The organism is Bartonella sp. AU16XJBT (assembly GCF_028618665.1).
In the GTDB taxonomy this organism is placed as follows: domain Bacteria; phylum Pseudomonadota; class Alphaproteobacteria; order Rhizobiales; family Rhizobiaceae; genus Bartonella.
Genome location: NZ_JAQITF010000006.1, coordinates 57,672 through 115,342 on the forward strand (window position 1 = coordinate 57,672; position 57,671 = coordinate 115,342).

The 57,671-nt window shown below is 37.0% G+C and carries 44 protein-coding genes, 4 tRNA genes and 1 pseudogene (2 of these 49 cut by a window edge); 21 read left to right on the plus strand and 28 right to left on the minus strand.

Going from position 1 to position 57,671, the window contains the following annotated elements:
- Positions 1-397, plus strand: the 3' portion of a protein-coding gene (locus tag PVV66_RS04975) for an RNA degradosome polyphosphate kinase (protein ID WP_273717989.1). It extends 1,784 nt beyond the left edge of the window; only the last 397 of its 2,181 coding nucleotides appear in the window; its start codon lies beyond the left edge, outside the window; it ends in the stop codon at positions 395-397.
- Positions 398-403: 6 nt separating this feature from the next.
- Positions 404-1,921 (plus strand): exopolyphosphatase, encoded by a 1,518-nt coding sequence (ppx, locus tag PVV66_RS04980; RefSeq protein WP_273717991.1) that lies wholly within the window; start codon positions 404-406, stop codon positions 1,919-1,921.
- A 596-nt stretch (positions 1,922-2,517) separates the two neighbouring features.
- Here the strand turns inward: ppx and rnd are convergent.
- Positions 2,518-3,672, minus strand: a complete 1,155-nt coding sequence (rnd, locus tag PVV66_RS04985) for a ribonuclease D (protein ID WP_273717993.1) — start codon at positions 3,670-3,672, stop codon at positions 2,518-2,520.
- Between the two features lie 132 nt (positions 3,673-3,804).
- Between rnd and aspS the strand changes: the two genes are divergently transcribed.
- Together aspS and parC are read left to right on the plus strand one after the other, a co-directional pair.
- Positions 3,805-5,598 carry an aspartate--tRNA ligase gene (gene aspS / locus PVV66_RS04990; RefSeq protein WP_273717995.1) on the plus strand — a complete coding sequence of 598 codons (1,794 nt, stop codon included), beginning with the start codon at positions 3,805-3,807 and terminating at the stop codon, positions 5,596-5,598.
- Positions 5,599-6,658: 1,060 nt separating this feature from the next.
- The gene (gene parC / locus PVV66_RS04995) at positions 6,659-8,908 is read left to right on the plus strand and encodes a DNA topoisomerase IV subunit A (protein WP_273717997.1); all 2,250 of its coding nucleotides are present in this window, start codon (positions 6,659-6,661) and stop codon (positions 8,906-8,908) included.
- Between the two features lie 542 nt (positions 8,909-9,450).
- Here parC and PVV66_RS05000 read toward each other — a convergent pair.
- The 10 genes from PVV66_RS05000 to rpe form a co-directional block, all read right to left on the minus strand.
- Positions 9,451-10,710 carry a multidrug effflux MFS transporter gene (locus PVV66_RS05000; RefSeq protein ID WP_273718000.1) on the minus strand — a complete coding sequence of 420 codons (1,260 nt, stop codon included), beginning with the start codon at positions 10,708-10,710 and terminating at the stop codon, positions 9,451-9,453.
- Between the two features lie 70 nt (positions 10,711-10,780).
- Positions 10,781-11,113, minus strand: a complete 333-nt coding sequence (grxD, locus tag PVV66_RS05005) for a Grx4 family monothiol glutaredoxin (RefSeq protein WP_273718002.1) — start codon at positions 11,111-11,113, stop codon at positions 10,781-10,783.
- 98 nt (positions 11,114-11,211) lie between these two features.
- The gene (locus PVV66_RS05010) at positions 11,212-11,445 is read right to left on the minus strand and encodes a BolA family transcriptional regulator (protein ID WP_273718004.1); all 234 of its coding nucleotides are present in this window, start codon (positions 11,443-11,445) and stop codon (positions 11,212-11,214) included.
- 60 nt (positions 11,446-11,505) lie between these two features.
- Positions 11,506-13,716: a phosphoribosylformylglycinamidine synthase subunit PurL gene (gene purL, locus PVV66_RS05015; protein WP_273718006.1), complete on the minus strand. Its 2,211-nt coding sequence runs from the start codon at positions 13,714-13,716 to the stop codon at positions 11,506-11,508.
- 295 nt (positions 13,717-14,011) lie between these two features.
- A complete protein-coding gene (gene purQ, locus PVV66_RS05020; RefSeq protein ID WP_273718009.1) occupies positions 14,012-14,683 on the minus strand; it encodes a phosphoribosylformylglycinamidine synthase subunit PurQ in 672 nt (223 codons plus the stop codon).
- An 11-nt stretch (positions 14,684-14,694) separates the two neighbouring features.
- Complete coding sequence (gene purS, locus PVV66_RS05025; protein WP_012231894.1) at positions 14,695-14,934, minus strand: phosphoribosylformylglycinamidine synthase subunit PurS; 240 nt, start codon at positions 14,932-14,934, stop codon at positions 14,695-14,697.
- A gap of 96 nt (positions 14,935-15,030) precedes the next feature.
- Complete coding sequence (purC, locus tag PVV66_RS05030; RefSeq protein ID WP_273718013.1) at positions 15,031-15,795, minus strand: phosphoribosylaminoimidazolesuccinocarboxamide synthase; 765 nt, start codon at positions 15,793-15,795, stop codon at positions 15,031-15,033.
- 173 nt (positions 15,796-15,968) lie between these two features.
- Positions 15,969-16,517, minus strand: a complete 549-nt coding sequence (locus tag PVV66_RS05035; protein WP_273718015.1) for an alpha/beta hydrolase — start codon at positions 16,515-16,517, stop codon at positions 15,969-15,971.
- Positions 16,518-16,575: 58 nt separating this feature from the next.
- On the minus strand, positions 16,576-17,889 hold the full coding sequence (gene purB / locus PVV66_RS05040; RefSeq protein ID WP_273718109.1) for an adenylosuccinate lyase: 1,314 nt from the start codon (positions 17,887-17,889) through the stop codon (positions 16,576-16,578).
- Entirely contained in the window at positions 17,889-18,575 is a 687-nt protein-coding gene (rpe, locus tag PVV66_RS05045) for a ribulose-phosphate 3-epimerase (protein ID WP_273718016.1), read from the minus strand. Before rpe ends, purB begins: the two co-directional genes overlap by 1 nt.
- A 144-nt stretch (positions 18,576-18,719) precedes the next feature.
- On the opposite strand from rpe, the gene PVV66_RS05050 reads away from it, so the two are divergent.
- Positions 18,720-19,253, plus strand: coding sequence for a flavin reductase (locus PVV66_RS05050; protein ID WP_273718018.1), 534 nt, complete (start codon positions 18,720-18,722; stop codon positions 19,251-19,253).
- A gap of 313 nt (positions 19,254-19,566) precedes the next feature.
- Positions 19,567-19,983: an RNA polymerase-binding protein DksA gene (gene dksA, locus PVV66_RS05055; protein WP_175868254.1), complete on the plus strand. Its 417-nt coding sequence runs from the start codon at positions 19,567-19,569 to the stop codon at positions 19,981-19,983.
- A gap of 51 nt (positions 19,984-20,034) precedes the next feature.
- Here the strand turns inward: dksA and PVV66_RS05060 are convergent, their stop codons facing one another.
- Positions 20,035-20,511, minus strand: coding sequence for a flagellar biosynthetic protein FliO (locus PVV66_RS05060; RefSeq protein ID WP_273718023.1), 477 nt, complete (start codon positions 20,509-20,511; stop codon positions 20,035-20,037).
- Positions 20,512-20,726: 215 nt separating this feature from the next.
- Here PVV66_RS05060 and PVV66_RS05065 point away from each other — a divergent pair, with 215 nt between their 5' ends.
- Entirely contained in the window at positions 20,727-23,270 is a 2,544-nt protein-coding gene (locus PVV66_RS05065; protein WP_273718025.1) for a response regulator, read from the plus strand.
- Positions 23,271-23,546: 276 nt separating this feature from the next.
- Here the strand turns inward: PVV66_RS05065 and purN are convergent, their stop codons facing one another.
- Together purN and purM are read right to left on the minus strand one after the other, a co-directional pair.
- Positions 23,547-24,158, minus strand: a complete 612-nt coding sequence (gene purN / locus PVV66_RS05070) for a phosphoribosylglycinamide formyltransferase (RefSeq protein WP_273718026.1) — start codon at positions 24,156-24,158, stop codon at positions 23,547-23,549.
- Complete coding sequence (gene purM / locus PVV66_RS05075; RefSeq protein WP_273718028.1) at positions 24,155-25,264, minus strand: phosphoribosylformylglycinamidine cyclo-ligase; 1,110 nt, start codon at positions 25,262-25,264, stop codon at positions 24,155-24,157. The genes purN and purM overlap by 4 nt, the downstream gene beginning before the upstream one ends.
- 159 nt (positions 25,265-25,423) lie before the next feature.
- Here purM and PVV66_RS05080 point away from each other — a divergent pair, with 159 nt between their 5' ends.
- From PVV66_RS05080 to PVV66_RS05100, 5 genes are all read left to right on the plus strand, one after another.
- On the plus strand, positions 25,424-26,635 hold the full coding sequence (locus tag PVV66_RS05080; RefSeq protein ID WP_273718030.1) for an AI-2E family transporter: 1,212 nt from the start codon (positions 25,424-25,426) through the stop codon (positions 26,633-26,635).
- Positions 26,632-27,321, plus strand: coding sequence for a DnaA regulatory inactivator HdaA (hdaA, locus tag PVV66_RS05085; protein ID WP_273718032.1), 690 nt, complete (start codon positions 26,632-26,634; stop codon positions 27,319-27,321). Before PVV66_RS05080 ends, hdaA begins: the two co-directional genes overlap by 4 nt.
- Positions 27,322-28,048: 727 nt before the next feature.
- Positions 28,049-28,125: transfer RNA gene (locus tag PVV66_RS05090), tRNA-Pro, on the plus strand.
- Positions 28,126-28,214: 89 nt separating this feature from the next.
- The gene (locus tag PVV66_RS05095; protein WP_273718033.1) at positions 28,215-28,520 is read left to right on the plus strand and encodes an ETC complex I subunit; all 306 of its coding nucleotides are present in this window, start codon (positions 28,215-28,217) and stop codon (positions 28,518-28,520) included.
- Between the two features lie 46 nt (positions 28,521-28,566).
- Positions 28,567-28,643, plus strand: a tRNA-Arg gene (locus PVV66_RS05100).
- A gap of 105 nt (positions 28,644-28,748) precedes the next feature.
- Here PVV66_RS05100 and PVV66_RS05105 read toward each other — a convergent pair.
- From PVV66_RS05105 to PVV66_RS05120, 4 genes and pseudogenes are all read right to left on the minus strand, one after another.
- Entirely contained in the window at positions 28,749-28,886 is a 138-nt protein-coding gene (locus tag PVV66_RS05105; RefSeq protein WP_273718034.1) for a hypothetical protein, read from the minus strand.
- A 2,035-nt stretch (positions 28,887-30,921) separates the two neighbouring features.
- Positions 30,922-30,996 (minus strand) — tRNA-Val (locus PVV66_RS05110).
- A 98-nt stretch (positions 30,997-31,094) separates the two neighbouring features.
- Positions 31,095-31,457, minus strand: coding sequence for a cell cycle two-component system response regulator CpdR (cpdR, locus tag PVV66_RS05115; protein ID WP_005773448.1), 363 nt, complete (start codon positions 31,455-31,457; stop codon positions 31,095-31,097).
- A 791-nt stretch (positions 31,458-32,248) separates the two neighbouring features.
- Positions 32,249-33,165: pseudogene (locus PVV66_RS05120) on the minus strand (serine aminopeptidase domain-containing protein).
- A gap of 282 nt (positions 33,166-33,447) precedes the next feature.
- Here PVV66_RS05120 and PVV66_RS05125 point away from each other — a divergent pair.
- Positions 33,448-33,915: an Hsp20 family protein gene (locus tag PVV66_RS05125; RefSeq protein WP_273718038.1), complete on the plus strand. Its 468-nt coding sequence runs from the start codon at positions 33,448-33,450 to the stop codon at positions 33,913-33,915.
- A gap of 248 nt (positions 33,916-34,163) precedes the next feature.
- Here PVV66_RS05125 and PVV66_RS05130 read toward each other — a convergent pair.
- Positions 34,164-34,240, minus strand: a tRNA-Pro gene (locus tag PVV66_RS05130).
- Between the two features lie 610 nt (positions 34,241-34,850).
- On the opposite strand from PVV66_RS05130, the gene PVV66_RS05135 reads away from it, so the two are divergent.
- On the plus strand, positions 34,851-35,225 hold the full coding sequence (locus tag PVV66_RS05135) for an iron-sulfur cluster assembly accessory protein (RefSeq protein WP_273718040.1): 375 nt from the start codon (positions 34,851-34,853) through the stop codon (positions 35,223-35,225).
- 72 nt (positions 35,226-35,297) lie between these two features.
- Here PVV66_RS05135 and mazG read toward each other — a convergent pair whose 3' ends face one another.
- The 8 genes from mazG to PVV66_RS05175 form a co-directional block, all read right to left on the minus strand.
- Positions 35,298-36,107 carry a nucleoside triphosphate pyrophosphohydrolase gene (mazG, locus tag PVV66_RS05140; RefSeq protein ID WP_273718042.1) on the minus strand — a complete coding sequence of 270 codons (810 nt, stop codon included), beginning with the start codon at positions 36,105-36,107 and terminating at the stop codon, positions 35,298-35,300.
- A 33-nt stretch (positions 36,108-36,140) separates the two neighbouring features.
- On the minus strand, positions 36,141-37,070 hold the full coding sequence (locus tag PVV66_RS05145) for a lipid A biosynthesis lauroyl acyltransferase (RefSeq protein WP_273718044.1): 930 nt from the start codon (positions 37,068-37,070) through the stop codon (positions 36,141-36,143).
- A gap of 6 nt (positions 37,071-37,076) precedes the next feature.
- Positions 37,077-38,105, minus strand: a complete 1,029-nt coding sequence (locus PVV66_RS05150) for a zinc-binding dehydrogenase (protein ID WP_273718046.1) — start codon at positions 38,103-38,105, stop codon at positions 37,077-37,079.
- A gap of 68 nt (positions 38,106-38,173) precedes the next feature.
- The gene (locus PVV66_RS05155) at positions 38,174-39,448 is read right to left on the minus strand and encodes a beta-ketoacyl-ACP synthase (RefSeq protein WP_273718048.1); all 1,275 of its coding nucleotides are present in this window, start codon (positions 39,446-39,448) and stop codon (positions 38,174-38,176) included.
- Positions 39,449-39,463: 15 nt separating this feature from the next.
- Positions 39,464-40,639, minus strand: a complete 1,176-nt coding sequence (locus PVV66_RS05160; protein WP_273718050.1) for a beta-ketoacyl-ACP synthase — start codon at positions 40,637-40,639, stop codon at positions 39,464-39,466.
- Between the two features lie 10 nt (positions 40,640-40,649).
- Positions 40,650-40,934, minus strand: a complete 285-nt coding sequence (locus PVV66_RS05165; RefSeq protein ID WP_005773457.1) for an acyl carrier protein — start codon at positions 40,932-40,934, stop codon at positions 40,650-40,652.
- A gap of 188 nt (positions 40,935-41,122) precedes the next feature.
- Positions 41,123-43,441 carry an NADP-dependent malic enzyme gene (locus PVV66_RS05170; protein ID WP_273718056.1) on the minus strand — a complete coding sequence of 773 codons (2,319 nt, stop codon included), beginning with the start codon at positions 43,439-43,441 and terminating at the stop codon, positions 41,123-41,125.
- Positions 43,442-44,491: 1,050 nt separating this feature from the next.
- Positions 44,492-49,051, minus strand: a complete 4,560-nt coding sequence (locus tag PVV66_RS05175) for a hypothetical protein (protein WP_273718057.1) — start codon at positions 49,049-49,051, stop codon at positions 44,492-44,494.
- A gap of 664 nt (positions 49,052-49,715) precedes the next feature.
- Between PVV66_RS05175 and hfq the strand changes: the two genes are divergently transcribed.
- From hfq to PVV66_RS05195, 4 genes are all read left to right on the plus strand, one after another.
- Positions 49,716-49,955 carry an RNA chaperone Hfq gene (hfq, locus tag PVV66_RS05180; RefSeq protein ID WP_012231869.1) on the plus strand — a complete coding sequence of 80 codons (240 nt, stop codon included), beginning with the start codon at positions 49,716-49,718 and terminating at the stop codon, positions 49,953-49,955.
- A 54-nt stretch (positions 49,956-50,009) separates the two neighbouring features.
- A complete protein-coding gene (hflX, locus tag PVV66_RS05185) occupies positions 50,010-51,353 on the plus strand; it encodes a GTPase HflX (protein WP_273718059.1) in 1,344 nt (447 codons plus the stop codon).
- Positions 51,354-51,497: 144 nt separating this feature from the next.
- Entirely contained in the window at positions 51,498-53,324 is a 1,827-nt protein-coding gene (locus PVV66_RS05190; RefSeq protein ID WP_273718060.1) for a hypothetical protein, read from the plus strand.
- Between the two features lie 129 nt (positions 53,325-53,453).
- Positions 53,454-54,545: a COX15/CtaA family protein gene (locus PVV66_RS05195; RefSeq protein ID WP_273718061.1), complete on the plus strand. Its 1,092-nt coding sequence runs from the start codon at positions 53,454-53,456 to the stop codon at positions 54,543-54,545.
- Positions 54,546-54,566: 21 nt separating this feature from the next.
- Here the strand turns inward: PVV66_RS05195 and argC are convergent, their stop codons facing one another.
- The gene (gene argC / locus PVV66_RS05200) at positions 54,567-55,499 is read right to left on the minus strand and encodes an N-acetyl-gamma-glutamyl-phosphate reductase (RefSeq protein ID WP_273718063.1); all 933 of its coding nucleotides are present in this window, start codon (positions 55,497-55,499) and stop codon (positions 54,567-54,569) included.
- A gap of 348 nt (positions 55,500-55,847) precedes the next feature.
- Here argC and glyA point away from each other — a divergent pair, with 348 nt between their 5' ends.
- The 3 genes in view from glyA to ribD are tightly spaced (at most 13 nt apart) and all read left to right on the plus strand, a layout consistent with a single transcriptional unit that may run on beyond the window.
- Entirely contained in the window at positions 55,848-57,161 is a 1,314-nt protein-coding gene (glyA, locus tag PVV66_RS05205) for a serine hydroxymethyltransferase (protein WP_273718067.1), read from the plus strand.
- 13 nt (positions 57,162-57,174) lie between these two features.
- Positions 57,175-57,657 (plus strand): transcriptional regulator NrdR, encoded by a 483-nt coding sequence (gene nrdR / locus PVV66_RS05210; RefSeq protein ID WP_273718069.1) that lies wholly within the window; start codon positions 57,175-57,177, stop codon positions 57,655-57,657.
- Positions 57,650-57,671 carry the beginning of a bifunctional diaminohydroxyphosphoribosylaminopyrimidine deaminase/5-amino-6-(5-phosphoribosylamino)uracil reductase RibD gene (ribD, locus tag PVV66_RS05215; protein WP_273718071.1) on the plus strand. It continues 1,106 nt past the right edge of the window, so 22 of the gene's 1,128 nt are visible here — the first part of the coding sequence; it begins with the start codon at positions 57,650-57,652; its stop codon lies off the right edge, out of view. Before nrdR ends, ribD begins: the two co-directional genes overlap by 8 nt.

Here is a 57,671-nt window from a genome sequence, read left to right on the forward strand (position 1 = left end):
CGGGCGTTTTCTTGAACATAGCCGTATTTTTTGTTTTGGGAATGGGCAAGATTTGCCTAACGAAAATGCACTTGTTTACTTAGGCTCTGCTGATATGATGCCTCGTAATCTAGACTACCGTATTGAAATATTGGTTCCAATTTTTAATAAAATGGTGCGGCGGCAGATTCTTTTACAAATTATGCTAGCTAATCTCATTGATAATCAACAAAGCTTTGATATACTTAAAGACGGAACATCAAGACGTATCACACCGCAGAAAGGTGAAAGTCCGTTTAATGCGCAGGAGTATTTTATGGCCAATACAGGTTTTGCGGGGAAAAATGAGTCTTTTGAATCTTCCATTTCACGCTTGGTTGCGTTGCATCGGCAACAAGCTGAAATGCATAAAGACTGAAATCCAATGACGTATAGAGATGCTCAAGGTAGGCTAAAAGGACGTAAGCCTGTTGCTGTTATTGACATTGGATCAAATTCTGTTCGGTTGGTGATTTATGAAGGGCTTGTTCGCTCACCAACGGTTTTGTTTAATGAAAAGATTCTTTGTGGTCTCGGTCATGGTGTGGCAAAAACGGGATTTTTAGAAGAAAAATCGATGGAAATGGCGTTGCAAACGCTCAAACGATTTCGTACGCTTTGTCGACAGATTGGGGCAGATGAGGTCTATACTTTAGCAACGGCAGCAGCACGAGATGCAAAAAATGGCGTCGCATTTATTCAAAGTGCTGAAGATATTTTACAAAATAAAATATATCTGCTTTCAGGAAGTGAAGAAGCGATGTATTCCGCCTATGGGGTTATTTCTACTTTTTATCAACCAAAGGGACTTTCTGGGGATCTTGGTGGTGGAAGTCTAGAACTCATTGATATTGATCATTCTGATGTCGGTGAAGGGATAACGCTTCCATTAGGGGGATTGCGGCTACAGTATATGTCAAATAATGATAGTGCGGTTGCTGCAAAAATTGTACATGAACAATTTTATAAATCTTCTGTTGCACGTACGCGTAAAGGTATGGCACGTTATTTTTATGCTGTAGGAGGAACATGGCGTAACTTGGCAAAACTCCATATGGCAATGAAGCACTATCGGCTCCCTGTTATGCATGGCTATGAAGTTGATGCCATGGAAATGGAGAGTTTTTTACGTCTTGTAGCAAGCGGTAATATTGATAATATGAGAGGGATTGCGGCGGTTTCACAGAATCGTCGTAAACTTTTATCGTATGGGGCTATTGTCCTTATTGAACTCATTCAGTGTATGGGGTTTGAAAAGATAATCTTTTCTGGTGCTGGCGTTCGTGAAGGTTTTCTTTATTCACGCTTGCCGCAGGCGATTCGACTTTCAGACCCTCTCATTGCTGCGTGCACAGAAATGGCTATTTTACGGGCACGTTCACCAAAACAAGCAGAAGAACTTATTGATTTTACGACGAATGCCTTTGAAGTTTTTGGAATTTCAGAAACTGAAAATGAATGCCGTTATCGTCAAGCGGCTTGTCTTCTTACCGATATTGGTTGGCGTATACATCCAGATTATCGAGGCAATGAAGCAGCCAATCAGATAGCATTAGGATCTTATCCAGGAATTTCTCATGAGGGGCGCCTTTATGCAGCGCTTGCTGTTTTTTTTCGCAATACCAGTTTACTGGTTGATAAAGAATCTCTTCCCATCTTTCAATTAGCAACACAAAATATCATTGAAAAAGCACGTATTCTTGGTGAAACAATGCGTATTGCTCATCTGTTTAGCGCTTCTGTTGCAGGAATTTTACCTCATTTATTTTGGCATAAAAAAGCAGATCATATTGTTTTGCAGATCCCCCAAAATTACGCTGGATTATTGGGAGAACGTCCTCTTGGACGATTAAAGAAGTTATCAAAATTAATAAAACAACCTCTTGCTTTTGAAATTTCTTGATTTTTCCTTCTCATTTATTCGCGTTTCATATCTTAAAAGGTTAGGTATTTTAGTTTCTATGCTCGTTCATTTTTAATGATTGGATTGTAATTTCGATAAGGATTTTTTTATATAATAAAATGACGTAAGGTAATATCTTTTCATGCTTTTCTATTATGCTAAGCGACTATTTTTGTAATGAAACGCGCTTTTATTATAAGAATTTTTTCTTTTTAAAACTTTTATAAGAAGCTGCTGTTTTTTAATTTTTCTTAAACGAGATTGTTATTTGGTTGGCCTGACAAAAAATTTAGCTATTCTTTTTAATACGCATTCACTATTTAGGTTTTTAAATTTGTCAGCAGCAGACTTTATTTATCCTATTTTCCTTGTCCTGTAGCACATGCCCATTGATATAGATAAGTAGTGTAATGGATTTTTAAAAATGAGAATGTTTTAAATTTACTCGGAGATTCTTTTACATCTTTCAATTAAAATCGATTTAATAAGATGCAGTTGCAAAATTTTTCTCTTTTAATTTTCTACTCATTTTGACATAAAATGCCCCCCTCTTTAGAAGATCTTATGGAAATCTCAGAATGTGGGGGAAATGTAAATTAAAGCTGTTTTGTGCTTATTTTCCCATCGTTAAAGTAAAACCCTATCTGTCCCTTTAGCAGTTGTTCAGCTTTTTGACCAAATATTTCATAGCGCCAGCCATTCATAGCGGGGATATTTTTCTTTATTCCTCCATTAGCGATTTTTTCTAAATCATTAGATGTTGCAATAATTTTAGGAGCAATGCTGTTTTCGTTTGCAACAAGTTTTAATAATACTTTAAGTAGATCGATAGCAGCGGTTGTCGTATCGTTGAGTGGGTTATGTTTAGGAATAGGGGGCAAAGTAGAAAGATCGACCTCTAAGCCTTCGTGGACAGCTTTGATTAATGATGAGGCAATTGAGCGTTTATCCCAATTCTTATTAAGACTGCGCAACCGTTTTAACGCAGACTCGTCTTTTGGTTGTTGGGTGGCTATTTCTATAAGACATTCATCTTTCATGAGATGGCGACGTGGCATATTGCATTTTCGTGCTTCACGTTCACGCCAAGCAGCTATCTTTTGTAATACCGCAAGTTCACGCGGTTTTTTAACTTTTCCTTTCACTTTTTTCCATGCTTCATCTTCCGGCATATCATAGGTTTTAGGATTTAAGAGGATTGTGATTTCATCATCCATCCAGTGAGTCCGTTGACTTTTTTCTAACCTTTTTTTCAAGAGGAGGTAAACATCTCTTAAGTAGGTTACATCGGCAAGGGCGTAGAGCAGTTGTTTTTCAGACAGCGGGCGACAACTCCAATCTGTAAAGCGAGAGGATTTATCAAGATGATGCCCTGTGCAGCGTTGTACAATTTGATCATAAGAGATCGAATCACCAAATCCGCAAATTGACCCTGCTATTTGTGTGTCGAAAAGAGGGGAAGGAATAACGCCTCCAAGATAATAAATCGTTTCAATATCTTGACGGGCAGAGTGAAAGACTTTGACAATTTTTTTATCGATCATAAGATCAAAAAATGGTTGTAAATCAATATCTGGTGCTATGGGATCAATCAGAACTGTAACGTCTGGTGATGCGAGTTGGATTAAACACAGTTGAGGCCAAAAAGTTGTTTCGCGGATAAACTCAGTATCGACTGTTACAAAATCAGAGTTACGTAGAGCGTTCAGTGCAATTTCAAGATCTGTTGTTTGTGTAATAAGATTCATCATTCTATTATAATTCGATATATTAAATTTGTCTTTTATTGACTTTATTTTCGCGTTTTTATTCTCATATCTTGACAAATGGTACTTAAAAAGCGTTTGTAACGCATGTGAATATTATAATCAAAGGCAAAAAACATGCACCGTTATCGCAGTCATCATTGTGCGGCTCTTCGTAAATGTGATGTAGGAACAAAAGTTCGTCTTTCGGGATGGGTTCATCGTGTTCGTGATCATGGAGGAATTCTTTTTGTGGACTTGCGTGATCATTTTGGAATCACACAAATTGTTGCGGACCCTGCGTCGCCCGCTTTTAAAATTATTGAAAAAGTGCGTGCTGAATGGGTTATTCGTGTGGATGGGGTGGTATGTGCTCGTTCTGATGAGGTTATTAATGCAACACTTCCAACAGGTGAGATTGAAATTTTTGCACAAGAGGTAGAAGTTCTTTCAAAATCTGAAGAGCTTCCTTTACCGGTTTTTGGTGAGCCTGATTATCCAGAAGATATCCGATTAAAATATCGTTTTCTTGATTTGCGTCGGGAGACTATGCACAAGAATATCATGCGTCGCACTGAAATTATTGCGGCTATGAGACGGGCTATGCAAAATAATGGTTTTACGGAATTTACAACACCGCTTTTGACAGCCTCTTCGCCGGAAGGTGCACGTGATTTTTTAGTTCCAAGTCGTGTTCATCAGGGAAAATTTTATGCCTTACCACAAGCACCACAGCAATATAAACAGTTGTTGATGATGTCTGGTTTTGATCGTTATTTTCAAATTGCACCATGTTTTAGAGATGAAGATCCGCGGGCCGACCGTCTTCCTGGTGAATTTTATCAATTAGATATTGAAATGAGTTTTGTTGAACAGGAAGATGTTTTAGCAACTATGGAACCCATTATGCGTTCTATTTTTGAAGAATTTGCAGATGGAAAAACTGTGACACAAAATTTTCCTCGCATTTCTTATGATGAGGCAATGCGGAAATATGGTTCTGATAAGCCTGATCTACGGAATCCAATCATTATGAAAGATGTGTCTCAGCATTTTTATAATTCTGGTTTCAAAGTTTTTGCTCAGATCTTAGCGAATGATGAGAATGCACAAGTATGGGCTATTCCGGCTAAAACGGGTGGAAGTCGTGCTTTTTGTGATCGTATGAATGTATGGGCACAAGGCGAGGGGCAACCGGGGCTTGGTTATATTTTCTGGCGCAAAGAAGAAGGAAAATTTGAAGGAGCAGGGCCTATCGCCAAAAATATTGGTGAGCAGCGCACTGAAGCGCTTCGTATACAACTTGGACTTGAAAGTGGTGATGCTTGTTTTTTTGTGGCTGGAGATCCAAAAAAATTCGCATCTTTTGCTGGAGCAGCCCGTACACGGGTAGGAGAAGAATTAGACCTTGTCGATAGAGAGCGTTTCTCTTTAGCGTGGATTGTTGATTTTCCATTTTTTGAATGGAATGAAGATGAGAAAAAGATTGATTTTGCACATAATCCTTTTTCCATGCCTCAAGGGGGAGAAAATGCTCTTGAGTGTCAAGATCCTCTTACGCTTAAGGCTTTTCAATATGATCTTGTTTGTAATGGTTATGAGATTGCATCCGGTGGAATTCGTAATCACTTACCAGAAATGATGCTTAAAGTTTTTGAACGCGTAGGGCTTTCTAAGGAAGTTGTGAAAGATCGTTTTGGTGGTCTTTATCGTGCATTCCATTATGGGGCTCCACCCCATGGGGGTATGGCTGCGGGAATTGACCGTATCATTATGCTGTTGCAAGGTGTTAAAAATTTACGTGAAGTTGCTTTATTTCCTATGAATCAACAGGCTCTTGATCTTTTGATGAGTGCTCCATCTGATGTTTCTTCTACACAATTACGGGATTTAGGAATCCGCATGGCTCCTTCTCACAAAAATAGTTCATAAAGTTGATTTATAGATTGTTGTCATCTTTCTCCGTAGCTTGAAGGTTTTGATGCCTTTCCAAGGGCATATGTGTTGTTTGTGGATTTAGAGAAGCAAAAAAATGCTATTGTGTTAATCCTTCAAGCGGCATTATTTCTAAAGAAATATCTCTCAATGCTCTCGAGCTTGTTTTAGGATACTCGCTCTGTGAAGGATATAATTTAAAAGCCTCATGAGTGGTATAAAGGGCATATTATACAGCACAATCTGTATTGAATAAAGGAGAAGCTGTCATTCTACTTTTTAGGGTTTAGTGTTGCTGACAATTTTTGTATGCAAATAGTCTCACTATTTTATTCCTTGCTTGGATAGTCGCTCTTCCCTTTATATAAGTAGGGAAATGGGAATGATTGATTTATCATAAACTAATAAGCTTTGAATATTTTTTAAGTTTTTCTACGAAAAACTGGATGGCGTTGTTATTACAATTTATATCTGTAATAAAAGATGATGTTTGAAAGGTGCTTTTATCATTCCCAAAAGGATGAAATAGCTCCTTGTGAGCCGTTAAATTATATCGTCGGATTTGAAGAAGTTTTCAATAAGGTTTTTGTTTAGAATAATTTGCATTCAAAATATATTTTCAAGGAAATTGTTATTGTCGGAAAGATTATAAAAATTTATTTCACATCGTTTTGAAAAGTTATGTCATGACTCCAGTTCGCAATTAATAATAGCATTGTTTTATAGATTTTTATTTATTTATAAAAATGTTTGTCGTTTTCCTTAACAATGAAAATATTTTCTATTTCTTTTGGTTTATTTTGTTTTTTACCTCTTAAAGAGGATATTGAAAGAATTTTTCGATAATATATTAAATGTTTTCATATATTGTTTAGGACAAGGGGGGAGAACATGTATAAATTTTTCAAATTGATATAATTTTCTGTTCATGTTCTAATTACAACGTTTATTTTTATGTCGTTGACTTTTAATAAAAAAGTTTACTCATAAAAATTTGCATTAAATAAATCCTACACAATAATTTTTTTATTATTGTGGGAATTTTTGTTTTAATATTATGTCTGATAAAATGAATTTACCTTTTGATAAAGAACATATTGAGCCAATAGAGTTACGTTCTGCTTTAGAGGAACGCTATTTGGCTTATGCACTTTCTACGATTACGCATCGTGCATTGCCTGATGTGCGTGATGGATTGAAACCTGTCCATCGGCGAATTGTTCATGCGATGCGTCTTCTCAAACTGAATCCTGGACAGTCTTATGCGAAATGTGCGCGGATTGTCGGTGATGTCATGGGAAAATTTCATCCTCATGGGGATGCATCTATTTATGATGCTTTGGTACGCTTGGCTCAAAGTTTTGCGGTTCGTTATCCGTTGGTTGATGGACAAGGAAATTTTGGTAATATTGATGGTGATAATGCTGCGGCTATGCGTTATACGGAAGCACGCATGACTGAAGTGGCTGCGTTGTTGCTTGAGGGAATTAATGAAAATGCTATTGATTTTCGTTTGACCTACAATGAAGAAGATGAAGAGCCTGTTGTTCTACCAGGTGCTTTCCCTAATCTTTTAGCCAATGGTTCTTCAGGTATTGCTGTTGGTATGGCAACATCTATTCCTCCTCACAATGTTGCTGAGCTCTGTGATGCGGCGCTGCATTTGATTGCACACCCTGATACGCGTGATGAGGATTTAAATCAATTTGTGTTGGGACCTGATTTTCCAACCGGTGGCATTTTGGTTGAGCCTAAAAAGAGTATTGAGGAATCTTATCGTATAGGGCGAGGTTTTTTTCGATTGCGCTCACGTTGGCATCAGGAAGCTGGTAGCCGTGGTTCTTATGTGATTGTTGTGACTGAAATTCCCTATCAAGTTCAAAAGTCACGTCTTATTGAAAAAACTGCGGAATTGTTGCTTGCGCGGCGCTTACCAATGCTTGAGGATATTCAAGATGAATCAGCAGAAGATATCCGCATTGTGCTTGTTCCTAAAAATCGGTCGGTTGATCCTGAACTTCTTATGGAATCCCTTTTTAAATTGACTGATTTTGAAGTAAGATTTCCTCTTAATCTTAATGTTCTATCTTTGGGAAAAATACCGAATGTTCTCTCGCTGCGAGAAAGTTTGCAGCAATGGCTTGAACATCGTCAAGAAGTGCTTATTCGACGCTCTCATTATCGACTTGATCAAATTGATGGCCGATTAGAAATTCTTCATGGGTATCTTATTGCCTATTTGAATCTCGATGAGGTCATACAGATTATTCGTGAAGAGGATGAACCGAAAAGGAAGTTGATTAATCGTTTTGAATTAACAGAAAATCAAGCTGAAGCTATTCTTAATATGCGCTTGCGTTCTTTACGGAAGCTTGAAGAATTTGAAATTCGTAAGGAGTTTGAAACTCTTAAAGCTGAAAAAGAAAAACTACAGAATTTGTTAGATTCTCCTATAAAACAATGGAAAATAATTTCAGAAGAAATTAAAAAAGTTCGCAACACTTTTGGTTCTGAAACGCTCTTAGGAAAAAGACGTACGACATTTGAAGAAGCGCCAAGACATGATCTTGACGACATTCAACAAGCGATGATTGAAAAAGAACCGGTTACTGTTGTTATTTCTGAAAAGGGGTGGATGCGTGCTTTGAAGGGACATTTAAACGATTACAAAGCGCTTTCTTTTAAAGAAGGAGACAGTTTAAAGTTAGCATTTCCGGCATTTACGACCGACAAGATTGTGCTAATAAGTACTGGTGGAAAGTTTTTCACACTTGGTGCAAATAGTTTGCCTGGAGGAAGGGGACATGGTGAACCCATTCGTCTTTTAGTTGATATGGATGATGAGCATGATGTTCTTACAGCTTTTGTGCATCATGTAGAAGAAAAATTGCTCTTGGTTTCATCTTACGGAAATGGCTTTATCGTTCCTGCTGCAGAAGTAATTGCCAACACACGAAAAGGAAAGCAAGTGATGAATGTGAAATCTCCTGATAAGGTAAAGCGTTGTGTTCCGGTTCATGGTGATCATGTTGCCGTGGTTGGTGAAAACCGCAAAATGCTTATTTTTTCTATTGAACAAATACCAGAAATGAATCGTGGTAAAGGGGTTCGTTTACAACGTTACAAAGAGGGGGGAATTGTTGATGCCAAGACTTTTAATTTATCAGAAGGCTTAAGTTGGCAAGATACAGCTGAACGAATCTTTAACCGTCAAGCTGATGATCTCATTGAATGGATGGGAACGCGTGCGGGTGTTGGGCGTCTGGTTCCAAAAGGATTTCCAAAATCAGGAAAATTTATCAATTAAATAATAGAGCGTTTTTATTTCAAGCCTATAAAAGCGTAAAGAAAAATGTTTATGTGTTTTTATTATACGTTAATATATTGATTTATAAGAATAATTAAACATCATTTCATCTTAAATGAGAGGCTATAATATCCATGGATTTTCTTATTTTAATCTTGTTTATGTTGAAACAATCAAAATGATCCGTTTGCACATCACGAGTGAGTTGATGTTATAGATGAAGGTTTATAAATAAAAGAATTAAAAATATTTTTTATGAGCTATTTTAAGTACCAAGAGCTGTTTTAACATTGGAAACAGAATAATATAATAGGTTTACATGCTTCATAAGTGTGAGGATGATAGAATGGTTTTTATACATTTTATTGTTTTACCATTATATATTTATGGGGACTGTCGTGAAATGATTTTATGTTTTGAGAAGTGTATTTTAAAAATGAATATTTAATTCAAGAGTGTCGTATTTGGAGGTATTTTGTTTTGTGTGAGAGGCATCTCTCTCTTCTTCAAGAGAGATGTTATTAATCTTCTCTTAAGCATGTTCATTCGTTAGGATTATGATGATATTGCCTAAAGAGATGACCACGTTCAGCCCATAAGACAAGCAGAATAGCGATGAGACTTAGAAAGAAAAATCCTGCTGAGTTTGGGATGGTTGTTTCATCAAATTGTTGGGCAATAAAAAAGCTCAGTCCTGCACCGATAGATGTTTGAAGAAAGCCCGATACAGAAGAGGCTGTACCAGCAATTTCGCCCAAAGATTCTAGAGCGAGTGTATTGAAATTGGCCATAATGCCCCCGCAGGTAAACATTAATATACAATATAGAGTCATATAAAAAGGAAAAGGGATAACGCCATCTGCTAAGATGGATCCAATAAACCAAATACATGAAGTGGCACAAAAGAGCAAAAGCATCGTATGGGCAATACGTCGCATTCCAAGACGTCCGACAAGTTGAGAATTCATAAATGATGAAAAAGCTTGAAATGCGGCACCGATGGCAAATGCTATCGGAAACCAAAAGCCTAAGTTATAAATTCCTTCATAGGTTTGTTGTGATGTATTAACAGCAATAAAAATGCAGCCTAAAATGATGGACGTTGCGAGTGTGTAGCAAAGAGTTGTACGATTTGTCACAACAATCCATAAGTTGTGTTTGACTGAAGAAAAGGAAAGAGGGCGTTGTTCATGAAGTGTTTCAGGCAAGCGGAATAGAATCCAAATCATTAGCCCGAAACCAATCATTGCCATGAAAATAAAAATAAATTGCCAATGTCCGAGCAGCAAAATGATTTGTTGTCCTGTTGCGGGACCAACCATGGGTGCAACAAGAAAAACCATCATAACAATAGACATAACCTCTGCCATTTTTCGACCACTGTAGAGATCACGTACAACAGAAACCGTAAGGATACGCATAGACGCGCCTCCAATACCTTGCAAAACACGTAAAATAAGCAGAAGAGAAAAATCCGTTACAAAGGCACAGCCAATCGCCGTAAATGAATAAAAAGCAAGCCCAATAAGTATAAGTTTACGTCGCCCATAGCGATCGCTTATCGGACCGAAAAATATTTGAGCAATACCATAGCTAATAAGATAACTCGAAATGATATAATGTTGATCATTCTCGTTGAGAACATTTAAGCCTTCCAAAATATTAGGCATAGCTGGCAACATAATGTCTACAGCTATAGCATTAATAGCCATGAGCGAAGCAATAAGAATAACAAATTCTTTATAGCCAATTTTTTTCTTAATCGCATCACTATGCGTCTGTTCATCAACTGAATATGACATATGGCATCCTTGAAATAAAAATTTCGTCTGAAAACAGCTCTTTTTACGAGTCTGAATAAATGAAAGATACCTATGATCGATTACAAGGAATATTCTTTTCTTTTAGAAGTTCCTGTAACTCATTGTTTTGAAACATTTCTTTAACAATATCACAGCCTCCAATAAATTCACCTTTGACATAAAGCTGTGGAATTGTTGGCCAATTTGAGTATTCTTTGATCCCTTGACGCAATTCGTCAGAAGTCAGAATATTAATACCTTTATAATTCAATCCTAAATAATCAAGGATTTGAACAACTTGCCCTGAAAACCCACATTGTGGAGCCTCAGGTGTTCCTTTCATGAATAAAATGACGTCGTTTGTTTTAATCTCGTTGTCAATAAAATCATGAACAGTGGTCATTTTTATCCCTCGATATTTCAGATTTTTATAAGTATGCAATTATATTCGTATTATTTTTTAATCTTATTGAATGGATGAATGCAAGAAGAAATTTTAGATTATTTTGGGGTATTTGTTTGCAACATTAAGGCATGAAGGTCATTTCCCATATTGCCTTTAAGGGCATCATAAACCATTTTATGTTGCTGAACACGGGTTTTACCACGAAAACTTTCAGAAATAACTTCTGCAGCATAATGCTCCCCATCTCCAGCAAGATCACGAATTGTTACAGTAGCATCGGGAATACCTTCACGAATAAGCGTTTCAATTGCATGGGCACTCATTGCCATCACTATTCTCCTATATTGTTCATTTTTTTGTAAGAGCTGTTTCACGAGAAAGATAAATTTTTACTCTTCACCCATAAATTGTGGAAACCAGTTCTCATAGGCCTGTGTAAGACTTTCTACTGAAAGTGTTAATATCCCATCTATATTAAGAGAATCTCCCTCAACATGACCCATTTCTGTTAAAGAAATGGCATGGGTTTTTGCATGCTTTTTAAGATTATTGAGAGCATCAGGTTTGACGGCTAAAAGATAACGTCCTTGGTCTTCTCCAAAAAGTTCTGCATGGTGGGGAGATTTATTACTTAATTTTATTTTGATTCCTTTACCTGCTTTAATGACCATTTCTGCAAGTGCAATCGCTAGTCCGCCATCAGAAATGTCATGAGCGGCATGAACAAAACCGTTATGAATGACATCTCGAATAAATTGACCATGCTTTTTTTCAAGTTGCAAATCTACAGGGGGAGGGGCGCCTGCATCAATATTTAAAATGTCACGTGCATAAATTGATTGTCCTAAATGAGAACCGCAATCTCCCACTAAAATAATATGATCTCCATTTTGCATACCACTTATTGTTACCATTTTAGACCAATCACTCAGAAGTCCTACACCAGCAATTGTGGGGGTAGGAAGAATAGCTTCTCCATTTGTTTCGTTGTAAAGAGAAACATTGCCTGAAACGATAGGAAAGTCGAGGATTCTGCAAGCTTCTCCTATACCTTTAATCGCAAAAACCAGTTGCCCCATAATTTCAGGTTTTTCAGGGTTGCCAAAATTGAGATTATCTGTCGCAGCCAGTGGTGTTGCACCTGTCGTGCTAATATTTCGCCAGCATTCTGCGACAGCTTGCTTTCCTCCCTCATAAGGGTCTGCTTCACAATAGCGCGGTGTTACATCAGAAGAAAAAGCAAGAGCTCGTTTACTCTTATTGCTTATGCGGATAACGCCAGCATCACCTCCTGGACAAATGAGGCTATTTCCTTGGATAAGAGTATCATATTGTTCATAAACCCAGCGCCGTGAACTTTGATCCGCCGAATTCAATAAGGTCATAAGTGCAGCACCAAGATTCTCAACTTTTTTGAAGTCTTCTGCTTTCAGAAGTGCTTTTTTTGCAGGTTCACTCCAAGGACGGTCATAAACAGGTGCTTCATCACCAAGTTCTTTAATGGGAAGATTGACAACTTCTTCTCCTTGATGAAATACACGGAAACGTAGATCATCGGTTGTTTTTCCAATAATGGAAAAATGGAGCCCCCACTTATGAAAAATTGCTGCTGCTTGCTTTTCTAGCTCTGGTTTTAGGACCATGAGCATACGCTCTTGGCTTTCAGAAAGCATCATTTCATAGGCTGTCATGTTTTCTTCACGAACGGGAACTGTATCGAGATTAAGCTGTATTCCTAGATTTCCTTTTGCACCCATTTCAACGGCAGAAGAGGTGAGACCTGCTGCCCCCATATCTTGGATAGCAACTACAGCTCCAAGTTCCATGAGCTCTAAACATGCTTCAAGAAGACATTTTTCTGTAAAAGGGTCACCTACTTGAACAGTTGGGCGTTTTTCACTGATTGAATCATCAAATTCAGCAGAAGCCATTGTTGCTCCACCGACACCATCTCGCCCTGTTTTTGCACCAAGATAAACAACAGGGAGTCCGATACCTTGTGCTTTAGAATAAAAAAGGGCGTCTGTCTTTGCAATACCGGCGACAAAAGCATTAACGAGGATATTGCCATTATAACGCTTATCAAAATTGATTTCTCCACCAACCGTTGGAACACCAAAAGAATTGCTGTACCCCCCTATTCCAGAAACAACGCCAGCAACAAGATGGCGTGTTCGGGGGTGATCCGGAGCACCAAAACGCAATGCATTCATCGCCGCAACAGGACGGGCGCCCATCGTAAAGACATCACGCAAAATACCACCAACCCCTGTTGCCGCCCCTTGATAAGGTTCAATATAAGAAGGGTGGTTATGACTTTCCATTTTGAAAACAACACATTGTCCTTCACCAATATCGACAACACCAGCATTTTCACCAGGCCCTTGAATGACACATTTTCCTTCTGTCGGAAGAGTCTTGAGCCATTTTTTAGAGGATTTATAGGAACAATGTTCGTTCCACATTGCAGAAAAAATTCCCAGTTCAGTAAATGTCGGTTCTCTCCCGATTAAAGTTAGGATACGTTGATATTCATCCTCTTTTAGGCCGTGTTGGGCAATGAGCTCTGGTGTAATCGTGATGTTATTGCAAGGATTCATGGGTATTTATCCGTCAAATTAATCGAAATTTAGCATTTTAATTCTTTTAATCTAGCAGCTTAGATTATGGAAAACTACGTGATTTAATAATAAAAATATTCATAGATCGTAAGCTGAAGATTTTGTTCGTTTGGTTGGGTGGACTTCAAGACCAAAAACAATCTTAAATAATTAAGTGTTTAGAAAATAATATCCATTGTTATTTGTAAAGAACTTCATTCATAAATTTACCACATGAAAAATGATATAGACCTTTTTTTTTTTACAATTATAGAGGACAAGGATTTTTGTGGCATCATCCATTGGCTAATTCTAAAGCACTTTGAAAAAGTAAACGACCGTCAATCCCTCCATGAGCCGGTTCAATAAGGTTTTCAGGATGGGGCATCATACCAAGAATATTACCAGCTTTATTAACAATACCAGCAATATCTTTTATTGAGCCGTTAGGGTTTGTATTTTCTGCGTAGCGAAAAACAATTTGTTCATAGTCTTCCATCTGCTTTAATGTTTCATTGTCAACAAAGTAATTCCCATCGTGATGAGCAACAGGACAACGAATAATTTGTCCTTTAGAATAATATCGAGAAAATTTTGTCTTGGCATTAACGACTTCAAGTTTGACTTCACGACAAACAAATTTTAAGGAAGCATTACGCATTAAAGTTCCAGGGAGCAATCCAGCTTCCAACAAAATTTGAAATCCATTACAAACGCCTATTATAGTAATACCTTTTTGTGCTTTTTCACGAATAGCTTTTAAGACGGGGGTTCGCGCTCCAATAGCACCACACCTTAAGTAGTCGCCATAAGAAAAACCACCAGGAATAATAATAACATCTACATCTGGAATTGTTGTCTCTGTTTGCCAAATTTTGAGTGGCTCAACTCCTGTTATATGATGCAATGCTACAACCATATCTCGGTCGCGATTTAATCCAGGAAGTTGAATGATGGCAGTTTTCATGAGTATTCCACTTAAAGAAGTTCGATAGTATAATTTTCAATGACAGTATTTGCGAGTAACTCTTCACACATCTGCTCAAGTTTTTTCTTGGCGGTTTCAGAAGGTTGATCATCAAGAACAATATCAAAAACTTTTCCTTGACGAATGGAGTGAATACCTTCGAAAGCTAAACTTTTTAAAGCACCGACAATAGCTTCTCCTTGTGGATCAAGGACGCTTTCTCTTAAAGTAACTGTAATGCGTGCTTTCATTTTTGGCTTCCTGTTGTTAAAAGAACCTCTCCTTTGAAGAGGTGTATTTATAGAAGATGGTAATTATTTTACCTTATTTTACCTTGACGAAGTTTTTTACTTTACCAAGACAGGACCACTTGGCCGAGCCGGTTCATTTTCATTCATAATACCAAGGCGTTTGGCAACCTCTTGATAGGCATTAATAAGCCCCCCCATATCACGACGAAAACGATCTTTATCCATTTTTTCTCGTGTTTGCATATCCCATAATCGTGCAGAATCAGGTGAAATTTCATCAGCAAGAACAATGCGCATTGTTTCATCTTCCCACAGGCGACCAAATTCCATTTTAAAATCAATTAATTGGATGTTGACACCGGCAAAAAGCCCAGAAAGAAAATCATTAATACGAATTGAAAGCTGCATGATATCTTCTATCTCTTGAGGGACAGCCCATCCAAAAGCAGTGATATGTTCTTCTGTCACCATGGGATCATCAAGAGAATCATTTTTATAATAGAACTCAATGATGGATTGCGGGAGTGGGGTTCCTTCTTCTAGTCCTAAACGCTTAGCAAGAGAGCCTGCTGCAACATTGCGAACAACAACTTCCAATGGAATGATTTCCACCGCTTTAATAAGCTGTTCGCGCATATTTATGCGTTTGATAAAATGTGTTGGGATACCCAAACGCCCAAGATGGCTAAAAATGTGTTCCGAAATTCGGTTGTTTAAGACCCCTTTTCCGTCGATAATTTCATGTTTTTTTGCATTAAAGGCTGTGGCATCATCTTTAAAAAATTGAATATAGGTTCCTGGTTCAGGTCCTTCATATAAAATTTTGGCCTTGCCTTCATAAATACGGTGGCGACGATTCATTACGATTCTCTATTGATCTTGAGAGGTTTTTAATAACATTGGTAAATGATACTATCCTAATTGATAGAAATTCTCAATGATATTGCTATGATACTTTTATAATTTTTGTCATAATACATCGACCCAAAGGTGGAGATGAGAGAGGCGATGAGAAAAGAATCACCTCTTTGAGATCAAATTTTTGCAAGAAAGTGAGAGAGGACCATAAGCCCTTCAGGCCAAGGTCCGTGCCCAGATTCTGCGTTAATATGGCCAGAATACCCAGCATCAACAAGGAGTGACCCCCAGTCATTGGCAATTTTTTCTGCGACTGAAAATTGACAAAATTCATCATTACGGCTGGCTATGACAATAGAAGGGAAAGGCAACTTTTGACGATGATAGGGACCAAACGTCATTAAATGTTTGGGACGTATTTTCTCATTGGAGACATCGGGAGGCGCAACAAAGAAAGCGCCACAAACTTTTTCCGCATTTTGTACAGTTGCATGAAGTGCGGTAGGAACGCCTAATGAATGAGCAATAATCATAACAGGCCTTTGAGCTTGTGCGATGGCGGTTTTAACTTCATTAACCCACTCTTCGCAAACAGGTTTTGACCAATGGGCTTGTTCTATGCGGTGGGCTGTCGACAGTTTTTTTTCCCAACGTGTTTGCCAATGATCAGGACCAGATCCTTTGTAGCCAGGAACAATAAGAATATCGAGTTGATTTGCTTTCATGAATTGTTTTCTTTGTTACAATAGGTTTTTGATCATAGATGGAATAGATTTGGGCTTTCTATGTTGATTGTTGTTCAAAAACACGTTTAAAAATCGTATTGATATGTTTGGTGTGGTAAGAAAGATCAAATTTTTCTCGAATCTCTGCTTCGCTTAAAGCTTTGCTAACATCTTTGTCGTTGAGCAGTTCTTCTAAAAAATCTTTTCCTTGTTCCCAAACTTTCATCGCATTTCGTTGTACAATCCGATACGAATCTTCACGACTAATTCCTGCTTGTGTGAGTGCTAAAAGTACCCGTTGTGAATGAACAAGACCTCGGAATTTATTGAGATTTTTTTGCATGTTTTCCGGATAGACAATGAGATTTTCAATGACAGATGTGAGGCGAGAAAGAGCAAAATCAAGTGTAATCGTTGCATCAGGGCCGATATAACGCTCGACAGATGAGTGAGAAATATCACGTTCATGCCAAAGTGCTACATTTTCCATGGCAGGGAGTGCAAATGCACGGACCATACGGGCTAACCCTGTTAAATTTTCTGTTAAAACTGGATTGCGTTTATGAGGCATTGCCGATGAACCTTTTTGCCCTGGTGAGAAGTATTCCTCTGCTTCGAGAACTTCTGTTCGCTGTAAATGGCGTATTTCTATCGCTAACCTTTCAATAGAGGATGCAATAACACCAAGCGTTGCAAAAAACATAGCATGACGATCTCGTGGTATAACTTGGGTGGAAACGGGTTCAGCACGCATCCTCAAGGCTTTTGCGACATGTTCTTCAACGCGTGGATCGATATTGGCAAAAGTTCCTACCGCTCCTGAAATCGCGCAAGTAGAAATTTCTTCACGTGCAGCAAGAAGACGTTTGCGACAACGAGAAAATTCGGCGTATGCGAGAGCGAATTTGACTCCGAATGTTGTTGGTTCAGCATGAATGCCGTGACTCCGCCCAATCGTGATGGTTTCTTTATGTTCAAAAGCACGTTTTTTTAAGGCTTCAAGAAGTTGGTCTATATCTTTGAGCAAAATATCACTCGCACGCATCAATTGAATGCTCAGCGTTGTATCGAGAACATCAGATGATGTCATGCCTTGGTGGATAAAACGTGCTTCGGGTCCAATGAATTCAGCAAGATGGGTTAGAAATGCAATAACATCATGTTTGGTAATGGCTTCAATTTCATCAATACGATTGACATCAAATTCAGCGGCTGCCCCTTTTTCCCAAATGACTTTGGCGGCTTCTTTTGGAATAATCCCCAGTTGAGCAAGGGCATCACAGGCATGGGCTTCAATTTCAAACCAAATACGATATTTCGTTTTGGGAGACCAAATTGTTACCATTTCAGGGCGGGAATAACGTGTGATCATCATTTTTTTCCTTGTTGTGCGAGGATTGCGGCTTGACGCAATGCATTCATGCGTGTTTTGTAAAGCTCTTTGTTTCCATTTTTATAAATTGCAGAGCCTGCGACAAATACATTTGCACCAGCTTTTGCAGTTATTCCAATTGTATCAACGGTGATTCCACCATCAACTTCAAGATCAATAGGGCGGTTTGCGATCATGCTTTTAACGCGCTTAATTTTATCTTTTATTTCTGGAATAAAATTTTGTCCACCAAAACCGGGATTGACCGTCATAATGAGGATGAGATCTAATTGATCAAGCAAATATTCAAGGACATGTTCAGGGGTGCTTGGATTGAGTGCAATGCCTGCTTTTTTACCCATTGCTTTGATTGTTTGGAGTGAACGGTGAAGATGGGGACTTGCTTCAGCATGAATGGTTATAATATCTGCGCCAGCTTTTGCGAAAGCTTCCAAATAAGGATCAACAGGTTTGATCATCAGGTGGACATCAAATGTTGCTTTGGTTAATGGGCGCAGAGCTTTGACGATTTCAGGGCCAAAGGTGATGTTAGGAACAAAGTGTCCATCCATGATATCAAGATGAAGCCAATCTGCACCAGCATCAACAACATCTAATATTTCTTGTCCAAGTTTAGAAAAATCAGAAGCCAAGAGTGAAGGTGAAATGAGATGAGAATGGGGCATAAAAATCTCCTTGATTGGCTGTTTTTATCATGTCGCTGTGTATACACAAATATCTTTTGTGTTATGACGAAGCAGAAAAATACGTATTATAGATCTTTTTATAGAAAGATCGCTTGAAATTTTAAAGTTTGATAAGTGAAAGATATGTCGAATCATAAAACATGTTGGATGCCTGAACTTCAAGATAATATTATCGTTTCTTCGCAAGAATATCGAGATGCTATGAGCCATTTTGCAGGCGCCGTGCATATTGTGACAACAGATGGCATTAAGGGAAAGCGCGGGGTGACAGTTTCGGCGTGTTGTTCTTTATCAGATAATCCTCCAACGCTTCTTGTTTGTCTCATGCGCCATAATCTGAAGAATCATGTGTTTATGGAAAATGGAATTTTTTGTGTTAATAGCTTGGCAGGAAAACATCGTCCATTAGCGGACGTCTTTTCAAGGCGTTGCAATGTTCCCCAAAATGAGCGTTTTGATGTTGCACAATGGGGAGTTTTGCAGACGGGGGCGCCTAGTCTTTCTGATGCTTTAGCATCTTTTGATTGTCGTTTGATTTGTTGGCACGAGCATGCAACCCATTGTGTATTGATTGGAGAAGTTGTTGCAATCAACTGTAGTCAAGAAAAAGATGCTTTGATGTATTTGAATCGTGGATATCACACTTTACCTTTATAAAGATTTTTATTTTTGGGCATTGGTGAAATGATTTATTGGTACTCCATTTAAATTTTAGTACACTGAAGAAGGAGGAGGGAGATGGCTCTGAACTTTGAATTTTCTTCTTTTTGAGGTTTCTCAATAAATGAGAAAAATGCTTTTTGGATGATCTTTGATCAAGAGTCCAACTTGAGATCAAAAAAGCGATCAAGATCAAACAGCGCATTTGAACATATTTGTAGATTGTTGTGAAAAAACATTTTACTCTTGTGTTGATGGGTATTGCACAATATATAGACCCCACAGAGCAGATGTGGAGGTTTTTTATTGCATGAGCGAAGAGATTGATGATCAATATCGCCCTAGTGAAGATGAGCCTTTTATGAATGAACGGCAAAAGGCGTATTTTCGTGCTAAATTGGTTTCTTGGAAGAATGATATCTTAAAAGAAGCGCGTGAGACTTTGGAAAATTTGCAGGAAGAGAATGTTGGTCAACCTGATTTGACCGATAGGGCGTCTTGTGAAACTGATCGTACAATCGAATTACGTGCTCGTGATCGTCAAAGGAAACTTATTTCAAAAATAGATGCTGCCTTGGAGCGAATTGATAATGGGACATATGGTTTTTGTGAAGAAACTGGTGAGCCTATTAGTATAAAGCGTCTTGAGGCGCGGCCGATTGCCGTTTTGTCGTTGGAAGCACAAGAACGTCACGAACGACGTGAAAAAGTTTATCGTGATGATTAAAGTCATTAGAACGATAAATAAACGAAGTTCGTAGTGATAAAATCACATATTTTATTTTGGAGGGGTGGGAATAAACAAAGATGGTTCTTGTCTTCCTTCAATTTCGGCCGTGATTGCTGAATCTTTTACCACTTGATTTATAAAAGAAGAGGAGATTTTATCTGGCGTATCGTTTCTTTCTGTAAGGCGGGGAGTGGGATGGGGGTGTATTTCGCTCTTTTGTGTTCTGGATGTGCTGGTAATATCGGATTCTACAACCATATCTGTTAATCCGCCAATAAGGAGCAAATGTTCTTTATTATCACAACGGACTAAAACAAGGCGGCGTGTTCGATCTATAGAAATTGCTTCACATAGTGTTAATCGTGATAGACTTTTTTTTCTATTAGTATTGAATCTTCCCTTATTGAAACGGCGTAAAAACAAGATAATTATAGTAATAGCTGCGATTGTTATTATAAAAAACAAAAAACTTATCGTTATGTTTGCAGCAGATACACCTATTTGGTCTGATAACCAGATATACATAGTTTTTCTCCCATTTTGGTATGGAAACTATCGTCTTTTAGTGAAATAAATTTATAAACATACCCTTAAAAGATTCGCTTAAAGACAAGAAATAAACCTTTTTAACATTAAGTGAGCTTTCTTAGAAAGATGATATCATAGTATATATTTTATAACAATGAATATAAAAAGAAGTTTCTTGGTATAAGAAACAGCTAAATCTAAGGCAGAGAGAGATGAATAAAGGTTTTGAGAATAATGAAAGATCAGCGTCTTCGTCTTCTGTTCGTCGGAGAGTTGTGATTTTGGGTGTTGTTTTTATCTTAGTTTTCCTTTTCATTGTGGGCGTTTTAGATTTTTTTTATCCACAAAGTTATTTGCAAAAGGTGGTAGTAGCATCTTTTTTGATTTTAGCGATTATCGGTGTTGCAACACTCGTTTTAAGTGGAATGGGAATTTTAAGATACTACCCATGGTGGTTGCATGAGGATTTTGATTTTAGCATCTTTAATGGGAGCGATGATGCAATTGTAATCTCTGATCTTTCTGGTTTTGTTTATTATTCTAATCAAAACTATCAAAAAATTCTGACCTATAAGCCTGAATGGTCTTGTTATAGGGTTATTGCTGATCTTCCAGGAGCTGGTGCACTTTCCTATCGCTTAAAAGTTGCAGCCTGTAATAATCTTTCAGCGCAAGAAGAGTTAAGAGTAGAGCAACCAATTTTTATCGATTCTACACAAAAAAAATCTGTTTGGTATAATATCTCTGTTCAACCTATTACAAAACGGAAAAAAAAGCTTTTATTTTGGCGTATTAGCGATATATCGCATTTACAACAAACCCGAGAAGTTTTTTTCTCTAACCTTCAAGAGGCGATCAATCATTTGGATCAAGCGCCTGTTGGTTTTTTATCCGTGAATGCACAAGGGACTCTTCTTTATGCTAATGCAGTTTTTGCCGAATGGTTCTCACTTGATTTAGCAAATTTTTCGATCGGTCAATATCATTTTGATCCATTATTTGAGAGTGTTGGTGCTAAGAGCTCATGGAGTGATATTTGCTTGCAAACCAACAGATATCAAAACTCAGGTTACTCTTTCCCTTATAGGTTTTCGTTATGTTTAAATTCACAGACCACGTGTGAGAAAATATTTCACTGTTTTATCTCTGCTTCTTCTCTCTTAGAGGAGGAAGCCGTTTATCGTATTGTGATCATTCCACAACAAATACAAAAAGAAGAGAATAATCAATTAAAATTACCTCGTATATTAGAAGAATATTTTGATGCGAGTCCTTTTGCAATAGCCGTGGTGGATCAGAAAGGGCAGTTGGTTCATATGAATAATGCTTTTTCATCACTCTCCGAATGTATGGATAAAACGATCAATTTTTATGATATTATTTCTCGTCGTGATTGTGTGCCGTTAGAGCGTGCCTTTCAGAAAATTGCGACCAATAAAAATTATTTTGTTTCTCTGGAAACTGTTTTAGAAAAGAATGAAGAACGCCATTTACGTCTTCATGTTATGTCTGTACCACCCTATCATGGTGGTGCACTACAAGACTTGCTTATTATCTCTGTCATTGAAACAACAGAACAAAAAACACTTGAAGATAAAATGATGCAAAGTCAGAAGATGCAAGCTGTTGGGCAATTGGCAGGCGGCATTGCTCATGATTTTAATAATGTTTTAACAGCAATTTTAATGTCTTGTGATCTTCTTTTAAATACGCATCGTAGCTCTGATCCTGCTCATGCTGATCTGATCAATATTAAAAATAATGCTAATCGTGCAGCTGCTCTTGTACAGCAATTACTCGCTTTTTCTAGAAAGCAAACACTTCGACCTGAAGAGGTTGATTTTACAGAATTTTTATCCGATATTCGTAATCTTGTTTTACCACTTTTGGGGAATAGTATTCAGTTAAAAATTATTCATGGAAGAGATTTGTGGAGCGTTGAAGTCGATCAGGCATCTTTTCAGCGTGTGATTATGAATTTGGTTATTAATGCGCGTGATGCTATGTTCGATGGAGGTATTATTACGATTGCGACAAACAATATTACAAAACAACAAAGTGTTGAATTTAATCATCTGGGGTTAGCAATTGGTGAATATGTGCAATTGACTATTTCAGATACAGGGACTGGGATATCTGCTGCTATACAAGAAAAAATGTTTGAGCCATTTTTTACAACCAAAGAAGTTGGAAAAGGAACAGGACTTGGTTTATCAATGGTTTATGGAATTATTAAGCAGAGTGGTGGGTATATTTATTGTGAAAGTAAAGAGGGAGAAGGAGCAACATTTCATATTTTTCTGCCCCGTTATATCCCCGATATAAAAGGAAAAATTTCTCAGAAGATTGAAAAAGATGAAGAGAAAGATAAAAATATAGACCTAACAGGATCTGCGACTGTTTTATTGGTTGAAGATGAGGATGCGGTCAGAATGGGGGGGGTAAGAGCTCTTCAAATGAGAGGATATACGGTTTTAGAGGCCGCAAGTGGGGTGGAAGCCCTTTCTGTTCTTGAAGAAAAAAAAGGAGCTGTTGATATTATTGTTTCCGATGTGGTGATGCCAGAAATGGATGGGCCTACTTTATTGAAGGAAGTCCGTAAAAACTATCCTGATATCAAATTTCTTTTCGTCTCTGGATATGCAAAAGATGCTTTTGCTAAGAATCTTCCACAAGATGCTGTTTTTGGTTTTTTATCTAAACCTTTTACACTCAAACAGTTAGCTCAAATAGTTAAAGAAACACTTTCGTCATAACGCAAAAATTAATGCAATAGAAAAATTGCGTATTTTAAGATTTTTTAGAAGGAAATACGAGAGCATTTTGATCAATAGAGCTCGTAGGAATGTCCAGAAACTAAATAAACAAGAACAATTTGGAAATTTAAATAAAATTCAAAAAAATTGCACATTCTATGCAAAAATTTATGAAGAAATGGATTTTATTCTGTCAACGTTAGAGGTTTTTAATGATAGGTGCTGAAGATAAACTGTATGTAAAGCATTGAAAAATACTATAAACTTCTGATATCCTTAAAAGGATAAGAGCTGTTGTTGCGTATCGACACTTTTGCTCTTTCCTTCAATAAATGCTTTTAAGGCTTCAGGATAGAGTTTATGCTCTGCTTTAAGAACTCTTTGTGCTAAGTACTCCGTGCTATCATCAGAATAGACTGGAACGGCTGCTTGGGCAAGAATTTTTCCAGCATCCATATCTTCTGTAACAAGATGAACAGTACAACCTGAGATTTTTACGCCTGCTTGTAAAGCTCTTTCATGCGTGTTTAAACCTTTAAATGAAGGTAAAAGAGAAGGGTGAATGTTTAAAATTCGTCCTTCATAAAGTTTTACAAAACGTGATGAGATAAGGCGCATATACCCCGCAAAGCAAAGAAAATCCGGTTTATATTGATCTAAAATTGTAAAAATATCTTCTTCATGCTCTTCTTTCGTTTTGTAGATTTTGCGATCAACAATATGAACAGGTAAGTTATGATTTTGTGCTTTTTCAATACCGTTTGCACATGGATTATCGCAAATAACTGCGACGATTTCAGCAGGATATCCCTTTTGTTTGCTTGCTTGAGCAAGGGCGACCATATTGGACCCATTACCAGAAATGAAAACGACGATTTGTTTTTTCATAAATGGAGTTCCCCTTTATAAAGTATCCCTTTATTTTGATCTTGGCGTTTTGTTAAAATGCCAAGGGGAGTCACAGTCTCTCCATTTTTTTCAAGAGCTTGCGTAACTGTTTTAGCTGCATACTGCCCCACGATAATGATCATACCAATACCACAATTGAATGTTCGTAACATTTCCGTTTCTTCTATTTTACCTTGTTTGGCAATCCATGAAAAGACGGAGGGAACATTGATGGTCGAAAGATTAACTTCAGCACAGAGAGAAGAGGGAATGACACGTGGAATATTTTCCGGAAAACCTCCACCCGTAATATGTGCAAGAGCTTTAATTCCTTCATATTTTCGCATGATAGGAAGAAGCGATTTCACATAAATGCGTGTTGGTGTCAGGAGCGCTGTACCAAGGCTATTTGGGGGAGCAAAAGGGGCAGGGTCATTCCATTTTAGATGATTTTGCTCAATGATTCGTCGAACAAGCGAAAAGCCGTTAGAATGAATTCCAGAGGCGCTTAGACCTAAGATAATATCGCCTTCTTTCAGGTCTTTTGAAGGAAGCAGCATGCTGCGTTCACATGCGCCTACAGCAAAACCTGCTAGATCATAATCTCCTTCTGCGTACATTCCTGGCATTTCTGCAGTTTCTCCCCCAATAAGAGCAGCACCAGCTTGTTTACAACCTTCTGCAATACCAGAAACGATTGCGGCACCTTGTTCAGGGTCAAGTTTTCCAGTTGCAAAATAATCCAGAAAAAAGAGAGGTTCCGCTCCTTGTACAAGTAAATCGTTGACACACATCGCTACCAGATCAATACCTACCGTGTTATGGTGACCTACTTCAATGGCAATTTTTAGTTTTGTTCCCACACCATCATTAGCTGCGACTAAGATAGGATCTGTAAAGCCCGCTGCTTTTAAATCAAAAAGGCCTCCAAAACCGCCAATTTCTGCATCTGCTCCGGCTCGTTTTGTCGCGCGTATAAAGGGTTTAATTTTTTCTACCATAGCATTACCCATATCGATGTTTACACCGGACTTTGCGTAGGTAAGACTAGCTTTGGATTTATCCCCAGCCTTGGATTTATTATTTGTAAGATTTTGATTGCTCATTGGAGCCTTCCTTTAATGGAAAATCAGGTTTTGACGTTATGCAATGCCATGATAGAGTTTTCTCTGCAAGATATATTGATAAGAAAATGAGTAACTTTACTTGTACCTTATTTTGAAGATGTTTATAATTTTTGTGAAGAATTTTTTTTAGGATATTTTATGAGCAAGATATCAGATAATCAGGGACAATCTTCTTGGCAACTTATGAAAAAGAAAGTGAATGAGAATACATCCCGTGACCGTTATAAGACTTATACGCCAGCATATACACAATTACCGTTGCCGAATAATATGAAAAGACAAATCTTTTTTTGGCTGGGGACGCTGATTTTTTTTATTCTTTTTATGTTTGTTTTTGGATCAATCTTGCTTCCTTTTGTGGCAGGGATTGTGTTGGCTTATTTTCTTAATCCCATTGTTCAACTCCTTGAAAAGTTTGGTATTCGTCGTGTTTTTGGTACTGTCCTTATTACCTTATTTATTGTTATTATCTTTGTTGCTGCTTTAGTTATTCTGATTCCTATTATTAGTTCGCAAATACAGCAATTTGTGAGTGATGGCTTACCTGTTTATATTAATCGTATTCAAACTTTTTTCGTTGAGCATGATTTTGATTGGATAAGGGACTATTTTGGAAGTGATCCAAATGAATTACGGAGTAATATTAAAGGGCTTTTGGGAGAAGGTTCTGATTTTATTACATCTCTTTTGAATTCACTTTTGAAATCGGGAAAGTCTATCGTTAATATCGTTAGCCTATTTGTTGTGGCGCCTGTGGTGACATTTTATATGTTATTAGATTGGCCACGTATGGTGAGAGCAATTGATTCGTTAATACCGCGTGATCATCTTGAAACTGTTCGTAGTATTTTTCATGAAATGGATAGAGCTATAGCAGGCTTTGTTCGTGGACAAGGGACCGTTTGTCTTATATTGGGAGGCTATTATGCTATTGGTTTAACGATTGCAGGACTCAATTTTGGTCTTTTGGTTGGTATGTTTATTGGCCTTATTAGCTTTATTCCTTATATTGGAACAATGAGTGGCTTGGTCCTTTCTGTTGGTATTGCATGGGTCCAGTTTTATCCCAATAATTGGGGGGGAATCATCATTGTGATGGCTCTTTTTTTAATTGGTCAATTTATTGAGGGGTATATTCTTCAACCAAAACTTGTTGGTTCATCAGTGGGATTACATCCCGTGTGGTTGATGTTTTCGCTTTTTGCTTTTTCTTCACTCTTTGGTTTTACTGGTATGCTTGTTGCTGTTCCTGCTGCGGCGGCTGTGGGCGTTTTAGTTCGTTTTGCCCTTCATACTTATCTTAGTTCTCAGATGTATTCGCGAAGTGGAAATTCGGAGCCGCTAAAATGAATGGGCGAGAAACGCAATTATCTTTAAATTTCCCTTATGAGCCAGTTTTTCAATTTGATGATTTAGTCGTGACGGATAGCAATCGTATGGCTTTTCAGCTTATTGATCACTGGCCCAATTGGAGCTTACCTATTGCAGTTTTGGTTGGAAAAGAAGGATCTGGAAAAACGCACTTTTCGAGTATATGGCTCCAAAAAGCAAATGCATTCAGGATACAGCACAATAAAATTGATCAAGCTGTTGCTATGGCTTCTTTAGGCAGATCATTTTTAATAGAGGATATTGATGCAGGTGAAATTAGTGAGACAGAACTTTTTCATTTAATTAACAGTGTTAAGCAAGCAAATGTTGATGCACGACAAGCTACTTTATTGATGACGGCACGGACACTCCCTTCTGCTTGGAATCTAAAGTTAAATGATCTAAAAAGTCGTCTTAATTCGGTGATGTTCGTTGAAATTAATCAGCCTGATGATGCATTGTTAACAGCTGTTGCCTTTAAGCTTTTTTCCGATAGGCAGCTTATTGTGCATCCAGATACAGTTTATTATCTTATCAGCCGTTGTGAACGTTCTTTATTTTCATTGAAGCATATTATTGATTCTGTTGATCAGTTGGCATTACAAAGAAAAAGAAAAATAACGCGTGCTGTTATTGCCGAAGTTTTGAATAGAAAAAAAACGTAAATACTCCTTATCATGGCTTTACTTGTTCTTCCCTTTTATTGTTTTTTTAATATGAGGAAAGGCAAGTCATTTAAATTTTCTGCTGTTTTGATATCTATTAAGAATGAAAAAAATTATTTTTTACTTTTTTATGCGTTTCGTTTAAATGGCTTTAATTTTATTGAATGAATATTCTTTTCATCACTTGTATAAGCTATATATTTTTGTATTTGAAAATGTTTCTAAAAAGAGCTCTTCACTTTATTTATAATAAAATTTTTATGGTTTGAAAAAATGTTTGTCGTTTATGGACTTGGATTATAGGAGAAACGAGAGTTTTTTCGTCCTTGGGAGAATGGAAAAAGAGGGGAAAGAAACTTAATACAGCGGGATTTTATATGAGTACAGTAGAGATATTATATTCCTTTTGGGAAAGTTCTTCTAGCATATAAGTCGTTTTTTCTAAAACTCTACCTGTAAAATGCGTTCTGATACAGTGGGAGTTTACTTAAAGCAGGATAAAATTATGGAATCCTTATAAAGAGGTTCATTATTTTTTATATCGATTAGATTTTTGTACGAATGTTATTTTCTATTTTCGTTAATAAATATGTTATTGAGGAGGAAAAAAATTTAAAAACATTCTTTTTTGTAAAGAAATGCAACAAAATTGAAAAAAAGTGTGTTTTTCTCTTGCACTTCTGTTGTGAAAATTTTAGGAAATGTGCATCAAATAAATGTTAAATGGCGGAGCGTAGCGCAGCCTGGTAGCGCACCTGATTTGGGATCAGGGGGTCGTAGGTTCGAATCCTATCGCTCCGACCATATTTGATAAGGTGTATAAGAATGACCCAGTTGGGTACGTGTGGTAAAAAACAATCATTCAAGCGTTGTGTAATCTGAAGGGAAAAGGCATGATCGCACGTATTTATAGTCCTGCTAAAACAGCTATGCAGTCGGGTAAGGGGAATACAGGCTTTTGGATTCTACAATATGAGCCGATGAAAGCAAAAATGCTAGAGCCTCTTATGGGGTACACGGCAACATCTGATATGAATAGTCAAGTAAGAATCCGTTTTAATAGGAGGGAAGAAGCAATTGCTTTTGCACGCAAGAATGCTATTCCTTATCGTGTAGAAAAGACACATTCACCGATTCGGCGTGCTGTTTCTTATTCTGATAATTTTCGCAGTGATCGGCAGCAATCTTGGACACATTAAGTTAAAGATGCTATTTTGAATTGAGAAAATAATCAGTTGGTTGTGGGGTCCCGTAGCTCAGCTGGATAGAGCAACGGCCTTCTAAGCCGTGGGTCACAGGTTCGAATCCTGTCGGGATCGCCATGTTTAAGAAAATTAATAGATAAAAAAATTCGCGAGTTTCCTTTTGATTGTATTAGTTTATTCTTCTGTATACTCTGAGCTTTTTTGATATTTTTTTAATTGATGCTATTGCAGTTTTTTGTTGGCTGTTTGGGTATAAAATAATGCCATACTGTTTTCTGTCCAGCCAAAAAGTTCTTTAAGTTGTGATACGGTAGCTCCCGCATTTGCTTGCTGCGTATTGTTGATAATTTTTTCATCCATTGGCTTATTCTTTTAATGCAGTTGCATTCCATGCTTTAGAAAACAGATTGCCAAAACTTTTTTTGTGAGCTTCTTTCCATTTTGCTAAAAATGAATGTGCTTATAGTTTGACAGTAAGTTTTTCAGTAGTGGGAAGAGATGAGATTAGTTAGGAATACGTGATAATTTGTTGTTTTTATGTATAAAATTTAGCATTAAATGCGCGTTTTGTCAAAATAGATTTTGACACCTAAAATTGGAAAAAAAACGCAAAAAATAGCGAAAATTGGAATTTGAGCGTAAAAATGAGAAAAGGCTTTGAAAGGTCTTTGAAAATCCTTTGAAGATTTTTAAAAAGTCTGTGAAAGCCCATAAAACCGCCTTTGAAGACCCTTTGAAAAAAATAAATTGATGCAAAAACTGCTGTCAAATTGTGCAAAACCCGATGAGAAGCTACAATGCTATTTCTTAGATGAGGTTTAAGCATTGTAGTTAATGCCGGTAAAATTGCAAAAAATGTCTACCTTAAATTTTTTATGAATAATATTATTACGTTTTTCGGTATACTCTTTGGTAAGATTGGTTTTCAAGGCATGATAGATTCCGTTTAGAAGTGTTTTGTGGAACATTGAAGAATAAAAAAGGTATCTGTTTATGATGAGAGTTTAGAAACAACATCCCCTAAAGTAATGAAGGGTATCTTCTTGTATTGAAAGCTGTTCCTTATAAAGCTTTATGACTTTAGAGTTTTTTGTATAAAAAGATGCTGTGTGTCTGCTGCTCAGATAAGATATTGTTTTTTCAATGCTATTATACATTTATTGCCAATCTAATTTAATGTGGTTGTCACGGTTTCTCAGGGTAGTGCCATAGATTTCAGCAATGTTTATGGTTTTCTGAATTTTATGGGTTTAAGAGTTTATGTTGCATATTTATAGGTTATCTTGTACATATCCCGTTTGAATTATAAGTGAAGATGAATTGTATCTCATAGTTAAGTTTTTAGATTTCGCATTTATATTTTCAAATGTTTTTCTTATTTCTTTATAGTTTGTACGTCGCGCGAGAGCTATTTTAGTATTTGATTACACTAAAATGTTATGCGATAAGATCTGATGTTCTAAATGCATACAATTTAAGGTGATCATTGTTTCAGTAAGAATATAGTGCAAAGAACAGAGTACCGTTGGATTGTATATTATGCGCTTGTTTTAAAGAGACAGCTCTTAAAACCCTCAAAAGCCCATTTTACGCCGGCGCTCGTGAATGGTATAATGACTAACATTGAGTACTACCATCTTTCCGCTTTTGAAGGAAGAAGCCGGCACATTATGGACTTTACCTATTTGCTAGTCACCAATGTTGCGATAGATCACAGCTTTCAGATCGTTATAGGCATTTTAGTGCTTTTTTGTACAATTTTTATCTCCATGCCAATCCTTCTTATGACATGCAAGAGAGATGGTTTTGATCGATTCAACATGGGAGAGGTTTGAAATGAGAGGACTTTACAATATTCGGATTTCTCATTCAACATCTCAAATAATAAAATATATTTATAAATCAATGTATTGAAAGAATAAAACTTGCTTTTGTCGTGTTTTTTACTCTTTTGAATATTTTAGACAACTTCTTATTGGTAAACTTAAAATACCGCTCTAAAAACCAAGTGTTTTACGTACCAAAGAGATTGTTGTTATATCTCTACTTATTTTGACAACAGCGGTGCCTCAATAGAGAAGAAAGAATCAAAAAAATAGGCGATAAATCAGAAGATAAACAAATTTTTTTAGAAAGGAATCCTATCTTTGTCGAAAGAATTTTACAATAAAACCTTCTAATCTGTCGTAACTGAAACTGTTGTTGCATTTATGATGCTTTCTAGATGGCTTATTCCGAGAGGTCTTATCAGAATCCAAAAAATATTAGAAATACCCTGTAGAACATGCCCTTTGGAGAATTTGCAAAATCCTATTCCCTAACCTTTATTTACGCCTCTCGTACTCTGAAAAGAATACGACAAATTACTACAATTATTTATGGTATAAAGTGCAAATGGTGGGCGTGACAGGGATTGAACCTGTGACCCCTACGATGTCAACGTAGTGCTCTCCCGCTGAGCTACACGCCCGTTCACCGATGTTGCATACACCACATAGAATGACAAACGTCAATGCTTAATTTCATTTTCTCTTACAACAGATGCAAATAACTTAGAAAAACATCTCTTTAAGCAGCAATAAGGATCTTTTCAACTTCATTGACGAGTTCACGTAAGTGAAATGGTTTAGAGAGAACCTTTGCATCAGGAGGAGCATCACTATTTGAATTGAGTGCAACCGCTGCAAAACCTGTAATGAACATTACGCGTAAATCGGGGTCAATCTCAGTAGCGCGTCGTGCAAGTTCGATTCCATCCATCTCCGGCATCACAATGTCAGTTAAGAGAAGAGAAAATGGTTCTTCTTGTAAACGTTCATATGCGCTAATACCATTATCGAAATCGGCGACTTCGTAGCCTGCACGTTCTAAGGCTTTTACAAGAAAGCGACGCATATCGTTATCATCTTCTGCGAGCAGGATTCGTTTCATGATTGTGTTCCAATGGCTCCGTTTGTCAGAATTTTTGCCGCATCAATTATACAATACAGAGTATTTATAAAAAAGATGGTAAAATACTCATAATTGAAATGAATGGCAAAATGGTTAATTCTTATATTCTTATTCAAAATACAACATATTCGTTGTGAGTTGGTTAAATTCGAAACATATGTGATTTTGAAAAAGAGAGGGTGATCTAAAACTTTTAAAGTGATTCATTGCTATTTTTTCTTTTAAATTTTCTGATTCTTATCAGAATTCCATTAAAAAAATTATAAAAACCATTATTGTGGGGATTGCTTATATCGAGAAATTAGCAGAATATTATGTTAATTTGTTGTTTTTAAAAGGTTATCCTAGAAAATAGAATTTCTATAGTTATTTGTTTTTATAGCGATTTGCAAATGAATATTATAAATGGTGTTTATTTTCAGATTTTTTCTATAAACGGATGAAAGCTACTATTTTTTAGATATACTATAAAATCATCCCTTAATAATATATCAAAAATAGTATTTTGATGTCTTATTTATAAAGATTCATATATGATGTATTAAGATAGTTTTTTATATTTATTTTATTAAATTATCTCATTTTATATTCATTATTTTTGTTAGGAGATATGATGAATATTTATTTTATGGCTTACCTGTAGAGTCTATAAAACGAATCATATGAGTGGTTAGAAGATGGAATCCATTATATAAGGAGTATTTATAGAACGGCGTTGCTCATAGAAATCTTTGTTTTTGGTGGAACGAAATAGACGTTAAGGTTTCGTATTATTTTATAGATACATTATCGGGGATAAATGCATCAAATGCAGCCCAAAATTGTTTTTTATAATCTTCGTTATACATGATTGTATCAAGTTCAGCGCCTGTAATGGTAATAGTTTCTGCCAGACGTGTGTGTTGACATAATTGCCGGACCTCAATGTTGTTGGCAAGATTATTTTGATTGGCGAGAATAAAGAGTGTTGGGATTTGTAAATGTCCGTGGCGTATATTTTTCTTCACAGAATCAATCACATTAAATACCGATGCCATCCATCGAGATGTTGGGGCCTTAATGCCAGAGAGTGGCACTTGATGCATATGCCCCAATTGTATATTTTTTTGTTTTATTTTTTTTAATTTTTTCCCATCTTTCGCTGGTATAAAGCCAAGACCTATATCAGAAAGAAATTGTGTTAATTTACGTTGAAAACCATTCGTTTTATTGCCGAATGGAGCAAAAAGGGGAGAAACACAGAGCAATCTATTAAATTGATGATTAATGAGATCTAATCCGCTAAGTGCTATCAATCCACCCATACCATAGGCGAGCATAGAGTAAGGTGGTGGACAATTAGGATAAACAACATTTTTAAGAAATTCATCTAAATCATTAATATCATTATTTATATCAAAGTAATGATGTCGGCATTTTTTCTTGTCTTGAGGAATATTTTTTTTTGATCAAACCAGTCAAATATTGCTGTATGAAAACCGCGTTTAGAAATTTCATTTATGGGTAAAAAATATGTTTCTAAATCATTTGCATCGCTTTCAAGAATAACTATTGTTCCCTTAGATTTTTCCGCTTCAGGATATGTTATCGCAAAACGAATTTCGTGATCTATTGTTATTTTCAGGGTACCATGATGGATATTAGGAGGAGTGGAACCCCAGTCTATGGGATAAAGAGGTGTTTCCAATTGATATCCTTTACAAGTGTATTTTTGCAACTTAGCGCACCATGAGATAATAAGAAGGCTTTGATATTTATGTAATGAAGAAGAAGGATTAAGAAAGGGGTATATTGTTTTTTAGATAGTTTTTGTCAATTCAGGCACAAAAGAGTTGAAATAAGGGAAAACGATTACCAGATAATACAATGTGGTTGCCATGATGGGGCCGCGGGTTCACAAGTAAGTTTGCCATTTGGGAGCTTTGTGAATCAATCATAAATTGTAGTCGCTCTAAAGGAGGGCAGTATTATGCGTCAAGTAGATTTTTCACCATTTTATCGTTCCACAGTAGGTTTTGATCATCTTTTTAACTGGTTTGATTCTAGGACACAACCAGAAGAGGTTTCTTCTTATCCCCCATACAATATCGAGCGTTTAACCGAAGATTCTTATAGAATTTCTATGGCTGTTGCTGGTTTTTCTCAAGATGAAATTGATATTGAAACGCATTGTAACCAGTTGGTCGTTAAGGGAGATAGAAAGCCTGAAAAGGATGATGAAGAACGAGAGTTTCTTTATCGAGGTATTGCTTCGCGCGCTTTTGAGCGGCGTTTTCACTTGGCTGATCATGTGAAGGTTATTGGGGCAGAGCTTGGAGATGGGCTTCTCCATATTCAGCTTAGAAGGGAAATGCCAGCTGAATTAAAACCAAAGAAGATAACCGTGCAGACGTCACCATCCATTACAAAAAAAGGTAACAGCGACATTATAGCATAAAGAAAATTTAGAAAATATAAGAAGCAAATAATTATAAATTTTTTTAAAGAATAAAGTAACGCGAGGCAAAGGTCTCGCGTTTTCTATGAGCTCTTATGAGACTGAAGATGATACTCATAAAGACGGTTTTTTTTCAAATTAACGATAAAATATCTATTGCACATTATTCTACGTTGAAGAAAAAAACATGTATGTGCAATTGAAATAAAAAGAACTCTAAATAAGCTTATTTTATAACGTTTTAAAAATGGTCGGAGCGGCGGGATTTGAACCCACGACCCCTTGACCCCCAGTCAAGTGCGCTACCAAGCTGCGCTACGCTCCGAGTCCGTGTGAAACGATTAAATGACTGTTTCTTTAAAGGCAAGAGAAAAAATAAACAGAACAAAATCTAAAATGCTCTTACACTTACAGCTTTTGAAAGTGAAAAATTTTTTACCCAATCAATATATTGTTGTTCGTTCAAGATAAGTTACGAATCTGTACAATTCTTTGTTATCGTTAAATTTTGAGCTCTATAATCAATAGATCTTATCATTTAACTCCTTTTACAAATTGTGAAGGGGGAAGATTTGTGATTTTAGGGGTATGGGGGAAGGAGAGCACAATAAGTGCGGGAAGTATATTTTCTTTATCTCATAGGTCATTAAAAAATAAATATTTTCAAAAGGTTAGATTTGAATGTATGGCATTGAAACGTTTTCTTTCGTTTAGAGTTTTTATAGCAGAGGTATTTTGCGTTTTATGTGAACAAAAAATTGTAAATTCTAGATTGTACAATCAAAAACCTCATTTTATGAGGATGTATTTTTATCTCAATAAAAAGGTTAGGATGTTTTAATTTATGTCTTGTTGTTTTTCTTCTAAAATATCAGATAGAATATGGTAGAGAAAGGACGTTTAAAGTGTCTATTGAAACAAGAAATGAGTAAACGATGAGTCGTTTTTCGGTAATAAGTCTAACACAAGCCGCTGTGAATCGTGTTAAAGCGATTATGGATTCGAAAGATGCACGAGGTATTCTTGTTGGGATCAAAAAAGGCGGTTGTGCAGGAATGGAATATACAATTACTCTCGTCAAAGAAGAGGGAATAGACGCGGATGTTGTTGAAGTGAATGGTGCTCGTGTTTTTATAGCGCATGATGCGGTGTTATTTTTATTAGGAACACAGATGGATTATGAAGTAACAACGCTTCGTTCTGGTTTTGTTTTTAAAAATCCTAATCAAGTTTCAGCATGTGGGTGTGGCGAATCGGTAGAACTTCGTCCTGTTTCCCAAGATCAATATAAAACGAATCAAGCTTCGTGAAATTATCCAAGCTTAAAAAAATTATCATCGAGTAATTCTAGGAGGCTTATTTTTGGGGTAGAAGGATATTTTTTATCGTTCATTTTTAGCTTGTTTCCAAAGTGCTTCCATTTCATTTAAGGATGCCTCAGTGAGTGTTTTAGATTGAGTGGATAGCTTTTCTTCAATATAGGCAAAACGATTTCGGAATTTTATATTTGTTCTTTTTAATGCTTTTTGTGAATCAATCGCTAAGTGGCGTGCGAGATTAAGAAGAATAAAGTAGAGATCTCCAAACTCTGCTTCTATTTCTGAATTTTTTTTATTTTTGATGGCTTCTTTGAGCTCTTCAAGTTCTTCTTCTATTTTTGCAAGAACTTTATCACTTTCTTGCCAATCAAAACCCACTGTAGCTGCAGCTTCTTGTAGAGCAAGGGCCTCTTGGTTTGCTGGCTGGATTGGTTTTACTTTTGCAAGAATGCTTGAATTGTTGTTGTTTTCTTTGCACAATTTCTTTTGTTCAGCCTGTTCTTCTTTTTTTATATATTCCCACTCTTCTTTTATAAACCCTCGTTTTTTTTGCTCAGCATTTCCAAAAACGTGAGGATGGCGGCGAATCATTTTTGCAGTGATTGCATAAACAACATCTTCAAAAGTAAAGCTGCCTTCTTCTTGTGCAATGGTAGCAAGATAAACAACCTGTAAAAGGAGATCACCAAGTTCTTCACAGAGATCTTTTGTTTTTTTTCGTTCAATGGCATCGATGACTTCGTAAGCTTCTTCAAGTATATAGGGTATGAGAGATTCAAAAGTTTGTTTTTTATGCCAGAGACAACCACTATCAGGATTTCGTAATGCCGTGATAATTGCGGTGAGATCTTTGATATCTTTTGAGGCTAACATTTATACTTCCTCCGTAAGCAATAGAGCTTATGTTTAGATATCCCAACGTCTATGTAACCACATCCATTGTCCAGGATATTCACGGACCCAAGTTTCAACAATATCATTTAATTTTTGCACAGAAGCAGCTATATCGATATCGTTTTTTTCATCACGTGGAAGTTCTACATGTTCATATAATTCTAAACGATGGCGTCCTCCAGGGAGACGAATACAACGTGCTGGATAAATATCACAGTTATATTGTCGCGCAAGCTTTATAATTAAGGGATTTGTTTTAAGGGGTCTGTTAAAAAATGTTCCCATGATACCGCGGCGAAATTTTTGATCAACCAGCATACCAACATTTTCACCTTCTGCTAATTTGCCTGCTAATGCCCATGCTGCACCAGCTTTGGAGGGAACAAGATGTCCCATAGAAGTTTGTCGTGCTTTAAGGACTCGTTTGGCAACATAAGGGTTATTGGGGGGTCTAAATAATACCGTAACATTCAGATCAAAACTTTGTGCGCAAATAGGCAGAAGTTCAAAATTTCCAGTATGCGCTGTGAAAAAAATATGTGGCTTTTTTTCATTTTTTAATCGCTCAAAGATTTCAATGCCTTTAACTTCAATAAAACCTGGCTCGTCCGCATGAGGATCAAAATCAAAAATTTTATCAAGAAAAATATATTCGGCTAGGAAGCGCCCTATATTTTCCCACATTTCTATTGCAATCGCATAGCGTTCTTGCTCTGTTTTTTCTGGATATGCGCTCCTAAGATTTGCAAGTGTTATTTGATGACGATGGATCAGGGGACCAATTTTTTTTGCCAACCAAGAAAAAAAAGAAATTCCCATTTGGGCTGGAAAGCATTTTAAAATAAATAAAGAACTAAAGAGCAGATATGCCCACAACAAGTAGGATATTTTTTTAGCTATAATTTTAATACGATAGATGAGATTTTTAAGAGAAAGCTTCATTATGATTTAATTGATTTTAAGAATAATTTTACCAAAAACATCACGGCTCTCCATTCGGTTTAAAGCTGTATCCATTTCATCAAGTCCAACAATCGTATCAATGACAGGGTGTACAGCTTTTTGTGCCATTTTTTGCATGGCATTTTTCATATTTTCCATACGGCAGCCAAATGAACCAAATATTTTAAGTTGTTGCTGGAATAATTGCATGAGATTTATAGAGGCTGAAACACCAGAGGTAGAACCGCAAGTCACTAAGCGTGCTCCTTTTTTCATACACAACAGAGAACCATTCCATGTATCGGCACCAACATGCTCAAAAACAACGTCAACACCTTTTTTTTGAGTTAATTTACGTACCACACCTTCAAAACGATCTTTACGATAATTAATCACATGATCTGCTCCAAGAGAGTGTGCTTTTGCAATTTTTTCATCTGAACCTACCGTCGTGATAACAGTACAGCCCATATGTTTTGCAAGTTGAATGGCGGCAGAGCCAATACCGGAACCACCTGCTTGTATCAGGATTATTTCTCCTGCTTGTAGTTTTGCGTTATCGAAAAGCATATGTTCTACGGTACCAAAAGTAATGGGAGCAACAGCGGCTTGGAATTCATCACATTGGGGAGGGGCTGGAACCAATAAACGTGCTGGCAAATTGACAAACTCACAAGCAAAACCATCAAGATGAAAACCGTAGACTCCCTTTACAGCCGTACAAAGATTATCTTGTCCTTCATGACAAGCTTGGCATACTCCGCAGGTTTGTGCACCATAAAGTGAGACAATCTGTCCAAGTTGGAGATTTTCAACGCTATCTCCTACTTTTATAACCTCACCGGAAGCTTCGGCACCAATAATGAGGGGCATTTTTCTTTTCGCAAAGGCCATGCCACGCCAGCCCCATACATCAATATGATTAAGAGCAACAGCTTTTATCCGCACTGTTACTTCATCGGGAAGTGGAGATGGTGGTGGTGCAATATTGGTAATTTCAAGCTGGCGTTCATTTAGCAATTGTAGCGCACGCATTATTATTCCCCTTCAATTGATAATTGCTATTGCTTTAGTACGATTAACTTTGGTCAGTATGGAAAAAATTATCCTTTATAGGCTGTGATAACAAGACTCGTATTTTGACCACCAAATCCAAATGAGTTTGACAAAACCGCATTGACATTGGCTTTACGGCTATGATGAGGAACAACGTCTAAAGGGATAGAAGGGTCAGGATTATCGTAATTTATTGTAGGTGGAAGTATCCCCGATTGAATGGTCAAAAGCGAAAAAACGGCTTCTATGGCACCAGCAGCAGTTAAGGTATGCCCAATCATTGATTTATTAGAAGAAACTGGAATATGCTTTAGAATGTCACCAAAGACTGTCGATAACGCAAGATATTCCATTTTCTCATTTTCAGGTGTGGAGGTTCCGTGGGCATTAATATAGTCAATTTCATGGATGGTGATTTGTGCATCATTTAAGGCTTTGCGAACGGATCCAATGGCTGGTGATGCGTCGGGTTTTGAACGTGTACGGTGAAAATCATCAGCTGTTTCTCCACAACCTGCTAAAATTCCTAAAATTGTAGCATTACGGTTTAATGCGCTTTGAAGAGATTCAAGAACAAAAGCTCCGGAGCCTTCTGCCATAACAAATCCATCTCTGTCTCGGCTGAAAGGTTTTGCTGCTTTTTCTGCGGGTTCATTCTGAGTGGAAAGAGCAGATAGTAATGAAAAACGAATGAGAGATTCTGCTGAAACTGATCCATCTGTCGCAATGGTGAGAGCGCGATTTGTTTCTCCTCGTCGAATAGATTCAACACCTAATTGAATTGCTGTTGCACCAGATGCACAAGCCGTGGAAAGTGTAACGGGAAGCCCTTTTGTGCCAAACGTTTTTTGCAGTTTTTCTGCAATTGCACCAAATTGTGTGGTTTCAAAAAGTGTCTCATGGGGTTTATGCTGACAGATTTTAAGAAGATGTGCATAAGAAGGCTCATTATTGAAGTCTTCCTCTTGATCAAGACTAAAACGTGCTTGCCATTCAAGTTCAACAGGAGGCGCAGCTAGAAAGAGAGGTCCATTAAAATTTGTTTTATCAAGAGCAGCTTGTTCTAAAGCTTCTTCAGCAGAAAGATGTGCAAGCTTTTGAGAAAGAGCCGAAGCACCAAGCCTACTTTCTTCAAGAAAATCAATTGTTCCAGCAATATATGTATTTAATCCCTCAACGGGAAAACGTGTTATTTTGTGGATACCACTTACGCCGCTTGTTAATTTTTGCCAATTTTCATGTTTTCCTTGTCCTAGTGATGTGACAACGCCTGCTCCAGTTATCGCTACAAGTGGACGTCCAAAATGATCATGATATTTCACGATAGAAATTCCCCTTCAAACAGCCGTAAGACGTACGATACCTTCAGCCCTTTTTATACCAATCGTTGTGACAAATATTTCATGTACTTCTTTTAAAAAAGGTTTTTCATGAGGACTTAACGCTGGAAAACAATGTTTTTTTTCAATTGAAAGTGCTGCAAGAGCAAGTGCTAAAGGAAATTGTGCTTCTCGCATATAACCGAATAATGTTGTAATACCGCGGTAAGATAAATCAGCATCATCAAGAGCATCTTGTTCTGCTTTTGTTGCCTTGTGAGCACCAGAGGCTGCTGAAATGGCTAAGGAAGCTTTAGCACCCGCCGTTTTTAACATTGTTGCAATTGATTTCTTAAGCGGCGTTTTGGTTCTATCTGTTTGATCTGTAATAATTTGGCTAATTTCAGCATAAGCACGTGCGTTACGTTTCTTTGCATGTTCTCCACTTTCAAGAACCAAAAATACACCACCAGAACCGGTGATAATACCACCACCAGGGTGAATTGCACGATCCCACACTGAACTCCATCCATTATGGGTTAAAAGTCCTCCAAGCTCATGGGCCAACAACATATCATAACTTTGTGCATTATAGGAACTTCCGACAAGAGCATGGGTACTTTGTCCTGATTTAATGCGGGCTACAGCAATTTGAAGTGCAGAAAGTCCACTGCCTTCTTCTCCCATAAATGTGCGGGATGACCCAGTGACTTTATGAACGATTGAAATGTTTCCCGCCAGAAGATTTGAAAGTTGAGCCAAAAATAATGTTGGACGAAGTTCAGTTGAAAGCGCAACATTTAACATAGAAGCATGATCGGTGATTGCTCGCGCTTTAGAAAGAATCTGTGTATCAACAATAATATCACGTTCTCCTCCACTTGCTGCTACGATCATGTCCATTGTTGACGTGAATTGTTCATTATTTTTCATGCCAGCATCATCAAGAGCAAGACCAGCTGCATAGGTACCAAGACGTTGCCATGTGCCCATTTGCCGTTGATCACTTTTTTTGGGAATTTGTAAACTCCAATCAACTTCAGGCAATTTATGAACTGTGTAGGGCGAAAAAGTTGTACAATCTAGGTTTGGTGTACAGATTGGATCATTTAAGAGATTCCAATGTTGATCAGTTCCTTCCCCCAGAGAGCTTATGAGGCCTATACCGGTGATGAATACAGATTGCTCATGCATAGTGAAAAAATTACTCCGCCTGTTTTAAGGCAACGAGATCATCAATTTTTGCACAAAGGTTTTTAAGAACAAAGTATTCTTCTGTAGCAACTGTACCTTCATTGACTTCTTGCGTCCATTGTTCCAGAGGAACTTTTATTCCGAAAGCTTTATCAATAGCGAAAACAATATCAAGAAAATCAAGACTGTCGATTCCTAAATCATCAATTGTATGACTTTCAGGTGTGATGGTATTGCGATCAATTTCACTGATTTCTGCAATAATATCAGCAACTTTATCAAACGTGGAAGGCAATGTACGGATTCCTTATTATAGCGTTAGTAAATTCAAAATACATTTAATATTACCCTTCTAGCCTTTTTTCTCTTTAAAAAAAAGCCTTAATCCAGAATATAATTGTCTTTTCTATAGAGAAAAGAGCTTTACAGTACGTGAAATACTATACCTCAATATTTAAAAAACTTTGAAGTTTTATTGCACATTTATTTTACGATTCCATTTTTTCTATTTGCTGCAAGAACGGCAAGGGCTGTTATATTAACAACGCCTCGTGAAGTTACTGAAGGCGTTAGTATATGGGCGGGACGTGCTGCCCCAATTAAGATAGGACCAACATGAAGTGCATTTGTGAGACTTTTAACAGTGTTGAGCGTGATGTTGGCTGAATCAAGAGTTGGAAAGATAAGCAAATTTGCTTCACTTTTGAGACGAGAATCGGGAAAAACACGATCACGAAAAACTTTCGAAAGGGCAGCATCACCGTGCATTTCACCATCTGCTTCTAAATGAGGGTATTCTTTGGCAAGAATTTCTGTTGCACGGCGCATTTTACGCGCACTTTCTGTGTTTTTAGAACCAAAATTTGAGTGTGATAATAAGGCTGCTTTGGGTGTTATTCCAAATGCTTCAACTTCTTGAGCTGCCAATACAGTCATTTCAGCGATTTCTTCGGCAGAGGGATTTTCGTTGACGTAAGTATCTGTGAGAAAAAGAGTACGCTGTTGAGAGATAAGCAAACTCATAGCAGAAAAACGATGAACATGAGGATCAAGTCCAATAATTTGCTCAATCAATTCAAGTTGACGTTCAAAACGTCCTTCTAAGCCGCAAATCATCGCATCTGCTTCTTCACGCATGACAGCAAGGGCAGCAATAGCGGTTGTTGATGTTCTAACGATTGTTTTTGCCATTTCAGGCGTAACGCCACGTCTTCCTGTATAATGAAAAAATAAATTAACATAATCACGAAAACGTGGATCATCTTCAGGGTTTGTTAATTCAAAATCTATATTAGGGCGAATTTTCAAACCAAAGCGTTTTAATCTTGCTTCTACGACGTGTGGACGGCCGATAAGGAGAGGTATTGCTGTTTGTTCTTCAATGACAACTTGTGCTGCACGAAGGACGCGTTCATCTTCACCATTGGCATAGATAACACGTTTACGTTTTGCGGTTTTTGCTGCAGCAAAAACAGGTTTCATTGTTAGACCAGAAAGAAAGACAAATCGATTGAGGATATCATGGTAGGCTTCCATATCTTCAATGGGACGAAGTGCGACACCCGTTGCCATTGCTGCTTTAGCAACAGCGGGAGCAATACGCAGTATTAAACGCGGATCAAAAGGAGAGGGGATCAGATAGTCTGGCCCAAAATTAGGCGGTTCTTTTGAGTATGCACGTGCTACAACATCTGAAGTTTCTTCACGCGCAAGGGCAGCAATTGCATGAACAGCAGCCATTTTCATTGCTTCATTAATTGCAGTAGCACCTACGTCTAACGCACCACGGAAGATATAGGGAAAACAAAGGACATTATTAACTTGATTGGGATAATCAGAGCGCCCTGTGCAGATCATTGCATCGGGTCGTATAGAATGTGCTTCTTCAGGCATAATTTCTGGTACTGGATTAGCCAGCGCTAAAATTAATGGATTTTGAGCCATTCTTTTAAGATATTCAGGCTTTAAAACACCACCTGCCGATAGGCCTAGAAAAATATCCGCATCATCAATAATATCGGATAAAGTTCGTGCGTCAGTTTTTTGTGCATAAGTGACTTTCCAACGATCCATAAGGGTCTTGCGACCTTCATAAACAACGCCCTCTAAGTCACTAAGCCAAATATTTTCAACTTTTGCTCCAAGACGGACCAAAAGATTAAGACAAGCTAGGGCGGCAGCACCTGCACCTGAAGTAACTATTTTTGCATTTTCAATTTTTTTTCCTGAAAGATTTAAGGCATTTAAGACAGCTGCAGAAACAATAATGGCCGTTCCATGTTGGTCATCATGAAAAACTGGAATATTCATCTTAGCGCGCAGCTTTTCTTCGATTTCAAAACATTCAGGAGCTTTAATATCCTCAAGATTAATACCACCAAATGTAGGTTCTAAGGTGGATACCGTTTGTACCATTTGCTCTATATCGGATGCATCAATTTCAATATCAAAAACATCAATATTCGCAAATTTTTTAAATAAAACGGCTTTGCCTTCCATAACTGGCTTTGAAGCGAGTGGGCCAATGTTTCCTAAACCAAGAACAGCCGTTCCATTTGATATAACAGCGACTAAATTAGAACGAGATGTATATTGAGCAGCAAGATTGGGATCTTCATGAATTGCAAGACATGGTGCTGCAACGCCTGGGGAATAAGCAAGAGCTAAATCACGTTGATTATCAAGAGGTTTTGTTGCTTGTATTTCCAATTTTCCAGGTTTGGGGTGTTGGTGATAAAAAAGTGCAGCATTGTCAAGTTCAGCTATTGGTGAACTGAAATTATTATTTCGTTCTCTAGACATTTTTATGATATCCAAGTTAGTGTATGTTTATATGAGTGTTCCATCTACAATAAGGTTTTGTCCACTAATAGATCCTCATTTCTCTGAATATCAAAATGCATGAGCATGAGCAAATTCTTCTGGATCGTAAAACCAGGTTGATGTTTCTTTTCGTTTGTGCGCATGAATAATTTCATTGATAGCAGCACATTTGTTTTTCTTATCCTTAATAAAATGCGTAAAAATTAATTAGTCTACAAACAAATAAAATACTTAAGAATGATTACATTACCAAGCCATTATTTTTTTTGCAATGCTTACAAAATAAGGAAAGAACAGAAGAGCTTTTACTGTTCATTTCATTCGCTTTTTATAAAATATATATTTTATTTAAAGTTCTATACGTAGGTAGAAGAATTTTAGAACAATAATTTGAAAATTATAAACTGTTTGTTCAGCTATTTACAAGGAGATGGGAACGTTAAAAATGGAATTTGTGTTGTTTATTGTTCAATTGAATTGTTAATCGTTTAGAGCTGTATTTTTTATATACTGACAAGTATGTGTTTTAATAAACGAAGCTGTCATTGGAAAAGTTGTCATTGCGCATTTGACATATGAAGTTCATATATCCCATATAACGCGTTACTTTATACTTTATAATAAAAAAATATTTACTTACATATTTCAAGCGAGAGTAATATGTGGATAAAAAACCTTTAAGAAAAGAATAGAGATATTTTTTACATAAAAAGTACGAAAAAATTTTGTGAGTTAGCAAATAAAATAATATTACTGGTTTTGTGCCTTTATGAAACTACGAAAAATAAAAGGATTACGAGAAGGATAAAGCAGTAGAAAATATGCTTTATCATTTTTAGAATGATAGGCTGTTTGATAGTTATTATGCTTTCTTTAAGCTTATCGCTTAGGCTATCAAAAGAACACATGCCAATCATCAGTCTTTGAAGTACAAAGTTTTAAGTTGATTGCAAAGCACACTATGATAAAAAATTAAGACAACTGGAGGGAGAAAAAGTGGAAAAATATTTTTTCCACTTTTCTCATTGCCTATTGGATTCGGCCACTTGCATGAGCAAGCATGGTATAAACTTTCCCTGTATCTGATATCAGATATTTGCGGACTGAGTTGGAGGAACCAGAGCTACGCGATATATCACGCAAGAGCTTTTCAAAATCCGTAACATATTGATTTACTGAACGTTTAAACTCAAAATCGCTCATGTATTTTTTCTTAATCATTTCAAATATCGTTTTTCCATTTGAGGTATAAAGGTGTTCTATTACGATATTTTTTTGTCCACGTTGATAATGATCCCATAGCTCAACAATGGCATTGTGATTAATCGCTTGCACTATACCTGATGCTAATGAGTTAAGAGAACTGTTTGCAGGACGTGGTTTTGTTTGCACGGATGTTAAAACAGCATCATTTGGGGTTTCATCATAAAATGTTTCATCACGTGAAGCTCTTTCTAAGAGATTTGATACCCATTTATTGGGTCTTTTTTTGCTTTGATCTTGTTGCAAAACAGGTTTAGGGGGTATGATCTTTTTAATGGACTCAGAGGAATTTTCATTTCTCTTATTAAGCATTGATGATGTAGGAAATGCCGATATTAACTGTTCTTTTGCGCTCTTTTGATCATTTTGTATAACACTGACGAGATCTTTTAATGCTGTAATTTGTTCATTCAAAGCCGTACGAATTGTTTGCGTTGTTTCTTTTGTTTTTTCTGGAAGCTTTTTAGCATTTTCATGAATGTCATTATTAATCTTTGAAAGCTCTAAACGAACTTCATCCGCAGAGCGACGTATATCTTCTGCTGCTCCTGAAAAACGCGTTGACGCCTCATTAATAAGCTTATTAAGGGATTGTTGGAATGAATCTGTGGCGTTACGCGCATTCTTATCAGAGCGTTCAAGGGCTAAGTTGAAGATTTTTTCATAATGCTCAATCATTTGATTAATTTCATGAGACTTTGAAACAAGAGCATCGCTTAATACAGAAAGCGTATTATGTTTTTCTTCAAGTGTTGCACTCAGTGAATTTTCAGACTGTTCAAGAACGTGAATAGTTTGGGAAAGTGTTTTTGCATGTTCACCAAAACTGCTCGTTATATGATTAATTTGTTCAAAGGTATTTTTTGAGAGTCCTTGCAGAATTTCAACATTATTATTGAGTGCTTGATTTGAGGCTGATAAACGCTCTGCTACTCGGTTTGTGTTGCGGAAAAAATTGTTCGTAGTCTCATTAAACTGACCGTCAATATTTTGAACAGCCGATAATAAAACATTATTATTTTCCTGGAAGTTGTAAATTGATTGATTCAACTGTTTTAAGATGGATGAGACATTATTAACAAGCTCTTCCTTCATAGCCGTTACTGTTTGCAGTGTTTCAGAGTTCGCTTTGTTCAAGCTATTCACTAAAGATTCATTATGTGCATAAATTCTCTGTTCAGCATCTTGTGTGGAGAGAGAGAGTTGTTCACCGATATGCTGCGTTAAAGAATCTATTGACTCTGTCGTACTTTGCGCTGCTTGATTTAAGTGATTTGTCAGCTCTGTTATTTTTCCAACATGTTCTGAAATTTGTATAGCTGTCTGATTCTTTGCGTCTTCCAGACGACTTGTTACATCAGAGAGCTGATATCCTAAATTGTTTTTAAGATTTTGCATAGAGTCATGAAGAACATCACAACGTTCGTTAAGGACTTGCTCTATTGCTGTTGTTGATGTGTGAATTGTTTCATTCAATAATGCTTGTGCATTATGGCTGGCTGTTGCGAAAGCTTCTACAGTATGTGCTGTTTGTTCAGACAGAACGGATAGAACTTTTTCACTGGTATCATAAACTGTTTTTTTAACGTTTGATACAATGCGATTGCCTGACTCTGAGAGAATATTTTCAGCTTGTGCGGCAACATTCGTAACAGATGAGAGAATTTGTTCACTCGTAGAAGAAAGAATATCAGAAGCTTTTATAATCTTGTTATGCAGATTATCTGTAACTGTATTAACAGAATCTTCTAAGCTAACACGCATATTATCAACACTGCTTTCCAGCGTTTGTTGAATTATCTGACTTTGCTCATTATTAAGCATGAGAGACGCCTTTAAAGTGTCAGAACGTTCCTCAATAACAGATGTTTGCATATCAATGGCTTCACAGACTTGGCTAAATTTTTCAGATAATGTTTCCTCTAGCGTTGTTGTCCGTTCAAGAATTTTGTGTGCACGATCTTCTAGATTTGTATCGAATGATTCCATACGTGTTTCAAGGGTTTCAAAGAAAACACCACTCGATTGAGAGAGAGTATTCTTTAAAATTTCGGCATGGCTTTCAAGGTTTTTGATATGATCTTGAACTGTTTCAGTAATGTTTTTATTATTGGCGGCAATTGCACTCTCAACTAAATCTATTTGTTGTTTCAATACAACATCGACACGTATATCACTTTTTGCGATGAGATCATGGATTGTTTCCATGCGTTGCTCGAGTGTACGTGCTTGATCAGCAAGAACTTCATTGAGAGAAAAGCTATTAATTGCTAAAGAGTCACGCAGAGCATCGGCACGGATATCAATATTTCTCGCTTGTGCTTCTAAAGCATCTTGGGTTGTATTGCAGCTTTGTACAATGACTTCTTGTAGTTTGTCAGTGCATTGAATGATATTTGCAATATGGCTTTCAGCTTGTTTATCAACGACTTGAGCATTGTCAGTCAAAACTTTCTCAATATGAGAAGTATTTTGGGCCAAGACATCAATCTGATTTCTTAATGCATCAGCGATTTTATTCTTCTCGTTATCGAGCATGTCTGCCATGAGAGATCGTTGATCAGAAAGTTGCAATTTAAAATCTTGTGAACGTTCTTGTATGATATCAACAATGGCATTGTCGATATGTTGAATTTCTTCTCTCAGATTTTCTTGACTTTTATCAATTGCAGATAGAATAGCTTCACGTCCATTTGTAAATGCATGGGTAATGTCTGCTGTTTTTTCTTGGAGATTTTCATTTATTTTCAAGACATGAGCTTCCAAGAAGTTACCAAGTTTTTCAGCATTATCCTCTAAAGCCTGACTGCGTTCTATAAAGGAATTAATGATGGAGTTACTGTGTTCTTTAAGAGAAAGATCAACAGTTGCTAAACGTTGTTCAAAGGCTCCAATTGCTTGCGAGGTTACGTTATCAAATTTAGAAGAGAGTTTATGTGCTTGGTCGTCGAGCTTTAAGATCTTCTCATCAAAATTCTGTAGAGATTGATTATTGCGATCAATAAGAGCTTTATCCAGGGCTTTAAACTTTTCATCGACAGTGTGCAGAGTTTGATCTGTTACTGCTTGCATATGTGTTGCAATTTTAGCAACATGCGCTTCCGCTTTTACTGCTGTTTCATTAAAGGCTTTTTCTATTTGTTTCTCATTATGATCAAACCGTTTTGCAAAACCATCAAAGTTTTTTCCTAATTCATCGAAAAATTTTGTGTTTTTCTGCTGAATTTGTGTTGTTGTTTCATTAAATTTTGTAACAAGCTGATTTGTTACACCATCACCGGCATAGGAAAGTTTTGCAACAAGGTCTTCACCTTGTTTTTGTAAAGTTTGAGAAAGGGTTTGTGCAAGCTTTTCAACATTGGTTACAATTCTAGAGGTAACCAAGCCAAATTCATCGCTTAGTTGTTCCTGGGTTCCTTTAATTGTTGATTGTACGCGATCGGCGTGATTTAAAATGGCTATGCGTTCATTACTCAATTCTTTGATGAGTGTATGAATGCGTGATTCATTCTCAGCATAGGCTTGTTCTAGGTTGTGAACTTCACCTTGTATGATTGCTTCAAGTTCAACAGCACGTCCGAGGGTACGCTCAATACCTTCGTTCATTGCCGCTACTTCTTCACGAATGGTTTGCCCGATAGCAATAGCTTGTTTTTCAGATAATTGTTGTGGTTCACTAAGGCGCTGTGCAGCATTTGTCATAAGAAGAGCAATATTATGCAATTCGTTCGAACGTTTTGTTAATTGAGCAACGCCCCAAGATATAAGGATAGGAATTGCTGTTCCGGCTGCTACAGCGAGCCCTGTCGGGGATGTCACAAAAGTGCTGATATGAGATAAGGAGCTCAGTCCGCTAGGAGCGAGCTTATGCGCAATAAAGGCTCCTCCCGTTGCCCATAAAGCACTAAGCGCTGTTGTATACCAGTAGACTCGAGAAGAAGAACGTTGCTTTAAGAGTCCAAAATTTACAGGGGTTGTTATATCATCATTTGCAGGAAGAAGTTTTGTCGACAACAATGTATTGTGGACCGTTCCCCCTGAAATCTCAGGTGAAGGTTTTGGAGCAAAAAGCTGGCCAACAACAGATTTGTCAATAACAGCGTCATCATGAATATTAGAGACAAAAGTTGAAGGACCGTTTTCAGCAAAAAACTCTTCTTCTGCCATTGCAATTTTTTGAATCAAATCATCGACATTAACAATATTTTCAGAATTATTGGATGATATCGTTTCCAATACTGTGTCATCGAAATCAAAGTTCATCGCTTTTGTGAGGGCTTCTTCAACTTCAACTTCAAATGTTTGCAATTTGGTTCTGCGTGCCATACTCGCCTCGTACTCTTACAGACGGAAAAAAAGGGATACGTCCTCTTCTACATAATTCCCGCATACTAGCTGTTAATTATTTAGAAAGGAATATGCTGAGGGGAAAAATTTGAAAACTTATCAAAATAAAGTTAACGCGGTATCTTACGCTCTGTTTAAAAATGTTATAAAATATAGTAAAAACAATTTATTATTTGATCCGACAAATAACAAAAATACTGTTTACAACTTGTGCTTATAAAAAGCTTTATCAACCTATTTTCTTTAAGATAAGGACAATTTAATGGCAGTTATATATTAATGTTAAAAAAACAGTGTGGTGCGAATGCGTTTTTTGAATATCGATGATCGATAAATATTGTTGTCCGCTACTTTTATTGATTCCAAACGAAGGGGACTTATCATCTCGTCTATAATAGCTTAGGATGTATAAAAATCTGTCTCTTAAATTGTAAGTTCATAAAAAAGTAAACGTGGAAAAATTTTGAATTTAATGATAGCTTTTCATAAGTTGTACTTTAATTATTACCTTAAAGGGCGGTTTTTTCTCTAATTTCAGTTGTTTGTTGCTAAAATTTGAAGCTTCTACGTTGACAATTGAATATTTTTCAGTCGATATGCATGCACGAATATTTTATGCAATCGAGATGAAGGTGTAAGAATAATGGCAGAGCGATCACAACACCTGCAAGATGTGTTTTTAAATACGGTGCGTAAACAAAAAATTTCCCTTACAATTTTTCTTGTTAATGGCGTTAAGCTCACGGGTATTGTAACTTCATTTGATAGTTTTTGCGTCCTTTTGCGCCGAGATGGACACGCGCAATTGGTTTATAAGCATGCTATTTCTACGATTATGCCTGGACAGCCTGTACAGATGTTTGAAGGAGAAAGTCCTGAGTAAACGTATCATTTTAAGATAAACCTCTTATCCCATTTTAAAAGTACTTAGATTGCTATGATAAATGAAAATGAGAGATTAAGAGGCGTATTTTCGCAAATTATAAAACAGGTGCGCGCACTTGTTTTGATACCGATTTTTCAAGAGAATAGAAGTGAAAGCTCTTTGAGAGATTGTTCTATATCTTCCCGTGTTCAAGAGGCATTGGGGTTAGCGCGTGCTATAAGGTTAGAAGTTGTTAATTATGAAACAATTAATATTGCAACACCTCGTCCTGCGACTCTCTTTGGAAAAGGTAAAGTAGATGCACTCGCCGATTATATCGATGAATATTCCATTGAGCTTGTGATTATAGATCACTTTTTAACGCCAGTACAGCAGCGTAATTTAGAAAAATTATGGCATTGTAAAGTTATTGATAGAACAGCTTTGATTCTTGAGATTTTTGGTGATCGTGCACGAACAAAAGAAGGGGTTTTGCAAGTAGAATTGGCGCATTTGTCCTATCAAAAAGGGCGGCTTGTGCGGAGTTGGACGCACTTGGAAAGGCAACGTGGAGGGCGTGGCTTTCTAGGTGGGCCTGGTGAAACACAAATTGAAGCAGACAGGCGTCTTTTGCAAGAGAAAATTATTCGTATTCGTCGCGAATTGGAAACTGTTATTAAAACACGCGCACTTCATAGAGCAAAAAGAAAAAAAACATCTTATCCTGTTGTTGCACTGGTAGGATATACGAATACAGGAAAATCAACTCTTTTTAACCGCTTAAGCGGTGCTGATGTTTTAGCAAAGAATATGTTATTTGCAACGCTTGATCCAACTTTGCGCAAAGTTGTTCTTCCCCATGGAAAAACTGTTCTTTTGTCTGATACTGTAGGCTTTATCTCTAATTTGCCAACAAATTTGATTGCAGCGTTTAGAGCAACTCTTGAAGAAGTGGTTGAAGCGGATCTCATTCTTCATGTAAGAGACATGTTAGATTTTGATCATCGTGCCCATGCTCAAGATGTCTTAGAAGTGCTTTCAAGTCTTGATATCGATATTGATGATACAGAGCATATCATAGAAGTTTGGAATAAGATTGATATGTTAGATGAGCAAGCATTGAATGTTTTACAAACGAGCGCAAAGTCACGGTTAAATCCTGCGCTCATAGTATCAGCCCTTAAAGGGGATGGACTTGATCAATTATTAAGAACCATTGAAAAGCGAATTTTTGGAGAGGTGCAAAGCATTGAATATCTTTTAAAACCTCATGAAATGTTCCTTATTGATTGGTTTTATGAAAACTCTGCGGAAATAAAGCAGGAAGGGCATGATGATGGGTCTGTTACCATTAGAGCTGTTCTTACTTCTGAAGCAAAAAAACAACTAGAGAACATCAAAAAAAATATGAATTAAGTTTTTTTAAGCTATTGTTGAACTTTTTTGCTCAGATTTTATGTTTTTCTTATCTCAAAATAATATGACAGCAAGTTAAGAGGATAGTTACTACTTTCTCTTAATAAAACAATATGAAAAAATATTTTGCTGGTTAAAATAAAGATGAGTCTTAAATGTAATAAAAGACTGTTCGTACGTACAGTATGGCGAAACATTTTGATTGTTTTGCTGTTACAAATGCTGTGTATCTCTTTGATTTGGTTGTATTATTTTGTTCAACCCCGTGGTTACCAAGCAACTTTAGTATTTTCATTATCTGATTCTGTAGGAAAGTCATTACCGATTGAAAAACAAGACAATATTATCGCCTTTTTGTTTTTACAGCCTATATTTTTAGATGATTCGCATTTTTCTTTAAGTGCTTCTTATAAGAAAAAAAAACAGGAAAATATCCGTTTATCGCGTCATGGTGATCTTATCAATCTTACTTTCGAAGCTGAAACACGTGAAGCAGCTCAACGGGGGGTGGAAACTTGGTTTTCTGCGTTTTCACAAGTCATCATAAAACAGAAACAGTCTTTGTTAAATGAGAAATTAGAAGACAAACAATATGATAATACTGCGATTATTAATATCATGCAGGAATTTCGTGCCTCTGTTGATTCTTTTATTCAGCATGGAGTAAAACAAACAGAGCTTCATGATCTTTCGATGCAATTAACGCAAGCAACTTTAAAGCGTATTCATTTAACAAGTTTGAATTCAACGATTAACATGATGCGTGAAAATGGGCAGTCTTTACTGTCCTTATCGTTTATTGCAGACAATTCAGCAATTATAGCTTTGGAATCTAAACGTGATCTTTTGGAAACACAAAGAGCACATATGGCTGTGCAATTGGGATGGACACACCCTCAAATTAAGGCAATGACTGCGGAATTAGAGGCGGTTTCTCAGCAATTAAAAAATAAAATTTTGCAGATCGTTTATCAAGTCCATTCAGATGAGATTATTGCAACGGAGTTGGAAAAACAGCTCAAAAAAAGGATGAGCTTTTTTGTAAAAGATCAATGCCAATCTTTGAATCAAATATTTAACGCGTTTGAAAATAAAATAAAAGTAGAGATTGATGCACAAAATAAAATGATGAGCAAGTCTGCTCAAGGGAGAGAAAAAGTTATTGGTTCATATCGGGGATTAAATGATGATTCTCTTCTCTTGCAAAATACAAAGATCCACGTGGTTATGCCAACAACGTTAGCGCCAATTTCGTTTATCGCTCTTTATGGAAAAAATATTCTTGTGAGTGCATTGGCCAGCTTTCTTACTCTTTTTCTCGGAATAGTATTATTTTATCCGTGCTTTAGAAGCAAAAAAGATAAACTCTCAGAAGAGGATTTGAGATCAAAAGAAAATTCTTTCAAGAAAAATGAGAGTATTTTAGTCTCTCAAGAAACGAAAAGTCTTGAAGCTTTTATTACGATAGAGGGATTATCTGATGTTTTGAAATGGCGAGCCTCAACCATTATTTCAATTATTGGACCAGAGGCAGCACGGACAGCGGCAAAACTTTCACTTCATCTTATAAAAGAGAACAAAACAATTTTGTTGGTCGATATCTCTGGCCAACAAATAGAGAAAGTCATTGGTCCACATCGGGGGCTGAGCGATATTTTAACGGGCAATGCTCAGTTGCATGATGTTATTTATCGTGATTATGATACGGGGGTTGATATTCTTCCTCAAGGGTTAACAAGCGCTGTTTCTGCACAAGATTTTTCAGATAATATTTCTCATATATTACAAGAATTTAAAAAAGAGTATGATTTTATTATTTTAGAGATGGCAAGTGAACCCAAATATGGATTTGAGCAATTTGCAGAGCTAACGGACTATTATATTTGTCATACTGTTCTTAATGAGCAGGATTGGATGATGCGGATGGTCAGTCACTTTCCAAAGACTGTTTATCGCGTTGTTGCATTATAAACTTCGTAAAAAAGAAATATGTATCCCGTGTTGTAGCGGTATGCTTGTTTTTTGCTAAAGTTGTAGTACATACTTAAAATACGAAGATTTTATGTTTAAATTTTAAATGCATTGTAGTCGGAGAGAAGCGTGGGGCAATCAGAGATGGTAGTAAAAAGATTAAACGATAACCTTTTAACACCTGTGCAAAAGAGAAATCGAAAGCAAATTCAGGTGTGGCTTTATTCTATTTTATTGCTTTGCTTAGCAATTGTTTTGGTAGGGGGTGCAACTCGTTTGACGGGATCAGGATTATCGATAACAGAATGGAAGCCAATTCATGGCGTTATTCCACCGATCGGTGTGGAGCAATGGCAAGAGGAGTTTTTAAAATATCAACAGATCACACAGTATAAGTTGCTTAATCGTGATATGACTTTAAGTGCTTTTAAGGTCATTTTTTGGTGGGAATGGGCGCACCGTGTTCTCGGGCGTCTTGTTGGGCTTGTCGCTTTATTGGGGGTAATTTGGTTTTGGGCGACGAAGCGTATCGAAAAAAATATTTTACTCCTGCTTATTGTTGTACCGATCCTTATCGCCTTTCAAGGCTTTATTGGTTGGTGGATGGTTGCTTCAGGGATTGGACAAAGTAATCTAACAAGTGTGAGCCAATATCGTTTGGCGTTTCATCTTATAACAGCATGTTTTGTTATTATTTTTGTTACTTATTTATCTCGAGGACTTACAGAGTATTCTGAAAAACCAGCCAATCAAAAGGTGCAATATTTTGCGGCTTGGATTGTTATTTTCGTTTTGATAGAGATTTATTTGGGTGCTTTGGTTGCAGGGCTTCATGCTGGAAAAGTCTATAATACATGGCCCCTTATGGATGGTCAGATTATTCCGGATGGGTTGTTGCAGCAACGCCCTTATTGGCTTAATTTATTCGAAAATCCCTTAACAGTTCAATTTATTCATCGGTTTTTTGCTTATTTTTTATTTATTATCTCAGCTCTTCATGCTTTCTATGTACAAAAAAATGTTCCGCATTCAACCCATTCTCGTCGGGCATTTCTTATCTGCTTTATGATCATTATCCAAGCACTTTTAGGTATCTTGACACTGTTACATGAGGTTCCGATAAGTTTGGGGCTCATTCATCAAAGTATGGCATTAGCCGTGTTATGTTTTGCAGTTGCGCATTGGCGAGCAACAAAAGGGGCATACCGCGTTGTTGAATAAAAGTTTGTATCCAGATAGCGTTTAATTGGCTAAAAGCATTAAATCGAGGTTTTGAATAGCAGCAGCTGATGCGCCTTTTCCTAAATTGTCGAATAGGGCACAGAGATTAAAAATTCCTTCGCGATCATTTCCAAATACGAACAGTTTCATACCATCTTTATGAGCAAAACATTCTGGGTTCAGTCTTTGAAGAGAAGCCGTTTCATCTTGTGATGCAATTGAAATGATGTTTTGTCCATCGTAATGGTTTGCAAGAATCTCGCGCAGATCAGAACAGTTTGCTGATTTTGTGAATAAATGGCGGTGCAGAGGAAGATTCACAATCATTCCCTGAGGAAAACGACCAACACTGGGTATAAAAAGTGGCGTTTGGTTGATTTGTCCATGGAGTTTAATTTCTGGCACATGTTTGTGCTCAAGATTGAGTCCATAGATAAAATAATTTTCTTGAATATTTTTTTGAGATTGATTTTCCATTTGCATAATCAATTGTTTTCCACCACCGGTATAGCCGGAGATTGCGTGAATCGAAATGGGATAGTCGGCGCTTAGCAATCCTGCTTCGCGAAGTGGGCGAATCAAGCTAATGGCCCCGGTGGGATAACATCCAGGATTAGATACGTAATGGGCTGCTTGAATGCGTTTTTTTTGGCCTGCTGTCATTTCAGGAAAACCGTAGACCCAGTTTGGTGCAACACGGTGAGCTGTTGAGCTATCAATAACTCTAATTTTTTTATTCTTTTTAAGCCAATGAACGGTTTCGCGTGCTGCATCATCTGGAAGACATAAAATAGCAATATCGGTTTGATTAAGATAGTCTTGCCGCAGATGAACATTATGGCGGTCCTTATGAGCAAGAGAGAGTAGTTTTAAATCTGTACGTTTCTCTAAGCGTTTTTGTATTTGTAGTCCGGTTGTGCCGTGTTCACCATCAATAAAAACTTTGGTTACCATTCTTAAACGCCTTATCTTAACTTTTCCTACGATATCCAGCTTTTTTCATTATAAATTATTTTAAATCATTACCAACTTAAATTATAATCATTAACTTATTGAATTTCTTTAGATTATAGATATTTTTTGTAAAAGGTATCAATAAGAACGTAAAAGAAGAAACTTAACTTCATTTTTCACTCTTCTTGTGAAGGTTTTTTTTTGCTGTTTCGCTGTTTCTACGACGAGGAATAAGATAAATATTTGTATCGGTATTTTTGAGTGTAAGTGGTTTAAAATGTTTGGTTTGCATGATTTGCTGTGTTATCGTTTGGCAACTTTATTTTTTTAATGTTAGGAACGTGTTTTATGACTCAGCAAGAAAATGACGCACAAAAGCGCTTTTTTAATGATAATTTACAGACAGTTGATGGTGCAATCTTTAATGCCATTAGAGAGGAATTTGAGCGTCAACAACATGAGATTGAGTTGATTGCTTCAGAGAATATTGTTTCAAGAGCAGTTCTTGAAGCGCAAGGGTCTGTTTTAACCAATAAATATGCAGAAGGTTATCCAAGAAAGCGCTACTATGGCGGCTGTCAATTTGTTGATGTCGTTGAAGATTTAGCCATTGAAAGAGCAAAACAGCTTTTTGGTGCTGCTTTTGCAAATGTACAGCCTAATTCTGGTAGCCAAATGAATCAAGCTGTCTTTCTGGCGTTACTCCAGCCTGGTGACACATTTATGGGATTGGATTTAAATGCTGGTGGTCACCTTACGCATGGTTCATCTGTCAATATGTCAGGAAAATGGTTTGATGTTGTTTCCTATGGCGTGCGTCAAGAAGATCAAATTATTGATATGGATCAGGTTGAGCGGCTTGCAAAAGAACGTAAGCCCAAACTTATTATAGCAGGAGGCTCATCTTATCCTCGATTCTGGGATTGGGAACGATTCCGTGAAATTGCAGATGAGATCGGTGCTCATCTCCTCGTTGATATGTCTCATATTGCTGGTCTTGTTGCTGGTGGCGTACATCCTTCACCTGTTCCACATGCGCATATTGTAACGACAACAACACATAAATCGCTTCGAGGTCCTCGTGGTGGTTTGATATTGACAAATGATGAGGCTTTATCCAAAAGGATTAATTCTGCTATTTTCCCTGGCCTTCAAGGCGGGCCTTTAATGCATGTGATTGCGGCAAAGGCTGTTGCATTTGGGGAGGCTTTGCATCCTTCTTTCAAGAGTTACAGTGCTCATGTTGTTGCTAATGCAAAAACTTTAGCAAAAACATTACAGAGTAATGATTTTAATATTGTTTCTGGCGGTACAGACAATCATTTATTGTTGGTTGATTTACGTTCGAAAAATCTAACAGGAAAACGTGCCGAGTTGGCTTTAGGACGCGCTCATATTACCTGCAATAAAAATGGCATTCCTTTTGACCCTGAAACACCATCTATAACATCGGGAATTCGTTTGGGTTCACCTGCTGCCACAACGCGTGGTTTTTTAGAAAAAGAGTTTGTTCAAGTTGCGCATCTGATTGCAGAAGTTCTTGATGGTCTTCGGAACGCAAAAAGTGATGAAGATAACCATGCTGTTGAAATGGCTGTTAAGAAAAAAGTGGAAGATATAACGAATCAATTTCCTCTTTACTCTTATCTTAGCACGCGTTAAGGATAAAAAAGAGATGCGCTGTCCTTACTGTCAATATGAGGATACACAGGTTAAAGACTCACGTCCAGCAGAAGAGGGGGCGGTCATTCGCCGCCGCCGTGTGTGTTCCGTTTGTGGTGGTCGTTTTACAACTTTTGAACGTGTTCAATTGCGTGAGCTTTTGGTTACTAAAAAAAGTGGACGATGTGAGCCATTTGATCGTGATAAATTAATGCGATCAGTTGATGTGGCTGTACGTAAGCGCAATATTGATTCTGATCGTATTGAACGAGCAATCTCTGGTATTGTACGCCAGCTTGAGAGTTTGGGGGAACCAGAGATTGCTTCAGAAAAAATTGGACATCTTGTTATGGAAGCATTAAAAAGAATTGATGATATCGCTTATATCCGTTTTGCTTCTGTGTATCGAGATTTTCGTAATGCAAGTGATTTTCACGATATTATCGATGAGCTGTCAAAGGGTATAGCGGATACAGAAATTCGTTTTGATGAATAAAAAAGTGCAAGATG

Excerpts from the sequence above, each read along its gene's own strand:
- ppx (WP_273717991.1), top strand. The coding sequence starts at position 404 with ATGACGTATAGAGATGCTCAAGGTAGGCTAAAAGGACGTAAGCCTGTT.
- rnd (WP_273717993.1), bottom strand. The coding sequence starts at position 3,672 with ATGATGAATCTTATTACACAAACAACAGATCTTGAAATTGCACTGAAC.
- aspS (WP_273717995.1), top strand. The coding sequence starts at position 3,805 with ATGCACCGTTATCGCAGTCATCATTGTGCGGCTCTTCGTAAATGTGAT.
- parC (WP_273717997.1), top strand. The coding sequence starts at position 6,659 with ATGTCTGATAAAATGAATTTACCTTTTGATAAAGAACATATTGAGCCA.
- PVV66_RS05000 (WP_273718000.1), bottom strand. The coding sequence starts at position 10,710 with ATGTCATATTCAGTTGATGAACAGACGCATAGTGATGCGATTAAGAAA.
- grxD (WP_273718002.1), bottom strand. The coding sequence starts at position 11,113 with ATGACCACTGTTCATGATTTTATTGACAACGAGATTAAAACAAACGAC.
- PVV66_RS05010 (WP_273718004.1), bottom strand. The coding sequence starts at position 11,445 with ATGGCAATGAGTGCCCATGCAATTGAAACGCTTATTCGTGAAGGTATT.
- purL (WP_273718006.1), bottom strand. The coding sequence starts at position 13,716 with ATGAATCCTTGCAATAACATCACGATTACACCAGAGCTCATTGCCCAA.
- purQ (WP_273718009.1), bottom strand. The coding sequence starts at position 14,683 with ATGAAAACTGCCATCATTCAACTTCCTGGATTAAATCGCGACCGAGAT.
- purS (WP_012231894.1), bottom strand. The coding sequence starts at position 14,934 with ATGAAAGCACGCATTACAGTTACTTTAAGAGAAAGCGTCCTTGATCCA.
- purC (WP_273718013.1), bottom strand. The coding sequence starts at position 15,795 with ATGAATCGTCGCCACCGTATTTATGAAGGCAAGGCCAAAATTTTATAT.
- PVV66_RS05035 (WP_273718015.1), bottom strand. The coding sequence starts at position 16,517 with ATGAAAGCAAATCAACTCGATATTCTTATTGTTCCTGGCTACAAAGGA.
- purB (WP_273718109.1), bottom strand. The coding sequence starts at position 17,889 with ATGATCACACGTTATTCCCGCCCTGAAATGGTAACAATTTGGTCTCCC.
- rpe (WP_273718016.1), bottom strand. The coding sequence starts at position 18,575 with ATGCCCCATTCTCATCTCATTTCACCTTCACTCTTGGCTTCTGATTTT.
- PVV66_RS05050 (WP_273718018.1), top strand. The coding sequence starts at position 18,720 with ATGTCGAATCATAAAACATGTTGGATGCCTGAACTTCAAGATAATATT.
- dksA (WP_175868254.1), top strand. The coding sequence starts at position 19,567 with ATGAGCGAAGAGATTGATGATCAATATCGCCCTAGTGAAGATGAGCCT.
- PVV66_RS05060 (WP_273718023.1), bottom strand. The coding sequence starts at position 20,511 with ATGTATATCTGGTTATCAGACCAAATAGGTGTATCTGCTGCAAACATA.
- PVV66_RS05065 (WP_273718025.1), top strand. The coding sequence starts at position 20,727 with ATGAATAAAGGTTTTGAGAATAATGAAAGATCAGCGTCTTCGTCTTCT.
- purN (WP_273718026.1), bottom strand. The coding sequence starts at position 24,158 with ATGAAAAAACAAATCGTCGTTTTCATTTCTGGTAATGGGTCCAATATG.
- purM (WP_273718028.1), bottom strand. The coding sequence starts at position 25,264 with ATGAGCAATCAAAATCTTACAAATAATAAATCCAAGGCTGGGGATAAA.
- PVV66_RS05080 (WP_273718030.1), top strand. The coding sequence starts at position 25,424 with ATGAGCAAGATATCAGATAATCAGGGACAATCTTCTTGGCAACTTATG.
- hdaA (WP_273718032.1), top strand. The coding sequence starts at position 26,632 with ATGAATGGGCGAGAAACGCAATTATCTTTAAATTTCCCTTATGAGCCA.
- PVV66_RS05095 (WP_273718033.1), top strand. The coding sequence starts at position 28,215 with ATGATCGCACGTATTTATAGTCCTGCTAAAACAGCTATGCAGTCGGGT.
- PVV66_RS05105 (WP_273718034.1), bottom strand. The coding sequence starts at position 28,886 with ATGGATGAAAAAATTATCAACAATACGCAGCAAGCAAATGCGGGAGCT.
- cpdR (WP_005773448.1), bottom strand. The coding sequence starts at position 31,457 with ATGAAACGAATCCTGCTCGCAGAAGATGATAACGATATGCGTCGCTTT.
- PVV66_RS05125 (WP_273718038.1), top strand. The coding sequence starts at position 33,448 with ATGCGTCAAGTAGATTTTTCACCATTTTATCGTTCCACAGTAGGTTTT.
- PVV66_RS05135 (WP_273718040.1), top strand. The coding sequence starts at position 34,851 with ATGAGTCGTTTTTCGGTAATAAGTCTAACACAAGCCGCTGTGAATCGT.
- mazG (WP_273718042.1), bottom strand. The coding sequence starts at position 36,107 with ATGTTAGCCTCAAAAGATATCAAAGATCTCACCGCAATTATCACGGCA.
- PVV66_RS05145 (WP_273718044.1), bottom strand. The coding sequence starts at position 37,070 with ATGAAGCTTTCTCTTAAAAATCTCATCTATCGTATTAAAATTATAGCT.
- PVV66_RS05150 (WP_273718046.1), bottom strand. The coding sequence starts at position 38,105 with ATGCGTGCGCTACAATTGCTAAATGAACGCCAGCTTGAAATTACCAAT.
- PVV66_RS05160 (WP_273718050.1), bottom strand. The coding sequence starts at position 40,639 with ATGCATGAGCAATCTGTATTCATCACCGGTATAGGCCTCATAAGCTCT.
- PVV66_RS05170 (WP_273718056.1), bottom strand. The coding sequence starts at position 43,441 with ATGTCTAGAGAACGAAATAATAATTTCAGTTCACCAATAGCTGAACTT.
- PVV66_RS05175 (WP_273718057.1), bottom strand. The coding sequence starts at position 49,051 with ATGGCACGCAGAACCAAATTGCAAACATTTGAAGTTGAAGTTGAAGAA.
- hfq (WP_012231869.1), top strand. The coding sequence starts at position 49,716 with ATGGCAGAGCGATCACAACACCTGCAAGATGTGTTTTTAAATACGGTG.
- hflX (WP_273718059.1), top strand. The coding sequence starts at position 50,010 with ATGATAAATGAAAATGAGAGATTAAGAGGCGTATTTTCGCAAATTATA.
- PVV66_RS05190 (WP_273718060.1), top strand. The coding sequence starts at position 51,498 with ATGAGTCTTAAATGTAATAAAAGACTGTTCGTACGTACAGTATGGCGA.
- argC (WP_273718063.1), bottom strand. The coding sequence starts at position 55,499 with ATGGTAACCAAAGTTTTTATTGATGGTGAACACGGCACAACCGGACTA.
- glyA (WP_273718067.1), top strand. The coding sequence starts at position 55,848 with ATGACTCAGCAAGAAAATGACGCACAAAAGCGCTTTTTTAATGATAAT.
- nrdR (WP_273718069.1), top strand. The coding sequence starts at position 57,175 with ATGCGCTGTCCTTACTGTCAATATGAGGATACACAGGTTAAAGACTCA.